The organism is Actinopolyspora mzabensis (assembly GCF_900101095.1).
Taxonomy (GTDB): Bacteria; Actinomycetota; Actinomycetes; order Mycobacteriales; family Pseudonocardiaceae; genus Actinopolyspora; species Actinopolyspora mzabensis.
This window is the reverse complement of the sequence record NZ_FNFM01000005.1, coordinates 346,030-403,700: the sequence shown is the minus strand read 5'-3', so window position 1 is coordinate 403,700 and position 57,671 is coordinate 346,030. Positions and strand designations below refer to the sequence as shown.

General features: G+C 68.4%; 33 protein-coding genes (2 of these 33 only partly in view). 16 read left to right on the top strand and 17 right to left on the bottom strand.

Annotation, left to right across the window (positions count from 1 at the left end; translation table 11 throughout):
- Both BLR41_RS10755 and mycP read left to right on the top strand, forming a co-directional pair.
- On the top strand, positions 1-1,671 hold the 3' portion of the coding sequence (locus tag BLR41_RS10755) for a hypothetical protein (RefSeq protein WP_092627868.1). 1,020 nt of this gene lie to the left of the window's left edge; only the last 1,671 of its 2,691 coding nucleotides appear in the window; its start codon lies beyond the left edge, outside the window; the stop codon is at positions 1,669-1,671.
- A gap of 83 nt (positions 1,672-1,754) precedes the next feature.
- Positions 1,755-3,047: a type VII secretion-associated serine protease mycosin gene (mycP, locus tag BLR41_RS10750; protein ID WP_245694054.1), complete on the top strand. Its 1,293-nt coding sequence runs from the start codon at positions 1,755-1,757 to the stop codon at positions 3,045-3,047.
- A 49-nt stretch (positions 3,048-3,096) separates the two neighbouring features.
- Here the strand turns inward: mycP and eccCa are convergent, their stop codons facing one another.
- On the bottom strand, positions 3,097-7,086 hold the full coding sequence (gene eccCa / locus BLR41_RS10745) for a type VII secretion protein EccCa (RefSeq protein ID WP_245694053.1): 3,990 nt from the start codon (positions 7,084-7,086) through the stop codon (positions 3,097-3,099).
- 142 nt (positions 7,087-7,228) lie between these two features.
- On the opposite strand from eccCa, the gene eccD reads away from it, so the two are divergent.
- From eccD to BLR41_RS10695, 10 genes are all read left to right on the top strand, one after another.
- Positions 7,229-8,626, top strand: a complete 1,398-nt coding sequence (gene eccD, locus BLR41_RS10740) for a type VII secretion integral membrane protein EccD (RefSeq protein ID WP_092627865.1) — start codon at positions 7,229-7,231, stop codon at positions 8,624-8,626.
- Positions 8,627-8,717: 91 nt separating this feature from the next.
- Positions 8,718-10,139 carry a type VII secretion protein EccB gene (gene eccB, locus BLR41_RS10735; protein WP_092627864.1) on the top strand — a complete coding sequence of 474 codons (1,422 nt, stop codon included), beginning with the start codon at positions 8,718-8,720 and terminating at the stop codon, positions 10,137-10,139.
- 155 nt (positions 10,140-10,294) lie between these two features.
- A complete protein-coding gene (locus BLR41_RS10730) occupies positions 10,295-10,624 on the top strand; it encodes a WXG100 family type VII secretion target (RefSeq protein ID WP_092627863.1) in 330 nt (109 codons plus the stop codon).
- A gap of 47 nt (positions 10,625-10,671) precedes the next feature.
- Entirely contained in the window at positions 10,672-10,962 is a 291-nt protein-coding gene (locus BLR41_RS10725; protein WP_092627862.1) for a WXG100 family type VII secretion target, read from the top strand.
- Between the two features lie 131 nt (positions 10,963-11,093).
- Positions 11,094-11,495: a type VII secretion target gene (locus BLR41_RS10720; RefSeq protein WP_092627861.1), complete on the top strand. Its 402-nt coding sequence runs from the start codon at positions 11,094-11,096 to the stop codon at positions 11,493-11,495.
- A gap of 122 nt (positions 11,496-11,617) precedes the next feature.
- Positions 11,618-15,124, top strand: coding sequence for a WXG100 family type VII secretion target (locus BLR41_RS10715; RefSeq protein WP_143013048.1), 3,507 nt, complete (start codon positions 11,618-11,620; stop codon positions 15,122-15,124).
- 36 nt (positions 15,125-15,160) lie between these two features.
- Entirely contained in the window at positions 15,161-16,837 is a 1,677-nt protein-coding gene (locus BLR41_RS10710) for a WXG100 family type VII secretion target (protein WP_092627859.1), read from the top strand.
- A gap of 34 nt (positions 16,838-16,871) precedes the next feature.
- On the top strand, positions 16,872-17,342 hold the full coding sequence (locus tag BLR41_RS10705) for a YbaB/EbfC family nucleoid-associated protein (RefSeq protein WP_092627858.1): 471 nt from the start codon (positions 16,872-16,874) through the stop codon (positions 17,340-17,342).
- Positions 17,343-17,386: 44 nt separating this feature from the next.
- Positions 17,387-17,773 (top strand): hypothetical protein, encoded by a 387-nt coding sequence (locus BLR41_RS10700; protein WP_092627857.1) that lies wholly within the window; start codon positions 17,387-17,389, stop codon positions 17,771-17,773.
- 380 nt (positions 17,774-18,153) lie between these two features.
- Positions 18,154-31,248: a protein-glutamine glutaminase family protein gene (locus BLR41_RS10695; protein ID WP_092627856.1), complete on the top strand. Its 13,095-nt coding sequence runs from the start codon at positions 18,154-18,156 to the stop codon at positions 31,246-31,248.
- A gap of 119 nt (positions 31,249-31,367) precedes the next feature.
- Here the strand turns inward: BLR41_RS10695 and BLR41_RS10690 are convergent, their stop codons facing one another.
- Positions 31,368-34,133: an AAA family ATPase gene (locus tag BLR41_RS10690; protein WP_245694060.1), complete on the bottom strand. Its 2,766-nt coding sequence runs from the start codon at positions 34,131-34,133 to the stop codon at positions 31,368-31,370.
- Between the two features lie 285 nt (positions 34,134-34,418).
- Here BLR41_RS10690 and BLR41_RS10685 point away from each other — a divergent pair, with 285 nt between their 5' ends.
- Positions 34,419-37,298: an AAA family ATPase gene (locus tag BLR41_RS10685; protein WP_143013046.1), complete on the top strand. Its 2,880-nt coding sequence runs from the start codon at positions 34,419-34,421 to the stop codon at positions 37,296-37,298.
- A gap of 110 nt (positions 37,299-37,408) precedes the next feature.
- The gene (locus tag BLR41_RS10680; RefSeq protein ID WP_092627853.1) at positions 37,409-39,838 is read left to right on the top strand and encodes a right-handed parallel beta-helix repeat-containing protein; all 2,430 of its coding nucleotides are present in this window, start codon (positions 37,409-37,411) and stop codon (positions 39,836-39,838) included.
- Positions 39,839-39,910: 72 nt separating this feature from the next.
- Here BLR41_RS10680 and BLR41_RS10675 read toward each other — a convergent pair whose 3' ends face one another.
- Positions 39,911-40,345 (bottom strand): SRPBCC family protein, encoded by a 435-nt coding sequence (locus BLR41_RS10675; protein WP_092627852.1) that lies wholly within the window; start codon positions 40,343-40,345, stop codon positions 39,911-39,913.
- A gap of 307 nt (positions 40,346-40,652) precedes the next feature.
- Here BLR41_RS10675 and BLR41_RS10670 point away from each other — a divergent pair, with 307 nt between their 5' ends.
- Positions 40,653-41,318: a hypothetical protein gene (locus BLR41_RS10670; protein ID WP_143013045.1), complete on the top strand. Its 666-nt coding sequence runs from the start codon at positions 40,653-40,655 to the stop codon at positions 41,316-41,318.
- Positions 41,319-41,560: 242 nt separating this feature from the next.
- On the opposite strand, the gene BLR41_RS10665 is transcribed toward BLR41_RS10670, so the two are convergent.
- The 10 genes from BLR41_RS10665 to BLR41_RS10620 form a co-directional block, all read right to left on the bottom strand.
- Entirely contained in the window at positions 41,561-41,791 is a 231-nt protein-coding gene (locus tag BLR41_RS10665) for an SHOCT domain-containing protein (protein ID WP_092627850.1), read from the bottom strand.
- A 432-nt stretch (positions 41,792-42,223) separates the two neighbouring features.
- On the bottom strand, positions 42,224-43,639 hold the full coding sequence (locus BLR41_RS10660; protein WP_092627849.1) for an NADH-quinone oxidoreductase subunit N: 1,416 nt from the start codon (positions 43,637-43,639) through the stop codon (positions 42,224-42,226).
- Entirely contained in the window at positions 43,636-45,141 is a 1,506-nt protein-coding gene (locus BLR41_RS10655; RefSeq protein WP_092627848.1) for an NADH-quinone oxidoreductase subunit M, read from the bottom strand. The genes BLR41_RS10660 and BLR41_RS10655 overlap by 4 nt, the downstream gene beginning before the upstream one ends.
- A 2-nt stretch (positions 45,142-45,143) precedes the next feature.
- Entirely contained in the window at positions 45,144-47,012 is a 1,869-nt protein-coding gene (locus BLR41_RS10650) for an NADH-quinone oxidoreductase subunit 5 family protein (protein WP_092627847.1), read from the bottom strand.
- 4 nt (positions 47,013-47,016) lie between these two features.
- Entirely contained in the window at positions 47,017-47,319 is a 303-nt protein-coding gene (locus BLR41_RS10645) for an NADH-quinone oxidoreductase subunit NuoK (RefSeq protein WP_092627846.1), read from the bottom strand.
- Positions 47,316-47,876: an NADH-quinone oxidoreductase subunit J gene (locus BLR41_RS10640; RefSeq protein WP_092627845.1), complete on the bottom strand. Its 561-nt coding sequence runs from the start codon at positions 47,874-47,876 to the stop codon at positions 47,316-47,318. The genes BLR41_RS10645 and BLR41_RS10640 overlap by 4 nt, the downstream gene beginning before the upstream one ends.
- A 22-nt stretch (positions 47,877-47,898) precedes the next feature.
- The gene (locus BLR41_RS10635; RefSeq protein WP_092627935.1) at positions 47,899-48,825 is read right to left on the bottom strand and encodes a complex I subunit 1 family protein; all 927 of its coding nucleotides are present in this window, start codon (positions 48,823-48,825) and stop codon (positions 47,899-47,901) included.
- Positions 48,818-49,756, bottom strand: a complete 939-nt coding sequence (locus BLR41_RS10630; RefSeq protein ID WP_245694051.1) for a hypothetical protein — start codon at positions 49,754-49,756, stop codon at positions 48,818-48,820. Before BLR41_RS10630 ends, BLR41_RS10635 begins: the two co-directional genes overlap by 8 nt.
- 116 nt (positions 49,757-49,872) lie before the next feature.
- On the bottom strand, positions 49,873-50,220 hold the full coding sequence (locus BLR41_RS10625) for an NADH-quinone oxidoreductase subunit A (protein ID WP_092627934.1): 348 nt from the start codon (positions 50,218-50,220) through the stop codon (positions 49,873-49,875).
- A gap of 361 nt (positions 50,221-50,581) precedes the next feature.
- Positions 50,582-51,067: a nucleoside deaminase gene (locus BLR41_RS10620; protein WP_092627843.1), complete on the bottom strand. Its 486-nt coding sequence runs from the start codon at positions 51,065-51,067 to the stop codon at positions 50,582-50,584.
- Between the two features lie 283 nt (positions 51,068-51,350).
- Between BLR41_RS10620 and BLR41_RS10615 the strand changes: the two genes are divergently transcribed.
- Complete coding sequence (locus BLR41_RS10615; protein ID WP_092627842.1) at positions 51,351-52,172, top strand: bifunctional allantoicase/(S)-ureidoglycine aminohydrolase; 822 nt, start codon at positions 51,351-51,353, stop codon at positions 52,170-52,172.
- Positions 52,173-52,247: 75 nt separating this feature from the next.
- Here BLR41_RS10615 and BLR41_RS10610 read toward each other — a convergent pair whose 3' ends face one another.
- The 4 genes from BLR41_RS10610 to BLR41_RS10595 all read right to left on the bottom strand — a co-directional run.
- Positions 52,248-53,291 (bottom strand): family 2 encapsulin nanocompartment cargo protein polyprenyl transferase, encoded by a 1,044-nt coding sequence (locus BLR41_RS10610; RefSeq protein ID WP_092627841.1) that lies wholly within the window; start codon positions 53,289-53,291, stop codon positions 52,248-52,250.
- A 13-nt stretch (positions 53,292-53,304) separates the two neighbouring features.
- Complete coding sequence (locus BLR41_RS10605) at positions 53,305-54,717, bottom strand: family 2B encapsulin nanocompartment shell protein (RefSeq protein WP_092627840.1); 1,413 nt, start codon at positions 54,715-54,717, stop codon at positions 53,305-53,307.
- Between the two features lie 62 nt (positions 54,718-54,779).
- Positions 54,780-57,125 (bottom strand): family 2 encapsulin nanocompartment cargo protein terpene cyclase, encoded by a 2,346-nt coding sequence (locus BLR41_RS10600; RefSeq protein ID WP_092627839.1) that lies wholly within the window; start codon positions 57,123-57,125, stop codon positions 54,780-54,782.
- A 4-nt stretch (positions 57,126-57,129) separates the two neighbouring features.
- Positions 57,130-57,671 carry the final stretch of a family 2B encapsulin nanocompartment shell protein gene (locus BLR41_RS10595; protein ID WP_092627838.1) on the bottom strand. It continues 877 nt past the right edge of the window, so the window shows 542 of its 1,419 coding nt (coding positions 878-1,419); the start codon falls outside the window, past its right edge; it ends in the stop codon at positions 57,130-57,132.

Here is a 57,671-nt window from a genome sequence, read left to right as displayed (position 1 = left end):
CTGGTCTATCGGCACGCCGAAGCGGGCCCCGCCATCCCCGCACCTGGGGAGATGGTGGCCAGGGTCGTCCCCGGTGGCCTGGCGCTGCTGCCGTTCGCACAGGCCGGGTTCAGGGGCGTCGCGGACGGTATCGCCTTCGAACAGCACCGGATGACCGTCTCGGTCGGATCGCCCTACGTCCCGGTGCCGCCGGAAGCTCCGCACGTGCTGCGGCAACTGCTCGACGGACTCACCCCCGGACAGCGCGGCAGGGTTCGACTGCTGATCCTGGGCATCGCCGACGAGCGGACGCGCGGGGAACTCACCACCATCGCGGGCGAGCCGAACGGAGGAGCTCCGGCCTACCCGCCGATCTCCACAGCCGACGGTGCTCCGGATACCACGAGCGCCCCACTCACCGAGGCGGACGCCCCCGACGCACCCCCGAACGAGACCACGGCGCACATCCCCGCGGTGGCAAGCGACACCTCGGCTGGCGGGGGCGCGTCGGCTGGCGGGGGCACCTCGGCTGGTGAGACACCGATCGGCGAGGCGGACGACGAGCAGCGGCCAACCAACCACGCCACGCCGCTGCCGACGCACCGACCGCGCACGGTCGGCGAACCGCCCCCGGAACTGCTCTCCGAGCAGGCAGGCCGGCCGTCTCCGATCGACACCGCGGCCCACCCCACCGGGGAACAGCACTCGGGAGTTCCCGACGGACCGGCCGACGCTCCCCCGGAACCGGTCTCCGACCGGGAATCGGATTCCCCCACCAGCGAGAAACCCGCGGGCCCGAGGCTCGTGCCCGCGCAGGCGGGCGGGACCGGCACACCGCACAACCACCGCAGCACATCCGAGGAACGCTCGCGCTTCGCCCAGGCGGTGGGTGACGACTTCGATGAGGTGTTGCCCAGTGTGAACACGGTGCTGGCCACCCACCCCGCGCTGCGGGAGAACGAGGCAGACGAGGCCAAGGCCGACTTCGTGGCGGTCATCCTCTACACCGGATGCGGCGAGAACGGGGGAAACGCGGTGAACCGGTTACTGCGCACCGGAAAGCCCGGAGCCGCCCGGGACTACGTGTCCTGCCTGCTATCGGGACTGCGACGGCTGCCGGTGCACCGCGGCCCTTCCTTCCGCTTCGGCGGTTCCCCGGACGGAGATGTCGATGGCTACGAGCCGGGCGCGGTGCTGTCCGAGCCCGGCTTCCTCAGCGCCACGGCGGCGGAGGACCTCACGACCGATGACGAGCACGGGAACTCGGTGAACGGGGACGTGGTGATCTGGTCGCACTCGGCACGCCGGGTCTCGCTTTTCGGGCGCAACTCGCTGCCGGAAGAGGTCGTGTTCGCCTCCGACGCCCGGTTCAAGGTCCTGGCCACGGCGGACGAGGAGAACGGTCGGCCCGCGCTGCTGCTGCGGGAACTGCGGCAGGACGAGCGGACCACCCACGGTGAACTCGACGAGGCCGATCTGGCCGTGCTGCCCAAACTCCAGCGCGCGCTGCGGCGCAGACACGGTGCCGAACCACGAGTGCTCTCCGAGCGGGACCAGTTGGACCGGATGAGCTCCCCGGTGGGGCTGGTGCCGACGGAGCTCCGCGGCGACGCCGAAGCACCACCCACTGCTTCCGGGGCCGAACCGGCACAGTCGGAGCACGCCGCGGGCGCCGCGACCACCACCCGATGAGTCGACCCGGTGATTTGACGCCGCACGGCGCGGTTTTCGACGACGAACGCGGCCGCGGGGAGGCCGCGGTAGGGAGAACAGTAATGTCCGCTCGCCGCCCAGGCGTGCTCACCCGTCTCGTGCTGCTGCTGAGCGCGTTGCTGTTCGCGTGTGCTCCGCAGACCGTCGCCGCTGGTCACACGAGCCCAACGGAGACGGCGAGCGGGTTCGAGCTCGCCGCGCGATCGGCCACCGAGCAGTGCCGTCGGCCACCGGTCAAGACGGCGCGGGCACGCCCCTGGGCACAGGAGATGCTGGCACCGGAGCGGGTCTGGGAACTCACTCGTGGCGAGGGGGTGACTGTCGCCGTGGTGGACTCCGGTGTCGACGGGACGACGCCGCAGCTGGCCGGTGCCGTGCTCGACGGTGTCGACGTCCTCTCCGACAATGGGGGAACCGCCGACACCGACTGCCTCGGGCACGGCACGTTCGTCGCCGGGATCATCGCCGCGCGCCCCACCGGGGGCACCGGTTTCACCGGTATCGCCCCCGCCGCCACGATCCTCCCCGTCCGCGACACCCGCTCCAAGCAGGGCGGCTCGGCCGAGTCCATGGCCAGCGGCATCCGCGCGGCCACCGAGGCGGGCGCGCAGGTCGTCAACATCTCGGCCAGCACGAACTACGACGACGCGGCGCTGCGCGAGGCCGTCGAGTACGCGCTGTCCCGCGACGTGCTGATCGTCGCGGCGGCAGCGAACGAGGCGCAGCAGGGCAACCCGGTCCCCTACCCCGCTTCCTACCCCGGCGTGCTGGCGGTCGGCGCGATCGACTCGACCGGCGAGCGCGCGCGGTTCTCCCAGACCGGGCCGTTCATCGATCTCGTCGCCCCCGGCGTCGACGTGGTCAGCGCGGGCCCGGGCGGGCCGGGACACTGGCAGGACAGCGGGACCAGCTTCGCCGCACCGTTCGTCTCCGGCACGGCGGCACTGGTGCGGGCCTACCACCCGGAGCTGACCGCGGCGCAGGTCAGGAACCGCCTGACGAGCACGGCGAGCCACCCCGGTGCGGAGGTGCCGGACGAGGCGGTGGGCTGGGGTGTGGTGGATCCGTACTCCGCTGTCACCACCGTGCTGTCCGCCGGGAACGGGGGCGGCACCGATACCGGAGCGGTCCGGGTCGAGCACCCGGACGTGCCGCGGGACGATCCGACACCGATGCGCGTGGTGCTGATCAGCACCGTGGGGGTGACGCTGCTGATCAGCCTGGCCGCGATCGGGGCGAGGTTGGGGCCCGCCGGATGGCGGCGCGGGTGGCGCCGTCACCGCGTGGTGCGCGTGGTCGACGGCGCAGGCGCTGACCGCACCGGCGAGGACCGCTCGCACGTCTCGGCAAGGTAAGCCCCAGCCCGGCGACCCCCGGTAAGGAAGAACTGTGGCCGGGGAGTGCTCACCGTTGGGCGGGCACGACGGGCTCGGCCAGCGGTGTCTGCACCAGCCGCACCGTGCGCTTGCGGTTGACGAACTGGGCCCTGCCGACCGGGAGCGTCTTCGGCGGCAGCTCACCGAGGAACTTCCCCTCGTCCTTGGGGCAGGAGAACAGCAGACCGGGGGTGCCCAACTCCCACATCCGCCGCAGCACCGGGTCCATCATGGACCTTCCGGCGCCCGAGGTGCTGCGGGCGATGATCAGGTGGAACCCGATGTCGGCGGCCTGCGGCAGCAGCGAGGCCAGCGCCTGCACCGGGTTGTTCATGCCGGTCTGCACCAGCTCGTGGTCGTCGACGATGATGAACAGCCGCCCACCGCTCCACCAGTCCCGTTTGGGCAGCCGGTCCGGGGTGATCTCCGGTCCGGGAAGTCGGTCGGTGAGCAACCCGGCGGTCTCCTCGATGGTGGTGGCGAAGGTGTCGCCGGAGACCGAGTAGCCCAGCTGGTACTCCTGCGGCACCGCGTCGTGCAGCTCGCGGCGCAGATCGGCGAACATCAACCGCGCCTGGTCGGGTCGATAGTGCGACTGCACCGAACGCGCGATGTGGCGCAGCAGGTTCGTCTTGCCCGTCTCGGTGTCGCCGAAGATCATCAGGTGCGGGGTGACGTCGAAGTCGTGCCACAGCGGCGCGAGGTCGACGTCGTCGATGCCCAGCGAGACCTTGGGCAAACCGGTATTGCCCGCCCGCGGCTCCGGCAGCTCGGAGGTGTGCACCTCCAGCGGCAGCAGCCGCACCGGAGGCGCCTGCGGGACCCCGGGTACCGCGACCGCCTCGACCAGGTCGGTCACCGCGTCGGCGAGGTCGTCGGTGCGGGCGCGACCGTCCACCCGGGGCAGCGCGGCGAGGAAGTGCTGCTTGTCGGTGGTCAGGCCCCGTCCGGGAGACTCGGGAACCTTGGCCGCCAGCCTGCTGTTCACCTCGGATTCCACCGGATCTCCCAGCCGCAGCTCCAGCCGCGTGCCGAGCACGCCGCGCAGCCACGGGCGCATGTCCGACCAGCGCGCGGCGCCGACGACCAGGTGGATGCCGAAGGTCAGCCCGCGCGCGGCGATCTCGCCGAGCCGGTCCTCCAGCTCGTCGAACTCGTTGCGCACGGTGTACCAGCCGTCGATGAACAGGAACACGTCGCCGTAAGGGTCCTCGTCGGCGAACCGCCCAGCGCGCTTGGCGCGGCGGTAGGCCGACATCGAGTCCAGGTTGTTGGCCTGGAAGGCGACCTCCCGGCGTTCGAGCAGGTTGACGATCTCCTGCACGGTGCGAGTGACCCGGTCCCGGTCGAGGCGACCCGCCACGCTGCCCACGTGCGGCAGGTCCCGCAACGGAGCCAGCGAGCCACCGCCGAAGTCCAGGCAGTAGAACTGCACCTCGGCGGCCGAGTGGGTCAGTGCCAGCGCGGCGATCATGGTGCGCAGCACGGTGCTCTTGCCGCTCTGCGGGCCACCGACGACGCCGACGTGCCCCTGGGCACCGGAGAGATCGGCCGTCAGCAGCTCACGGCGCTGCTGCGCGGGCAGGTCGATCAGCCCCAGCGGCACCCGCAGTCCGTCCTCGGTGGAGCGCTCGGCCGACCGCAGGCCGGTGTCGGGAGAGTCGAGCAGCGGTGGAAGCAGGTCGTCCAGCGTGGGCGAGACCCGCATGGGCGGCAACCACACCTGGTGCGCGGCCGGGCCGTGATCGCTGAGCCGGTCGATGAGCACGTCCACGAGCGAGGTCTGGGGCCCGCTCTCGTCCTCCGGCTCGGGCGGGGCCTCGACGGTGCGCCGGACGCGGGGCTCGACGTAGTCACCGCCGAACGGCACCAGCTGTTCCTCGATGACCTCCTTGCTGCGCTGCCTGCGCGCGGTGCGGTAGACACCCGACACGTAGGCGGCCTTGAACCGGGAGAGGGTCTGGGTGTCCGAACGCAGGTAACCGTTGCCCGGTGTGGTGGGCAGCTCGTAGGCGTCCGGCACACCGATCACGCTGCGGCTCTCCATCGCCGAGAACGTGCGCAGCCCGATGCGGTAGGACAGGTGGGTCTCCACCTTGCTGATGCGGCCCTCGTCGAGCCGCTGCGACGCCAGCAGCAGGTGCACCCCGAGACTGCGGCCGAGCCTGCCGATCATGGCGAACACGTCGATGAACTCGGGTTTGCTGACCAGCATCTCGCTGAACTCGTCCACCACGACGAACAGGCTCGGCATCGGGTCCAGCGGCACCCCGGAGCGGCGTGCCCTCTCGTACTCCCGCTGGGAGCTGTAGTTCCCCGCCGAGCGCAACAGCTCCTGCCGCCGGTTCATCTCCCCGGTCAGCGCGTCCTGCATCCGGTCGACCAGTTCGATCTCGTCGACCAGGTTGGTGATCACCGCCGAGGTGTGCGGCAGCCGGTCGAAGCCGAGGAAGGCGGCACCACCCTTGAAGTCCACCAGCACGAGATTGAGCTCGTCCGAGGCGTGCGTGGTCACCAGGGCCAGCACCAGGGTCCGCAACAGCTCGCTCTTGCCGGAACCGGTGGCGCCGACCAGCATCCCGTGCGGCCCCATACCGTCCTCGGCGGACTCCTTGATGTCCAGTTCGATCGGAGTGCCGTTGCCCGCGATGCCGATCGGCACCCGCAGGCGCTGCCACCCCGAGCGGTCCCGGCGCAGCTGGTCGACGTCGAAGGTGCGCGCGTCGGACACGCCCAGCAGCGAGGTCAGCTCGTAGTCGGTGGTCAGTGGTTCGCCGGAGTCGCCGCTGGTGCCCATCCGGTGCGGCGCGATGTCGCGCGCCAGCGCCGAAGCCGTCACCACGCCCACCCCGTCCGGCCCGCACAGCGAACTCGTGCTCTCCCGGCCCGCGCGGTCGAAGTCGACCGTGCGGATCTCGGAGGGGTCGACCTCCAGGTGCAGCACCGACCGGTCCGCCTGCCAGGTCAGCGCGCTGTCGATGTCGACGATCACGGTGTTGCGGTAACCGCCGCCGGAGAAGCGGTGCCCGGCGGGGATGTTCACCCCGTCGACCACGACCACCGCGAACGGCTCGCCGCTGGTGATCGGCGTGGCGGGTTCGAAGCGGGGACGCTCGGTGTAGGCCTCTCCTCCGAGCAGCTCCTCCAGGTCGGTGACGTTGTCCGAGATCAACCGCAGTGGCCCGGCCCCGTCGCGACGACCGTCGTCCTGGGCGTGCGGCAGCCACTTGGTCCAGAGCCACTCCTCGCGCCGCTCGTTCCCGACGCACACGGCGATGGTCAGATCGGCCGGGGAGTGGAAGGCGACGAGCTGGCACAGCAGCGCCCGCACCAGCGAACGTTGCGCCTCGGGCTCGCCGCGCAGCTGGATCCTGGCGAACCCCCGCAAGTAGACCGCGATCGGGGCGGAGGGCAACGTGGTGTAGGCGCGCAGGAATCGGCGCAGGTAGTACGCGCTGAGCGGTTCGAGGTCCTCGACCGGTTTGGTCTGCGGTGGGACGAGCTTGACGGCGGAGCGCTGCTGCCCCAGTCCGAGTCGGACCTCGCCGAAGTCCTCGTGCGCCGCACGTCGCTCCCAGAGGCGGTAACTGCGCACCAGCGACCACAGTGACCGCGGATCCGGGTGCTTCCAGATCGCAGCGCGGTGCTGCTCACCCAACGCCTCGCGCACCTTGCGCCGCATCTGCGAGAGATAGCGCAGGTAGTCCCGGCGGTCACCGGTGAGCTGGTGCTTGCGGTCGGTGGATGCCCTGGCCAACTGCCCGAGGACCATGGTGACCATGGCGACGCCCATCAGCCCGCCACCGATGTAGGTCATCATGCTCCCGGAACGGGCCGACGAGAGCATCATCATCATCATGGCGCCGGCCATGACCGCCATCGGCAGGTACGTCAGCACCGTGCTCAGGCTGTTGCTCTGCGGCTCCGGCACACTGGGCGGTTCCTGCAGCTCCACCTGGTCCGCGGGCATCGCAGGCCCCACGCGGCGGGCCGGCCTGCGGAACAGCGTCGTGCTCAACGCGCGTCTCCTCGTTGGTGCGGGATTTCCCTTGATGTTGCGGAGCGGCCACCCGGACGCACCAATCCGCGCGCGCGAGTGACTACCTTCCGCCGTTGTCACGGTCTCGGCCAGCCAGCCAGGAAGGAAACCGGACACCAACGTGGACGACGCCACCAAGGATGTCACAAATCAGCTCTGCCGACTACGCCTGATCGTCAAGGACAGATCGGTCGAGATGGCGCTGCCCACCGACGTCGCCCTGATCGACCTGCTGCCGGCCATCCTGCGTCACGCGGGCGGCGAACTCGCCGACGAGGGGGTAGAGCACGAGGGGTGGGTGTTGCAGCGGTTCGGCAAGTCGCCTTTCGACGAGGAGCGCACCACCGCCGAACTGGGACTGCTCGACGGCGAGACGCTCCACCTGCGACCGAGGGCGGACAGCCTGCCGCCCATCGACTTCGACGACCTCGTGGACGGCATCGCAGAGCAGGCACGACGCCGCTCCGACCCGTGGTCCGAGCGGCTCAGCCGGTGGATGCTGCTGGCCTTCGGCGGGACCGCGCTGCTCGTCGGCCTCGTGGTGCTCGGTTCCGGCGGCCCCGGCATCACCGGAACGATCACCGCCGGGGGCACCGCGCTGGTGCTGCTGCTGACTGCCACCGCGCTCGCACGAGGGCGGGCCGACACGATCACCGCCGTCGTGCTGGCCGGCCTGGCACTGCCCTACGCGGGGTTGTGCGGCTGGTACCTGCCGCTGCTGCCCTCACCCGAGGCGCAGGCACCGGCGAGCCTCGCCTGCGCCGCGATGCTGGTGGTGGCGGGACTCGCCATCGGACTGGTGGGAACGGCCGAGGCAGCGTTGCTGTTCGTCAGCGGGCTGTTCACCGCCGTTCCGCTGGGGATCACCGCGATCATCGACGCCGCGTCACCACTGGACGGCGGCCAGGCCGCCGGGATCGGTCTGATGCTGGTGCTGCTCGCACTCGGCTTCGTGCCCACGTCCTCCTTCCGACTGGCCGGACTGAGCCTGCCCCCGCTGCCAACGAGTTCGGAGGAGTTCGGCCAGGACACCGATCCCTTCCCGCACGAGTTGGTGGTGGAGCGCTCGGCGGTGGCCGACCGGTACATGACCGGGCTGTACGCGGCGCTGGGATTGACCGCGGTGGTGCTGTTCACGGCGCTGACCGTGCCGGGCGGGAGATGGTCGATGATCACCACCGCCGTGGCGGCACTGCTGCTCCTGCTGCGCTCCCGACACGTCGACAGCGCGCGCCAGCGTTGGCCGCTACTGATCACGGCCGGTTACGCACTCGCGCTGGACGGCGTGGTCCTGGCACTGGGACTGGAGCCGTTCGCCCGGCTCTGGTACGGCTTCACCGCCACCCTGGTGCTCGCACTGCTGCTCGTGGTGGCCAGCACAACCCTGCCCGGCCGGAAACTGGCCCCGTACTGGGGGCGGGCGGTCGACCTGCTGGAGACGTTCTCCGCACTGGCGCTGGTCCCGCTGCTGCTGGCGGCGCTCGACGTCTACATGTTCGTACGCGGCCTGGCCGGTTAGTGCCCGCGCCCGACCCCGGTGAACGAGAACCTCCGAAGAAGTCGGGCACTTCCTCCGAGATCACCGACCACGAACCACCCCTGGGAGAACCATGCAGTCCAGACGCGACCAGGTGCAGGCCTACTTCTTCGTGGTGGGGCGCCTGGTATCCGCGCTGATGCGGGCGAGCCCGGACGACCAGACCACGCCGACCCGCCGCTTCGTGATGGGCACGGTCATCGGAACCCTGCTGGGTGCGCTGGTGGTGGCCGGTTTCGGCATCGTGGGGCTGATCTTTCCCGGCGGCAAGACCTCGTGGCAGGCCGAGGGCACGATCGTCGTGGAGAAGGAGACCGGAGCCCGCTACCTGTACCTGAACGGCACGCTGCGCCCGGTGCTGAACCACGCCTCGGCGCTGCTGGCCCGCAACCAGCCCGGCGGTGACCCCAAGCTGGTCTCGCGGAACTCGCTACAGGGAACACCGCGCGGCACCCCGATCGGTATTCCCGGCGCTCCGGACTCGATGCCGGAGCGGAAGAACCTGAGCCGGGCACCCTGGGTGGTGTGCGCGCGGACGGCCACGAAACCGTCCGGCGAGCAGGTGCCGATCACTCACCTCCGGGTGGGAGATGGCCCGAGGCGCGAGCTCGGCCCCGACGAGGGAGTCGTGGTCTCCACCCCGGACGGAACGGAATACCTGGTGTGGCAGGGCAGGCGACTGAAGCTGAGCGGGCGCTCCGTGATCGAGGCGCTGGGCTACGGCGACGTGGTTCCGTTCCCGGTGAGCACATCCTGGATCAACACCATCCCGAGCGGGACCGACATCGCCGCACCGGACATTCCGGATGCCGGCTCACGAGCGCCGGAGGTGGCGGGGGAATCCGCCACGGTCGGCCGGATCTACGAGATGCGCAACCCGGCGCTGGATTCGGAGTCCTCGTTCTACGTGATGCGCTCCGACGGGCTCTCCTCGCTGACCCCGCTGGTGGCCAGCCTGCTGCTCACCGCACCCTCCTCCGGAGCACAGCCGGTCGAGATCGGCCCTGCGGCCCTGTCCACCACGCCGATCTCGGAAACCGACAGCACCCCGCGGGGCTACCCGGCGGTGCCGCCGAAGCCACGGCAACTCAGCCAGGGCGGGAAAACCCGCCCCTGCGCCTCGTTCCGGGTCGGTTCGGGACAGTCGAACACCCCCACCATCACGCTGGGCCACCGGAACCGGAGCACCACCACGGCTGGGACCGGCAGCGACGCGGTGGCCGAACGGATCACGGTCCCGGCCGGGCGGGGCGTGCTGGCCCGCGACCTGCCCGCACCCGACGTGGCGGGCGGAACGAACTACCTGATCACCGGTCTCGGGGTGAAGTACCCACTGGCCACACCGGACGTGGCGGGAGTACTGGGCTACGGCGGGGCGGAGCCGGTGGCGGTCCCCGGATCGCTGCTGTCGCTGTTGCCCTCGGGCCCATCACTGGACCCCAGCACCGCGACGGTGACCCGAAAACCGGGCAGCACGGGCGACGACGTCCCGTGAAGGATATCCCTGTTTCGAATCGAACACGGCTTCGCAGCGGCCCGCCCGGAACGAATCGATGATGGACTGACTCCCGCCGCCACGGGGAAATCGGCGAAAGCAGGATTCCGCCGGCGGAGGACCGCTCCGTCCGGCGACCACGGAAGAGAGGTCACATGGCCACGCAGCAGACGAGGCTCACGCAGTCCAATCTGGCCCAGCTCTCAAACCGGCACGAAGAGGTGGCGGGCCAGATCACCAGTCAGCAGACGTCCCTCGCGAGCAGCATCGACATGCTGGCAGGCGCCAACCGCGGCGACATGATGACGAGCCTGAAGAACGTCCACCAGCAGTGGGACCAGGCGTGCAGGGACATCGTGAAGAACCTGGAGCGGATGGCCCAGGAGGTCAACCGCACCGGGCGCGAGACACAGGATCAGGACTCCGTGACCGCCCAGGAGATCGGGCGAGTACAGACCCCGGGGCTCTCCAGCTTCATGTCCTGACCCCTGTTTTCGAAACCCGCATTCCGCACGTACGAGGAGGCCCTTTCATGGCCGACGAGATCCAGTACCAGTACGCCGCGCTGCAGCAGGGCGTGGACGACATGCAACGGGTCACCCAGCAGATTCAGCAGCAGGTCGACGAGCTGCGCCAGCAGACGCAGCAGGCCCTGCAGGACTGGGACTCGCAGAGCTCGGAGACCTACAACCAGCTCGCGAGCAGGATTCGCGCGGACTTCGAGGCGATGAACCAGATGCTCACCCGACTGCGAATGGCCACCAACCAGGCGCAGGAGGACATGAGTCAGACCGACCGCAAGCTGGCGAGCAACTTCGGCTGAGCCCGCCGCGGATCGGTGCACACGCGCGGTACCGGAAACGATGACCGCACCACCCGGTACCGCGCGTCCTCGCACCGTCCCCCAGCGAGCCAAAACGCCCTCGACCGCACGCAACCGAGGAACCAACTCCCATGAGCACCCAAGGCAGCCAGACCTCACTCGACGCGTCCGAGGTCCGCAAGGCGGGCAATGCCATCGGCGACATCGCCGACGACGTCAACGGTTTCTCCGAACTCAACGACGTGCACCCGAAGGCGGGTGACTTCGCCGTGGGCTCCTGGCTCAACCAGCTCATCGCCGCACGCCGGGACACCCTGCATCAGCACTGCAACGACCTGCAGCGGACGTTGCGGGAGGTCTCCGAGCAACTCAAGAACATCGCCACGGAGATCGAACGAACGGACCGGAACAACGGCGAACAGCTGGACAAGCTCAACGCGGAGCTGCAGAACTCCGTGAACCAGCTGCGAAGCCAGGCCCCCACGCTACCGATGGCTCCGAAGGGTCCCGACACGCAGACCGACCTCGTCTGAACCGCTGATCCGACCGCACTCCCCCATCCTCCGAGTTCCCGAGATCCAGGTCCGTCACCTCGTAGACCGCTTCGTTGTTCCACGGGGACTCCGTCGCATCCGAACCGGAGCAGAACACACCCATGGTTTCCCTCAACGACACCGACTACGGCCTCGACTACCAGGAGAACAGGGAAGCCCTGAACGAGAACAGGGAGAACCAGGAGGACGAGGACCCGGAAGAGGAGGGCGAGAACACGGAGGAAGGCGAGGACGACGAGCTCACCGAGGAGGAGAGGAAGCGCAAGGAGGAGCACACCGACGACAACGGTGTCCGGCACTTCTACTCCCCCGAAGAGCTCGCCGAGGACGGCGGTGACTACGACAAGGTCTGGATCAATCAGGACTACTTCGACGACAGGGTGAACGACTCCGAAACCGACTCGGAGGACGCCCTGGATCGCGAGGAGGAGTACACCGACGAGGAGTCCGAGGAGGCGCAGGACTACCTCGACGGTTCCGAGGAGACCATCTCCGGTTCCGACGAGAGCGTGGAAGTGGAGGGTGCCGAGGACACCGGGTACTCCGGCGGCGACTCCACCGGAGCACGGGGCTCGACTCCGCCGGCTCCGCTGGAGGACTACACCCAGTTCTCCATGTCCCAGATCGTGCAGGCACTCAGCGGGGACTCGGGCAGCCTGCGCGCGGCAGGCACGGCTTTCGGGAACATGACCGAGAAACTCTCCACCGCGCACGAGTCCTTCCGGAACCAGGTCGACAAGCTGAAGGACTCCTTCGAGGGCGAAGCCGGTAAGGCCTTCCAGCGGTACTCCGAGAAGCTGTTGGAATCGGCCGAAGAAGTCGTCACCTCGCTGCGCGACGGCCGCTATCGGGAAGGCATCACCGAGACCGGGGACATGGCCGCACGCGGGAAGAACGCGGTCATCCCGCTGGTGAAGGCCTACGCCGAGGCGGCTGCCTACGCCGAGGCCTTCGCCTCGCTGGGCTCCTCGGTCAAGGGAGCCGCCGCTGCCGCCCGATCCGCCGAGAAGATCGCGAAGGAGATCCTGGACAAGGCGCGCGAAGTGGTAGCCACCGTCGCCGACACCTATCAGGCCTCGGGCAGTTCACTTGCTCCGCTGACCACTTCCCTACCCGGCACCGGGTCCGGGAACGGATACGGAACCGGGAACGGATACGGCAACGGATACGGCAATCAGTACGGCAACGGGAACGGATACGGCAACGGATACGGGAACCAGTACGGCAACGGGAACGGATACGGCAACGGATACGGAACCGGCAACCGGTACGGGAGTGATAACGGGTACGGCAACAACAGCTACGGCCACCAGTACGGCAACGGGAACGGCTACGGCAACGGGATCGCTGACTCGCTGACCGAAGGTGGCACGAACGGGAACGGCGAACTCAGCGAAGAGGGACTCGCCGCGGAGCGCGATCGGCAGGAAGAACTGGCCCGACAGGCTCGGCAGGACGCCGAAAGCCGAGGCGAGGAGGCCGTGTCGAAGCTGGCGAACGGCGGTTCCGGCTACAGCGGATCAACCGAGCGCCCGCGGGACGTCGGCTCCGGCGGTGGCGACGGAAACGGTTCGGGGGAAGCGGCACTGAACGCGGCCCGAAACGCGTCCGAGGACGCCCGAGCCGCGGGTCGGGAAGCGATGTCCCGGTTCGAGGGCAGCGATGACACCGGGTCCTCCGGCAGCGGAGGAACAGGCAGCGAGGGCACCGGCCAGGTTTCCGGCGGGGGCGGTGTGCTGGGTGGTACAGGCGGCTCCGGCACCGCGGGGAGCAGCAGGAGCAAGGGCAGCAAGAACTACAGCAACGGTTCCGGGAACGGCGAAAGCGGGCAGCAGGAATCGACCCTCGATCAGAACGCCGTCGACGAGGCACTCGACAACGCCACCGGCGCCGCCCGCCAAGCAGGCCAACAAGCCCTCGAAGACCTCACCGGTAACGGCAGCGGCGGGAGCAACAGCGGCGGCAGCGACATACCGACCAGCAGCTCCGATCCCAACAGCAGCGGCGGCGGTCTCGGCAACGGCAGCGGCCCCACCAGCGGCAGCCGCTCCAGCAGCGGCAGCGGCTCCGGCGACGATCAGGCCGCGATCGACCAGAACGCCGTGGACCAGGCACTCGACAACGCCACCGGCGCCGCCCGCCAAGCAGGCCAACAAGCCCTCGAAGACCTCACCGGCGACGAGGGGACCGAAGAGTCCACGGATGGTGGTACGGACGGCGCCGCTTCGGGCACCGGCGAGTCCGGACAGGACGGGAACGCACTCGAACCGAAGCAGTTGGGCAAAGCGCTGGATGCCGCCGACGACGCGGCGAAGCAGGCCGGGCGGGATGCCCTGGAAGCACTCAGCGCCGATGCCCCGGAGGGTTCCGAGGCTGCTGAGCAGGAGATCGGGCGGGAGCAGGCCGGGGGCGTCGTCGACGACATGGCCAACGCGGCCCGTGCCGCCGGGCAGGAATCCCTGAACGAACTGCTCGGCCCCGAAGCCGCCCAGAGCGAGCAGGCCCAGAGCATCCTCGACGACGTCACCGAACAGGCCCGCAGCGCCGGGCAGGAGAGCCTGGACGAGCTCACCTCGGACGGCGACCCCATCACAGCGGGGGACATGGGCGGAGTCGTCGACGACGTGCTGGCGAAAGGCCGTTCGGCCAGTGAGGACGCGATGAACGCGCTGAAATCCTCCGGCGACGGAAGTGACGTGGCAGGGGGTTCTCGGGTCTCGGATGCTTTCGACGAGGCCGGCAGCTCCATGGAGACCTCGGGCAAGGGGGCTATCGATGCGCTCAACGCCGAGGGCGTGGACACCAGTGGCGGTTCGGTCGGGCAGGGGCAGGTCGACGACATCATCGACGACATGGCGGACGAGGCCCGTGCGGCCGGGCAGGAATCCCTGAACGAACTGCTCGGCCCCGAAGCCGCCCAGAGCGAGCAGGCCCAGAACATCCTCGACGACGTCGTCGAGCAGGCCCGCACCGCGGGCGAGGAGAGCCTGCGAGAAGTCACCGAGGATGGTGGACCGCTGAGTTACGACGAGGTCGGCGACGTGATCGACGACGTGGTGGAGACCAGCCGCACCGCCGGGGACGAGGCGATGTCCTCGCTGGACGGAGGAGATCAGCAGAGCCGGAGCCTCAGCGACTTCCTGGCACCACAGCGGAACGCGGCGAACGTGGCCTCGGAGGGTGTGAACAGCCCGAGCCTGCCCGGCCTCGGTTCCGACAACGGCACGGCGCTCACCGGCGGTGGTAGCGGTGGTGTGGGCGGTGTAGGCAGCGTAGGCGGTGGTGGAAGCTCGATCCCCGACAACGTGGGCGGGGGCAACACGCTCGGGGCGAACGCCACGACCACGGGGCTGAGCGCCACACCGCCGAGCTCGACACAGCCCACTGTCGGGCCCGGGAGCGGTACGGCGGCGACGGCGCCGGGCACGACTGCTTCCGGCGGCCGAGGGATGCCGATGATGCCGCCGATGATGGGCGGCGGAGGGGCCGGAGCAGGCGGTGGCGGCCAGCAGGACCGGGAACGCTCGACCTGGTTGACCGAGGACGACGGCGCGTGGTTCACGAACGACGAGGAAGTCGCTCCACCAGTGCTGGGCCACGACACCTAACGCGCGGATTCGGCAGCACGTCTGGAGAGGAAACGCATGAGCACGCCGAACGGTGCCGAGCAATCGGACCGATCCGAGGTACCGCGGGTGGAAGAACACCACACGCTGGATACCGCAGCCGCCGCGGTGGCCGCCGCGGATCCGCAGCAGTTCTACCGGGACGGACAGCACTTCGAGAACACCGCGCAACGACTGCGCACGGCCAACGACGCGTTTCGACGCGAGCTGCGCCGGGTCGAGGGAGCCTGGCAGGGGCCCGGCGCGCAGCAGTTCCAGACCACGGCGCGGCGGATCACGGACACCGTGGAGCAGCTGGTCGAAACGATCTCGGCTCCGAGCTATTCGGCGTTGCACGGTCATCTCGGGGACGCGGCGTCCAACGCCGGGAGGCAGTTGCGGGAGTTGCGCTCCCAGCGCGAGAGCGGACGACAGGCCGTGGCCGACGATCCGGCCATGGCCGGAACACCGGAAGGGCAACAGCAGCTCCGGCACCAGGAGCAGGCGCAGAACGAGCACGCCCAACTGGTGCTGCGGGACCTGGCGAGGATCTATCAGCAGGTCGGTGGGCAGTTGCGCGAGGCTCCGCCCCACAGCACGCGGGGCACCCAGGTTCGCGATGCGGTTCACCGGGAGACCGGTAACGAAGTCGATCCCGGTGTGGCCGCGGGAACCGATGCGATCACCGCCACGGGCGGAGCCGGTTTCGTCGGTGTCAACACCCCCACGAGTAATTCCGGGACTCCCGGGACCGGAACCGGCGGCACCCGATCAGCCTCTTCGGACACCAACGACACGCTGCGGCACGGCGTGGTGGTCGGCGGCGAGGAATCCTTCTCGGACAGCGCACAGCCCACCACGCACCCGACGAGTTCGGAGAGCGCTTCGGAAACGTTCGTGAAAAGCACCGGAGCGCCGACGACATTGGCCGGCGCGGCGCGGGTGGGCGACGGTGTGCTTGGCCGTGACACGGACCGGACAACCGAGATCACTCCGGACAGCGGTGAGCGGGTCGAGGCGAGTTTGGCGAGCACCGAGGTCCCGGGCGTGCTCGCCGCGCCCGGAATGTCCGTCGGTGCCACGAACCCCGGCGGCCGGGAACGCGGCGGGAAGGAGCGACTCGAACACCGGACCGAGCTCGAATCGGCTTCGGATCTCCCGGAGACCGGGAACGAAGCAGGAACCGGTGCCGCGACGTTCGGCACCGCTGTTCCGGTGTCCCGGCTCGAGTACTCCACACCGGGCACGTCCACCGGCTACGCCGCGCCCACCACGCAGGGCGAGGTGGCGAGCAGCAGGACCTCGAAGCCCGTATCCCCCGGTGCCACGGCTCCCTCCCGAGTGTCGACCGTGGTCAGCCCGTCGAGCGCCTACGGAGCGAGCGCTGCAGGGATGAGCACTGCGGGCGAGCTCGGCGGCACGACCGCGTACTCGGCGGCGAACGGCAGGACCGCCACCGGCGGCGCCGCCCCGACCGGCACCGGACGCCTCGCGAACAGTGCCGAAATTCCCTCAGCCGTCACCACGGGAAACTCCGGCCGCACCGGCCCGCCGGCGAGCCCGGAAAGGCTCGGCGGAGCACCGGGCGGCTCGGTGCCACCCACGGGAGGCACCGGTAATCGGGACGACCGAGAACGCGATCGGAACACCCTGCGGTACGAGGACGAGGAAGTCTGGGGTGAAAGAGGCGACTCCGGCGGCGTGCTCGGGCGTTGACCGACATCCGAATTCCGACGATCAGGGAGGAAACATGACATCCGAGGGTTTCCGACGCGAGATGCCCGATCTGAGCTCGGCGCTGGAGGTGTTCGAGGAGGAACAACGAAAGCTGGCGGAGTTCCAGCGCAAGCTGGCAGAGACCACCACCGTGGTGGACGCGCCGAAGAAGCTGTTCACGGTCACGTTGGACGGTAACGGCGAACTCACCGAGCTGAAGTTCAACACCACCGGCTACCGCTCGATGCCACCGGCCGAGCTCTCCGCACTGATCACCGAGACGCTGCAGAAGGCGCGTCGGCAGAGCCTGGAGACCATGCAGGAGCTCATGGGCAGCCCGATGGGCGGCACGGATCTCAACGACCTCGCTTCCGGACAGGCGGACCTGGCCGACGTACTCGGCAAGGTGATGGAACCGTCGCTGGACCTGGTGCGCGAGGCCAACGGCGATTCACCGTCGAAGAGTTCCGACAGGACCGAGGACGACGGCTGGGACCGGAGCTGAGCCCACCACCGTGAACCTTCCCCAACAACACCGCGGAGACTGACATGACTTCCGAGACCTACCTCGATGCTCCGGGGACCGAGAACGCGGGGCGACGGCTGTCCCAGGCAGTCGAGGAGTTCAAGGGATCGCTGCGAAGCCTGAACTACGAGCTGGAGCGGGACCACGGCTGCTGGAGTGACGACGAGATCGGCAAACAGTTCGAATCGTCCTACCTGGACGAGGCGAACAAGACGCGGGAAAGCCTGCGGAAGCTGCAGGAGTCCCTCACCGAGTTCGCCGACGTGGGGCTGCCCAACGTCGTATCGAACATTCAGGAGTTGGACAGTTCCTACGGTGACGTCATGAAGCAGTACCGGAGCCGGCTCGAGGAATACCGCTCGAAGATGGCGGAGCACATGCTTCCTCCGGACAACGAGAAGTCCTCGTGACCGCGCGGGTCCGGTAACGCCCTTCCGGAACGGCCGTCCCACCGAGCACGGCCCGGCGGAGCCGCCGCTTCACCGGACCCGGCGCGAGCGACGAACGCGGTGACACCGCCACTCCCCGTCGGTTCCTCACGGAACCACCCGAGCAGACTAAGAACCTCTAACGAAAGGCTGCTTCCTCCCCCAAGCGCTTCAGCCTGAGCAGGACGAGGAGATCCGGTGCGTGAGTCGGATGCATTGCAAGGCGGGGAGGGCGCGTGGCGTAGGCCGCTACTCGAGGTGCCCTCCGACGCAGCAAGGCGCCGACTCACGTGACGGCTACCCGGCCAGCTACGCAGTTCCGTTATGAGTTGTAAACCGCGCACGCTAAGGAATCGTCCCCCATGCCCACAGAACTCCCGGAAGGACTTCAGAAGGCACTGGAGATCGTCGGCGGTCAGCGCTGGCCCGAGGGGGACGAGGACGGGCTGCGCAGGATGAGCGTGGCCTGGGCGGACATCTCCGCGGCGATCGACAAGCTGGAAGCCGCGGTGGACCGCTCGGCCAACGACATCGGCACCACCATGCACGGCGAGTTCAGCGACGCCTACGGGAAGTACGTCACCGACACGCTGCGGCCGATGCTGCAGGACCTGCGCGACAAGACCGCCAAGCACTCGGAGTTGACGAAGAACACCGCGGCCGACATCCAGTACGTGAAGATCAGCATCATCGTGCAGCTGGTGATCGTGGCCGCGACGCTGGCCTTCTCCTGGCTGCCCGGCATCGGGCAGGCGATCACCGCGGCCGCGGCCGCCACGGCACGAGCGGTGATCACGTCGCTGTTCCGCACGGTGGTGCAGAACATCATCGTCGGTGCGGCGGCGGGGGTCGCACTCGAGGTCGGGCTGGACGCGGTGATCCAGGGCATGCAGATGCTCACCGGCGTGCGCACCGACTGGAACGAGGATTTCACCCAGGGCGCGGCGCTCGGCGGGGCACTCGGCGGTGCGATGGGCGGTGCCGTGTACGGCGTTTTCCGGGGCGTCGGCGGTTTCGCCCGGGGCGGTATCGGCGATGTCTCCGGCGACGGGTTCGACAACGTCACCGACAATCTCGCCAAGGGGTTCGACGACAAGGTCGTCCGCGGCCCGGACGCGGAGGGAGCAGAGGGCATCCTCGGGCAGGGCGCGAAGGACCTCCTCGACACCACCGGCGGGAAACTCGGCTTCGACGCGGCCAACATCGTCGGCCAGGGCGGGGCGGGGTTCGCCGCTGACGGGGCGACCAACTCCGCGCTCGGTTCGGAGGAGTGGAACCCCTTCTCCTTCACCTCGTCGATGGCCGACGGGTTCGAGAAACGCGGCGGCGGCAACGGTTCCTACGGCGGGGACGACGTCGAGGGCGGGACGGACACCAGTGGCCTGGACGGGCTGGGTGACTTCGACGACGTCGACACCGATCGCCCCGGCGCGGAGGACCTGCCGAAGACGATCGGGGATCCGGGGGAGGTGACGAGCGAGGACGGGACCGATCTCGGCAGCGAGTCCACGTGGACCGGTGAGGACAGCGACGGCAGCACCCTCGACGACGGGGCGAGCGACAGGAGCTGGTTGAGCGGGACCACGCTGGCTGCGACGGAAACGGGCCGAAACACCTTCGGCTCGGGGTCGGACGGCGTGGAGCAGTCGAACTACGAGGCAACGGACGAGACGGGGCACCGGGAAAGGTCCACGAGCGGACTGAACCGCTCACAGCAGGGGAACGACTCCTACCAGGACAGCACCGCTGAGCGACACACCACGGATCAGGACAGCGCTGGTCAGGGTGCCGCCGGGCGGGAGAGCGCCGGAGCGAACGCTCCGGGCAGGAACGAATTCGATGTCGGGAACGAATTCGGCTCACGAAACGAAACCCCCTCGGACAACGGCACGCAGCGAGATCCCGAGGCCGTCACTGGGCGGAACGAGAGCACCTGGCAGAACGAGAACGACGGCACGGGCACGAACGGGGCCACATCCCTGAAGTCCGCCGGGGAGCACGACTCCCCCGAACAATCTGCGCCCGATCAGGAACAGCGCGCGGTGCGCGACGAAACCGACCCCGCCGTCGTGGCCGGAGGGCGAATCCACACGGAGGACACCGCACAGCAGAACGGCCCGAACTCCACCCGGTTCCAGAACCAGCACAGCGATCCCGGCGCCCAGTCCCCGCAGTCAATCGCCGCACCTCGAGAAGATTCCGGACTCGCCGACGACACGGAAGTAACGACGACCACCACCGACACTCCCGGTTCGGTTGGTGCGGGGACCACCGACCGGTCGTCGAGCACCGCCACGGAATCGGCCCCGAACAACGACGCCGGACAACACGGCACGTCGAACACCGATGCCCGGCAGGACGGCTCGACGAGCGTCCACACCGGGAGCGGCACACGGGAATCCGGTACTTCCCCGGAGCAGGACACGACCACGTCGGGAAGCGAAACCAATCATTCCTTCGGGGCCGGAGAACGATCGGGATCCGGCGACTCCCGCACCACCGCGGAATTCCGAACCGACGATTCGAACCATTCCACCACCCTCGACGCCGAGAGCAACACCGTTCGGCGGACACCAGACGCACACACCGAGACCAGCCCCGAGCAAGCCGCGGACGATACACAGCGCGGTACCGACACCACCGGATCTCCGCAGCCGGAACATACGAACGCGTCCGAACCGGACCGGAACACGGTTTCAGACCGCACCAACACCGAGCAGACCGATACCGGTACCGACACGCGTCCCGACGGGACGGAACCGTCGAATCAGCGGGCCGAACCGACCGGATCCCGGTTCGACGAATCGTCGCGAACGACGACGCACGTACCCGGAGAAACAGCGGACACCGGATCGCGCTCGGCCTCCGGCCCGGAACGGGTCGAGGAGACCACCGCTCGGCCGGAAGACGAGACCTCGACCCCCCGGCACAACAGCGAATCCGGCCCGACACCCGTGGTCACCACACAGGGAAGCGGTATCTCGTCCACGCCGTCGAATACCAGCGTCGGGCACGGCAACAGCACCGGAAACACGACTCCGGGGCGCCCGGACTCCGCTGACCGCACGCCCGGAGCGCCCCGGAGCACCGCACTCTCGGAGAACAGCTCGGGCAACGAAACCACCTCCACCTCCTCCCCCACGGACCTCGATGGCTCCCCGGTGAACACGGCTTCCGAAGGCCCGGAAACCGCACCGCACACCACCGAGAGCGGGCCGAACGCGGAAACCAACCGGCCCCTGGACGCCGAGAAGGACACCGGCCAGAGCACGAAAACGGAAAACGGCGCCGAATCACCCAGCACAGTGGCACCCCCGGTCGACCGGAGCGGCTCCGGTTCCCAGTGGAACAACACCGGACAGCGCGGCAGCACCGGGCTGTCCGTGTCGAACCACTCGGAGACCGCGGCCCCGGGCAGGAGCACCACTCCGAACGGCGACAACCCGTCGAAGGTTCGCACCGAATCCCCCAACTCGACGAGCCGGGGTGATACTCCTCGTGCGACCGGGCGTCCGAGCACTGCCGCACAGCCCACACGCCCGACGCCCGATTCGGGGACGACACGCCAGACACCCGTGGAGACCACCGGTGCCCCCAACCGCACTGGTGAGTCCTCCCGGAACAACGGTGGTCGGGACGTGGCCGACAACGAATCGGCACCGACACGACCGGCGCCGACGATGGAGTCGAACCTGCGGGCCGAGGTGCTGCACGGGTTGCTGTCCGCCACTCCGGTAGACAGCGGCGCGGTTCTCCGCGAGCTCCATCAGCTGCGGGGCGATCCGGCCGCGAGCCAGTCGCTGCAGGAGAGCTTCCGGGCACGTACCGGTGGCATGGATCTGTGGATGCCGTTGGCGTTGAACCTCGACCGCCCCAACTACTTCCGGGCGATGGACCTGCTGGGGCTGCCGCGCGACTACGTCACGGGCCCGGTCCAGCCCGGCGCGCCGTCGACCTCCGCCCCGCCGGGAATGGGATACGACCCCGCCTACAACCAGTCGGTGTGGAACTTCGCCGGGCAACTGGTCCGGCACAACTCGGCTGGTCGATTCGACGGCGCGATGACGATGCTGCACGGAGTCGGCCGCGACATTCGCGCACTGTGGGCGATCCAGGACGCCTATCGGAGGCAGACAGGCAGCGAACTGATCTCCGATCTGATGAGCACAGCTCCCTGGCGTTCCCACGAGGTGTGGAACGCCATGGGTGGCTACTCCACTGATCCGGTGTCGGTGGAACAGGCGTCGTACTGGCACGAGCAGCTCAAGCAGTCCACCTTCGAACACCACGCACGGGGTCGCACCACCATCCGCACCGATCACCCGGAGGACGGCTGCTACATCCGCGCCCACCTGTGGGCACTGGACCTGCAACGCATGGGGGCCGCGCCGAGCAAGATCTTCGTGGCGAGCGCCAGCCCGGGGTTGTCGGTGCGAACGCCGTACTCCGCTGACGCGCTGCCCGGCCTGCCGGGGCAGGTCAACTGGAGATACCACGTCGCGCCCGCGGTCAACGTCAACACTCCGGAAGGCCCGAAGGTGCACGTGCTCGACCCCTCCACCAGCGACGGTCCGGCGCCGCTCGACAGCTGGCTGTCCAACATGGGTGTCGAGATCGGAAACGAGACGACCCAGATCCTGGGGGGATCCCCGCAGCGCATCCAGCAGGTCCTCGACACGGATTTCATAACCAATCCCGATGGTTGGGAAATCGGCATCGACAGCAGTTTGACACCCAACGGACGCGCCATGGTAATCGCCTCCGATCCCAGCGCGCTGTTCTTTCCCGAACCGTGGAATCCGATGCTGAATCCGCAGTCGTTCCAGGACGCCGACGTACAGGTACGCGAGTACGACGAGGACCTGCTGGTGCAGCACAACGACACGGCCGAACAACGGGCCGAAAGCCGGGCGCGGTTGGAGAACCTGCTCAACAACGTTGGTGCGATATACCAGAACGATCCCGGTACCTTCTCGATCGATCCGAACGACCTCAACTCGCTGAGCTTCGACCCCACCAACCTGACCGGCAACACCCTGGACAGCACCGACCTGTTCGCGCCGGGTTCCTCAGCACCGGGCTCGTTCGCCCCGGGGGTTCAGGACCGGCTGGACGCGCTGCTCAACGATCCCGTGTTCAACGCGCTGCTCAACGACACCACCGGCGGTTTCGACCCGCACGCGTTCGACATCGGCAACTTCGATCCGAACGGCGGCGGAAACCCCGGCGGCAACGACACGACAGCGACCGATTCGGTGCCGCAGGACGCGCCGCCGTCCGACGGGACGGTCAACCCCGGCGCCCTGTTCGCGCCCGACTCGTCGAGCTCACGCACCTTCTCCCAGTGGAACGACCCGCACACCTTCCGAGAACACTCCGGTGGTTCCGGGAGTCGCCCCGCTCCGCTGGGCACCGACGAGGACACGGGCAGCTCCGACCGAACCGAGGACACGTCGTCGCGGGAGCACGACTCGAACACCGGCGGTAGCGAACCCTCCTCGTGGGACAGGTCGTGGAAGCACAGCACCGCTTCCACAGCCGACTGGTTCGAGCCCGATGCCACGCCCGTACGTCCCGAGCAGTGGAGCGAGCAGCGCGAGCACACTCCGGCCCACGAGGTCGCCACCGAGGTCCGCGACGTGCGCATGCACAGCACGGCCGACAACCTGGACTTCTACGAGGGCCGCATCCGCTACGACCTCCGCCACATGGACGTGGCGGGGCAGGGCGTGCAGGAGTACACCTTCCGCGCCCACCTCGCCCCCGACCCCACCATCACCCCGGACCAGCTCCGCGAGCTGCGCGACCGGCTCACCGAGACCGTGGACAACCTGTTCAACCAGGGGAACCGGCTTCCTTCGGGTGACCAGTTCCACGCCCGCGTCGAATTCGTCGAGACCCCGGCCGAAGCCCACGACACCATCCGCGTCAGCGGCGAGGGACATACCGAACAGACCCACTGGAACATCCACGCCTCCCCGAACATCCACGCCCACGAGATCGGCCACTACTTCGGTCTCCCGGACGAGTCCCCGGACCCACGAGGTGCGCTCGACAGCCCGGACACCCGCCGTGTGTTCAACCGGGGCGACCCGCCACGGGCCACCGACGTGCACACCGGCCGACCCCACCCCTCACAGAACTCCGTTCGGCTGGACAACGGCCTGATGGGCCACTCCGTCAACCACGATCCCCACCTCAAACCCCGCCACCTCTGGAACATCGAGAACACCGCACACAGCCAGGGCGCCCGCCCCGACATCATCCCCCGGTCCGCCGACGAGACCCGGCCCGAGAGCAACCTCCCGTCCGAGAACAGCCCGAGCACCGCGAACCCCGACCCCGAAGCGGAACGACTCCACTCCACTCCCCCGCAGCCGCGCTCGGATGAGCCGACTGCGGAACCCGAGGAGATCGAGCTCAGGGACCCGTCGGGAGACGGGGCGCGGGAGCCCGTATCGGAAACCACCGGACCGAACCCCGAGGACCGGCACAACGAGGACCGGGACAACGAGGACGACGGCAGGCAGCAGCAGGCAACGAGCGACGCCGATCAGGCGAGCACACCGGAGAACAACGCGAACTCGACACCGAGGATCATCCTCACCAAACCGGATCGGACACAGGAACAACTGATGGCCCCCGGAGACCACGGGGCTGATACGGGTGCTCCTCGTGGTTCCGAGGAGCGGAACTCGGAAACACCACCTTCCGAAGACCGTTTCCACCCCCTTCCCACCGATGCGCGCGGCTCGACGGAAAACCGGGACAACGACTCAGCGATCACGCACGACGAGACGGAAAAATCCACTCCAGAAGCGGTCCGGGACCGATCCTCATCCCGGAACGAGCGGGGCGACCAAGACAGCGACTCCTCGACCCTGCCCCGTGAGGAATGGGGAGGCCCCCGATCCGAACGAGCCGCACGGATCCGTCCGGCGGAGCACGACGCCACCCACACGTCGCACGTAGCCTCGGCCCGGGCACGACCGAATCGCCTGCCCCCCATCCCCGAAGAGATCGAGCTGGAGACCTTCCACCAGCGATCCGACATCGAACAGCCGGACCGAAGCACCTCGACAACGAACCGCACCGCGAACGAAACCGTCGAGCAGCGATCGAGCACGAGCGCGTTCGCCGACGAAGTCCTCGGCGAGTTCGACCGGATACGCGACGCGGCGAACGATCAGGCACCCGCTCCCCTCACCACGGCCGCCCGACCGGAGACGAACGCACAATCCACGTTGGATGCGGAGTCGCCAACGCAGCACGGGACCACCACCGGAGGCTCGCGCGAGATCCCGCTCGACCGGCTCAGGGCGGACCGCCCCAAGGTCGCCGAGGACATCGACGGCGTGTCCGTGCGTGAGTCGGTGCTCGAACTGCTCACCGGGAACAAACGGCTGCGGAACAATCCGAACCTGCGGGACTTCGTCGAGATCGCCTTCTCCGACCAGAACCTGCGGCGGAAGTTCCACGATTCGGCCGAGGGCAGCTACGAGGTGGATCTGGGGCCCCGTGCCGGTAAGCACGGCGGGCGTATCAGCCTGGACGTGGCCGGGCTGCGCGAGGCAGCCGGTAACGGCTCACGCGAGGGAACCGAGGAGTTCACCAGTTCGCGGACGCACGACGGTTCCCGGCACAGCTCCACCAACAAACGCTCCCCGCTGGGAACCGGCGGGTTCAACATCCGGATACCGTGGCTGTACCTGCTGACGCAGTTGCAGGTGGCGGGCCTGGTCAACTCCCGGGAGTCGGACCTGACCGCGCGGAACACGCACGAGGAAACCACCACGCTCACCGAGCACGACAGCCCGAGCCGGACGGCCGAACACACGGTCGACTACCGGATCACCCTGCGCACCCCGGGCCGGTTCAGCTGGAACGACGAGGTGACCCAGCACGGCTCCGCCGACGCGAAGGTGCGCCTGACCTGGCCGGAAAACACCACACGTGATTCGACCGAGCCCTGGCGGCACCGGGGCGAGATCGAGCACGTCGAGCTCTCCGGTCTCGGTGACGTCCAGCGCGCGGTGTCCGAGGAGCTGGGACTGCGGGTCGGAGATCCAGCGGGCCGGGAACTGCGCGACTGGCTGCACTCGCTGGGTGAGGAGGTGTTCGAGGGGCCGGTTCGAAGGAGCTTCTCCTTCGGTGGGAAGCGGACTCCGACCGAGATAGTGGTGGGCATCGCCGACGGTGCGAACGCCCAGCGGCTTCCCGACGTTGAGGGGACGGTCAAGCACACCGCCAAGGACAAGGCGGAGTCCACCTCAGGACAGGCGAACACCCGCCAGCGCGGGGGCGGACTGTGGGTGGCCGGGGGCGACATCACCGATCTGACCGGGGCGCTGGCCGGACCGAGCGTCTCGCACATCCGCAGCACCCGGAACGAGGACACCCTCTCCAGCGGTCACGAACGCGAGACCACCAGCGACTACCGAGGACGACTGATCAAACAACGCCTCGACATGCGGTACCTGGTGCGGGTGGGCAACGAACAACGTGAGGTCCCGCACGACGGATCCCACCACGACAACGAGAACGTCTCCGGCGACAACGAACCCAACCGGGACAACGAACACGCCAGCCGCGAGAACGCCGAACCGCACGACCCGCGATCAGTGAAGCGGTACGAACCAGAGCGGCTGCTGCGAGTGGACGGTTCGGCCACGGTGTGGACGCGCGGCACCGACGACGGAACGACTCAGGACTCCCGCACCGCCGAAAGCGAACCGAACCCCGACCGCGCCGGGGAAACCTCCGGCAACGACGCTCCCGAGACGCCACGGCGGGAGCACACGGCCGACCCCGCGGGGGCCGATCGCCACCGGACCCCGGACCGGTTGGATGCCCACCACCGCCTGCCGGAACAGACGGTGCGGGCCATCACCGGACCAGTGCTGAGCAAGCTGCACGCCGACGGGACCCTACCGGGCAAGGACCTTCCCGACCTCGCCGAACGGCTCAACACCTTCGTGCGCAACCGCCCCAGGGAGATCACCGGTGGAGACGGGTTGCGCCTGCCCCTGGGCTCGATGCAACCGGGGGCTCCGGACGTGTTCGTACGCGGCGCGATGGACCGCTCCGGGGCCAGATACCTGGGCAGCACGGACGGTGAGACGAGCAAGAGCAGTATCGGGGGACATGACGGGCACAGCGCCGGACGCGGCCACGGCAGTACCACCACGGCGGGAATCAGCGGGATCACCCCAGCCTCGATCCCCAACCCGATCGGGCCCGACGAGCACAACAACTTCTCCGGGCTGCAAGCCGCCGTGGAGACCTCGAACAGTCGGGGCGAGACCAGCTCGCATCTGACCGGCTACGAACGTTCCTCGGAGAGCTCCCCGGTACACGAGTTCGGCTACCCGACCGAGTTCGAGGTGCGGATCGGCGGCCGGTGGTCGGACCGACCGGACCAGGCAACCACGAGCAGGATCAGCTCGGAGGTGCGGGTATCGGCACCAGAGCGCACGGGGATCCACTTCGACGAGTCGAGGTCCGAACCCGACACCAGGAGCGACGAGCGGGAAAACCGGGACCCTGGGCGGGGAAACGGGGGCACCGGAGCGGAAACCCGCGGGAACGGAACGACCGGCTCCTGGCAACGGGGTCGGGCACCGCGCGGCCACCGGGAAGGGCACCTCCCGGCGGGATTCGAGCTGGAAACGCTCAAACCCGTGCCGGGGCTGCGCCGCACCATGACGGACATGCTCGGTGCGATCACGGGGTCATGGTGGCTGGGCGGACTGACGACTCCGCTCGTCGGTGGCAGGCCCCCGGCTTTCGACGAGTCCGTCAATCACGGGATGACCAGCAGCCGTGACCGGAGCAGCGGCGCGCTCGACCAGCGGAACGCCGCACTCGACGCGATGGAGTCCTTCACCAGCACCGATGCTCGTGCCGCCCGGTTCGAACGAGCGGCGCTGCACCGCGACACCACTTGGTTGCAGACCCACAACTCCGGTGGAATGGTGGGCAACCGGGAGTTGACCGCCAGAGCGGACCTGTCCACCAGGCTGGACACCCCGCGGGTGGTCGGCAGGGACGACGCGCACCGCTTCGGCGGTACCGACGAGCGCGCGGAGCGAGGTCTGGACTCCAAGACCAAGCGGAACCGCAGCTACCGGGCCGGGCTCGACATCACGCACTACTTCTCGAGTGGCAATCCGGCGGCGCTGATCGGCCCGTCCTTCGAGGCCGGTGGGAAGTACACCACCGAGAACGCCGAGACCTCGAAGGCCGACACCGCGAAGAGCGGCTCTTCGAACCGGCACTCCGAGCGGGGCTACCTGGTGCGCTACGACGCGGTGCACGAGGTGCGGACCTCGACGCGGCACGCCTGGCAGGACCCCACCCGACTGCTGCACCGCGGCGATCCGGACGAGCAGAGCAAGTGGGTACGGGTACCCGACGCCGTCGAGGTGTGGGTCCCCGCGTCGGAACTGCACCAGGTCGGCAGGCTGAACGACTCCGACGTCGAACGGCTGTCCGATGAGGACGTCGAGCACTACCGGAGCAACTCGGAGCACTCGGGCACCGAGCGACCGGACCCCGAGCGACCGGACACGGACACGGGACACCAGCGGGGAACCACCTCCGAGGGCGCGCCACAGGCGACGCGGGGCAACGGTGACTCCGGAACGGCGACCGACGAGGAGCGTTCCACGGTGCGTCCCCCGGCGAACGTGGGGCGCGGCAGCGGCAGGGTCGAGCTCTACCGGCTGGGGGCCGCGCGGGAGCTGTTGGAACAGGTGCGGCAGCGGTTGGACGGGTGGTCCCGCGAACACGGGCGACCCGGTGCCCGCGCTCGGATGCTCGACCTCGCCTACGAGGCGCTGGGCAAACCTCGGGTGGAGCGACAGCCGAGCGTGGCGAAGTTCGACGCGATCAACGAACGACTCGTCGACGACGTGCTGAGTCAGCTGGGCAGCAGGCACGGCTTCAACAACGCCGTGGAGGAGATGCTCAACGGGGGGCGGCATGTGCACCTCACCGGGGACACCCCCTTCGGCAAGGTCGAGCAGCTGGTGGTGCTGCACGCACGGCCCGGTGCGGGGCGTTATCAGGGGACGCTGTCCGAACACACCACGACGGACTCGCACGGCAACAGCGGCGCCACGGGACGAGGTGACCAGCGAGGGTGGGACTTCAACACCATGCTCGGGGTGTCGCCCTTCTACGGGACCAGCGGAAACCCCGGCAGCGTGCACATGCACGGCTTCACCGGCGCCTACGGCAACAAACGCGGCTTCGAGAACACCGCGAGCACCGAGCACTCCGCCACCGCCACCGGCAAGGAGGACGGGGTGCGGTTCCTGCACGACCTGACCATCGACATGGAGGTCTACCCCTACGCCCGGCCGGGCACCTACAGCAACCGGTTGGGCGAGTGGTTCGACCGGCTCGCCCCGCGCCGCTTCGGGGAGCCGTGGCGCAGCAGCTTCGAACTGCGCGGAGCGATGCGTTCCACCGTCCCCCGCTCCGAGGTGCTGCCCGTCGACGGGCCGACCCCGGAGCCCATGACCCGGGTGGACGGTTCGTTCCGGCAGAGCGGGGAAAACCGGGCGGATCAGCCCGCCTGGTCGGCGGAGGCGAAGGTGCGGGTGCGGCCGTTCGCCGCCCCGGCGTTGCACGAGGAGCTCGGCAAGCTCGCGCACGGTGACCCCGAACTGGAACCGCCCAGGCCGGGTCTGCGTCCGGGCAACGCCTCCCGACTGCACACCGCCACCGATGTCGGCCACCTGCGCTCGAACCTGCGCAACGCGCTCTCCGACGGTGGCCACACCGTCGATCTCGCGGGGGGACGTCTGGAGTCGGTGCGGATCAACGCCGATCTGAGCCGTCGCGAACTGCTCGGCGAGATCGAGCAGGGCTCGCTGACCCACACCGACACCGAGCAACGGGAGATGAGGTCGACCTCGCAACGCGGCGGCCAGGCGGGTTCGATGAGCTCGATGGACTTCCGACAACCGGGGCTGGAGGGAGCACCACTGCGACCACACCAGGGCCTGGTCAGCGTCAACCGGACCCTGGGGGACTGGACCACCGATGAGTCGGTGGAGAACTCCACCAGCGAGGAAGCCACGGACAGGCGCGAGGAGACCCGCTACCTGGTGCGGGTGACACCGGAGTGGGAGCTGACTCCGTCCTACCGTGGCGAGAATCCGGCGGAGTGGGAAAAGCCGCTGCGCACCGGGCAGGACGAGCCGATACTGCTGGAAGTGGACCGGGACGGACTGCTCCGGTTGGGACTGCACGAAACGGAACCGCCCTCCGAAACGACCGGGGAGCGGGCTCGGGAATCGCCCGGGGAGCAGGCGCCGGAGTCGACTTCGGATCGGACCGAGCAGCCGGGTTCCGGAAGCGAGAACCACGACGAACGGACCGACTCCGAGCACCGACCTGTCGACTCGGAGGAGCCCCACACCTCCGAAACCCAGCAAGACACCACCGAGGAGGTGCGATCGGAACTCCACGGCGGGCAGACATCGATCCCGCTCCCGACGGGTAGCGACTCCGCGGGGTCGGTACCGCCCCGACCGGCCCCGCTTACCCCCGACGAACCGGACTACCCGTACGCCGCACCCCCGCAGCAGTACACCGAGGTGCGGGACGGCTTCGCGCCCGTCTCCCGGAGCCACGACGGTTCCTGGGAGGTGCGCGGTGACTCCGAGACCGGTTTCCTGGCCTGGCACGGCGGAACGGGGCTGATGGCCTTCTACGAGGAGGCGGGTCCTTCGGACGGGAGCTTCGTCAGCAGCACCGGTGGCAGGCTGCTGCGTGACATACCGGTGTTCGAGTGGTACCTGGGGGAGCTGACGGACGAGCCGATCGGCCACAGCCAGTTCCGGACCGAGAGCCTGCCCGAAGTGGCCTCGGCCTCCCCGGTGCCACCACGGGGTGCGGACTCGGTCGCCCCGGACGGTGCCGACACCGGGTTCACGCTGCCCAACGCGCTGTGGCGCCAGGACGACGGTGAGCTGTACCACTTCAGCAACAAGCCGCCCGAACAGATCCTCGCCGAGGGCGGGCTGCTGCCGAAGGGCAACGGCACCGGACGGCACCTGCTGGACTACGTCGTCAACGGCCACCGGGACACCAACTTCATGAGCGCCACCAGGGACCCGGACATGATGTCCCGACTTCGCTGGAAGAACCCGGACCGCGTGTTCGGCTCGACCTACCGATACCTCTACACCTTCCGCGCTCCGGGAGGCATCGACGTCAACGCCACACTGGACGTAGCCTCTCCCTTTCCGGACCAGCAGGAGATCGTCTTTCCCGGCGGGGTAAGCGCCGAGCACGTGGTGGGCTATCGCGACGTGTTCGAGGACGCCCCCTCCGGTGAGGTCCGACCGCTGCGGGAGGACAACCCGGGGGCGGCCCCGCCGCGAAGCGCGTTGGCGAGCTTCCTCGCCCCGGCGCCCGGGAGCGGCCGGCCGGGTGGCGGTTGATCCCCGGGAACCACGCTGATCCGCCGCCGGGGTAGCGGGCCGCGTTTCCGCCTCCGCCCGCCCCCGTCCACCCATCGGCGGTTCGACATCGGGGACGCGACCGGCGAACACACGGCTTCTCAGGGCGTGTACTCACCGGTCAGCATGGCCGCGGCCAGCTCCACCCGCGAGCGGTAGCCGGTCCGGGCGAACATCCGAGTCAGCCTGCCCTCCACGCTCTTCTCGCTGGTGCCGAGCACCGTCGCCAGTTGTCGGTTTCCCAACCCCTCGGTGACCAGCACCGCGAGCAGTCGCTCGTTCTCCGCCGTGGCCACACCACGCCCCGGCACCGAGACGTCGTGCTTCCGCATGATCCCGCGCGTCCTGGCGCGCCACAGCAGCGCGTCGAGCGCACCGAAGAGCTCGTAGGCCTCCGAGAGCAGCCGTGCCGGGTCCACACCCGACCGAGCGGCCCGGAGGAAGGTCCAGGCCATCTCGTCCGGCATCGCGCGCTCGCGGGCCAGCCGTACCGCGGCCCGCCCCGAGTCCCGATCGCCGTGCACCAGGGCGCGGGAGAGCAACCAGGCGATCTCGGATCGCCCGGTGCCCAGCGCCTCGACCACCAGACCGCTCCGGCGCACGCACTCCTCGGCACCAGCGGTCGCACCACGCCGGTGCTCGCGGACGGCGAGATCGGCCCACATCCAGTCGGTCCCCAGCACGAAGCCGTGCTCGTCGGCGGAGCGCAGGCCGGAACGCAGCAGCTCGTCGGCCTCGGACTCCGCCCCGAGCGCGTACAGCACCCACGACTCGGCGTGATCGAGCACATGGCCGATGTGCCTGCCACGAACCATACCGATCAGCTGCCGGGCCCGGCTCAACCAGCCACGCCCGGTAAGCGCACCGGCCGCACCGTGGGCCATTCGCACCGGAGCCAGCGGGCGTGCCGAGTGCACACCGTCGGCGATACTGCGACGCGCGACGTCCAATCCCTTCGAGTGCTCACCCCGCAGCAGCAGGACCAGCGACTGGTCCGGAGCCTGCAGCTGTTCGAAGGCGAGCTCCCGCTCGTCGAGCACCCGCATCGCCTCGCCCAACTCACCGAGCTGGAGCAGCATGTCGACCTCGTAGCGCGCCTGCTCGAAACGGTGCTGCGGGTACTCCGAAGCGGACCAGAGATCCGGATCCGCCAGGGTTCGGCGCAGTGTGCTCGGATCGCCCAGCAGCACTCCGGAGCCACCCCGGAACATGTGTCCGAAGTCGGCGGTGATCGGATTCGCCGTCGACCACAGTTGCTGGTTCTCGGCCAGCAACCGGTCACCCTCGGCCCAGCGCCCCTGCACGATCAGCGCGAAGGCGCGGGTGACCAGTTCGTTGGCCGGGCCGCCGGGCACCGGTGGCGGCTCGCCCTCTCCCAGCCGGTGCAGCTCCGACCAGCGCTCGCAGGCGGCGAGACCGGTCACGTACACGATCGCGACCTCCTGCAGCATCTCGACCGACAACCGGTCGGCGTGCTCGAGCAGCGTGGCCCGAGCACCGTCGACGGCCTCGGCCATCCGGCCGTGAATGGCGCAGGCGGCGCTGTAGGTCAGCACCGCCACGGCGCGCTGCTCCGGATCGCTCGCCCGGTCGAGCACCGCACGCAACCAGCGGACGGCGTGCAGCCCGTCGGTGAACATCACCTCCACGCTGCGCGCCAGCAACAGCTCGGTGGAACGCCGCGGGTCGACCAGCTTGCCCGCGTCGGCCAGCCGGTCCGGCAGGTAGTTCACGTCGGCCGGTTCGGCGATGCCGTCCCGGACGGCGGTCGCTGCCAGCGCGCAGAGCCTGCGACGCTCGTAGGGCCCCAACGAGGACTCCAGCGCGTCCCGCACCGCCGGGATCCGGAACCGCCACCGCTGCCGCGCTCCGCGAAATCCGACCAGCACCCGGTCGGCCACGAGCGAGTCCAACGTGACACGCACGGTGTCCGGATCGAGGTCGAGTGCCTCGGCGGCCAGTGCGACCGCGTTCTCGTCCAGCGGGGCCAGCACCGCCATCGCACGAGCCACCGACCAGTACACCGAGCCGGTCTCGTGGATCGGGGCGAGCAAGGGGTGTCGTTCGGACAGCGACGGCCACTCCACCGCGGGCCGCGTGTAGGCGTGCTGGTCCACGACCCGCAGCACCCCGGCCTGCCGGTGCACCTCGATCATCGAACGCAACGCCGCGGGGTTGCCCCGGCTCGCGGTGTGCAGTCGGTCGACGAGTTCGGCATCGGGCACGGCCCGAACCGAGTCCGCGAGGAAGGCAGCGCTCTGCGCCCGGCTCAGCGGGCGCAGCGGGACGAACCGAGCGAACCCCTCGGTCACCAGGCGATCCAGCTCGGTGGCACGCAGCTGCCCGGCCGGCCCGCTGGAGTACCCGATTCGCCACGTCGCCACGATCGAACACTCCTGCCCGGCGAACAGGCGCGTGATCCGGTCGAGCAGCGAAGCGGTGGCGGTATCCACCCACTGCGCGTCGTCGATCAGCACGGTCAACGGCGCGTATCCACGCACCGAGGCGAGCACGGTGTTCGCGAGCCGCTCGGAAGCCTCCCCGGAGGGGCCTTGACCGGTGTCGGCGCTGAGTCGGGCGACGAGCCCGAGCACCGAGTCTCGCGCGGGGCGGGGAGCCGGCTCTCGCCCTCCGATCTCCTCCAGGGCGGTCAACAGCCGGTAGAGCACACCGTAACGGGTGGCTCGTTCGTGCTCTCCGACCCGTATGGACACCACCCGTGCCCCGGCCGCGGCGAGTTCACCGGCCACGGCGTTCAGCACCGCCGAACGCCCGCTGCCCGCCTCACCGGTGAGCAGTGTCAGCGGCGGGACACCGGACCGCGCGCCGGAGCACAACCGTTCGACCAGCGCTCGCCTGCCGAACATCGAAGTCACCGACCGATCGCCCTGTTCCGGGGAGGGCGCCGGACGCGGCTCCCACCGCGAGGAGTCAACCACGTCGATCACCGATTTCCGCACGAGGACGGTTCTCGGTGCTCCCACCCTCCGAATTCGCTCGCGCGATGTGGGGCGGAGCCTCGGACAGGAGGACGTACCTCGATCTCATGGGGATCCATTGTGCGCCACGCGAGGGATCTCCCTCCATCTAGGGCAACATGATTAGCAACGCTGGTGTGACATTCACATCCTCGATAACAACGAGGTGTGGGCGTGGCCCTTCCGAAAACCGAGGCCGCACACCCCCAACACCAGGAAGAAAGGCGAATGGTTCGCGAGCGCACACCCTTCCTCGGCCGAGACGAGCAGTGGGCCCGACTCAACAGCACCGTGCACGCCTCCGACGGGGCCGGTGCGTTGCTCGTCGTACGTGGACCTAACGGCTCGGGAAAGAGCGCACTGCTCGATGTCGCCGCGAGGAACTGGATCCGAGACGACGTGCGAGTGCTCTCGGTTTCGGCCGCCGTTCCGGCACCGCGAATGTTCGACGCGCTGCTGGAGACCGTGCGCGGCCGAGTGGACGACCACCACGATCCCGAACTTCTGGAGACGGTCGCGGCGGCGGCGCGGCTGCGTCCGCCGAGGACGGACATCGGAGACTTCACCCCGCTTCCCCTGGTCCACGAGCTGACCCGCGCGTTGACGCGACTGACCCGCGGGAAACGCACCGTGTTGGTGATCGAGGACGTCGACCACGGGGACCGGGAGTCGGCCTTCGCGCTCTCGGCGCTGGCCCAGGGATTCCGGGCCACGGGTGGAGTGGTGCTGGCCACGCTCCGCAGCTCCTCACGGGGATCCCACGAACAACTGGTGGACCTCGCCGACGCCGTGCTGGATCTCCCTCCCCTGTCGGACGAAGACGTCGCGGCGCTGCTGACGCGCTGGACCGGTGGACAGGCGGCCGTCGACCCGAGCACGATCGAGGCGTTGCGTACCACGCTGGGACCGCTGTTCGGCAATCCGGCGACGATGCGCTCGGTCGTGCGAGCACTCCGCCGCGAGGACCGTCTCACGGTGATCGACGAACACCTGTGCCTGCGCTCGCCCCGGGAACCGATCGCCCTTCCCGAGGACCACGAGCTGCTGCGCCTGGTGCACGAGTGCGGCCCCGAGGGCGGTCGGATCGCGTGGAGCGTCGCGGTGCTCGGTGAGCTGGATGTGAACGACCTGCCGATGCTCGCCGAAGTAGCCGACGTCGAGCTGCACGCCTGCGGTCGATTGCTGGACCGGCTGGTGCGCGACGAGGTGCTGCACGAGGACCACGGTCGACTGCGACTGCAGGTACCAGCGCTGGGAACGGCGCTGGGCCGCGAGGGGACGCGGTCTTGGCGGGCCGTGCACGGTGCGCTGGTCCGGCACATGCTCGACCGCCGCGAACGCGGGGGCGTGGTGGACCACTCGGCGCTGGCACACCACCTCGTCGAGGCGGGTCCGGATTTCGGCGGTGAACACGCTCTGGAGATTCTGCTCCACGAGGCGAACAGCACCGTGGAAACCGATCCGGAGGGGGCCGCCGAGCGCTACCGCGCGGCGGTGCACCGGATGCGTGCCTCGGACTCGCGGTTGCCGGGATCGCTGGAAGCGATGACACGGCTGCAGCTGTCCCGAGGGCATTTCAGGGAGCTGGCCGACGATCTCGGTACCGTGCTGCCCGCGCTGCTGGAAGCACTGCACCACGAGGGCGACTCGACGAAAACCGGCCCGTACGGGCACGACGACGAGCTGTTGTTGACCGAGCTCGCGGTCTGCTGGTTCCTGGTGCAGCTGCACGAGGGCCACACGGTCGGGATCCACGACTCGACACGGTTGTTCGACCTGGTGAGCACGCGGGACGGCAGCAGCGAACAGATGCGCGGGCTCTTCTCCGCGCTGTTCCGCGGGCGAGTGCGCGAGGCGGTGAGCACACTCGACACTCTGGTCGAGACCTTCCCCGCTGAGCGGGAAACGGCACGGCCGGTGATCGCTTTCGAGGAAGTAGTGCTGCTGCTCCAAGCGCTGGAGGGCGAGCACGAGCAGTTTCTGCGGGCTCTCTGGCGGTGGCAACGGCGTCACCCATCGGGGCGAGAGGCCCCCGACATCGAGCGGCTGCGCGACGCGGGAAGCATGCTCGACCACGCCACGGCGCTGGAACTGATTCTCGGGCACCGCAACGGCGGTGGCCGCCGCGGCTCCGCCCACGCCTACCAGCGGGTGCTGCGCGCCTACCACGCCGGCGAGTGGGACGAGGCGCTGTCGGTGGCCCGTTCGCTGGAGGCCGACCGGTCGCACCCCCGAGGATCCCTGGCGTTGCACCTGACGCGGGTGATGGCGGCGGAGATCTGTGCGGCCCGCGGCCACTTCCGGCGAGCGGAGAACTGGTTGGCCCGGGTACCGCGCCGGTTCGCCTGCGGCCACCTCCTCGCCTGGGTGCACTGTGGTCTGCGACACCGCCGAGGTCACACCGCCGAGGCGGTCGCGGAAGGGTGGCGGGAGTACCTGCACCACCGCGACCGGGGCAGCACGGCGGGTCTGGAACGGCTGCTGGAACGGTTGATCGACTACAGCGTGCGGCTCGGTGACCAGGAGGGCGCCGAGCGGTTGCTCGAACAGCTGGAAGCCTTCGAGACCCGTGCCCGCACCGCCTCGGCCAGGGAGGCCGCGCTGCTCGCGCGGGGGATGGTGGAGGCGGACCCTGCTCCACTGCGCGAGGGAATCGAGTCGGCCAAGCGGCGCGGGGACAACCATCGGGTCGCCCGTGGCTGCGCCGCGATGGGCAGGCTGCTCGACGAGCCGCGGTCGTGGTTGCACGAAGGCTACGACCTGGTCAAACAGTTCGGCTCCTCGTACGGACGCGGGGTCTTCAGCGAACTGATGCGCAGCCGCGGTATCGCGTTGACGCGCTCGCGCGGCCCGCGGGAACCGCTGTCGAACACCGAGAACCGGATCATCGAACTGGTCAGCGACGGCTACACCAACCGCCAGATCGCGGTGGCGGTACAGGCCAGCGAGAAGACGGTGGAGAGCCACCTGACCAAACTGTTCACCCGAACCGGCTGCCGTTCCCGCGTGGAGTTGGCCACCGCACGGCTGGAGGGCCGACTCATGCCCGCCTGATCGCGGTGCCACGAGAACGAGTCGTGCCGCACACCCGACGTCTCGGCACGAGAAGGACACCGCCCACCAAACCCGGTGCGACCACCGGGATTCAGCCAACAGGAGAGCTGATGATCATCGTCTCGCCGGACGCTCCCGGCTGCCACTCCTCGATCGCCGAAGCCGTGGACTCGGCGCCCGAAGGAGCAACGGTGCACGTCGCACCAGGGCAGTACGTGGCGAATCTGGCGCCGCGCAGGCCGGTCACGATCGTCGCCGAGGACGGGCCGGACACCGTCGAGATCAGCTCCGCGCGGGGACCGGTGATCTCGGCCGACACACCGACGAAACTCAGCGGACTGACCCTGCGCTCCACCGACCCCGACGCTCCCGTGGCCGTGGCCGGGTCGGACCGGTTGACGCTCACCGAGTGCCGGATCGAGGCGACCGGCTGGACAGCGGTCCACGGCCACGGAGTGGGCAGCCTGACGATGCGCGACTGCTCGGTGCGCAACTCCGAGGGCGCCGGAGTCGTGGTCACCTCCTCCGCCGGAAGCTCGATCGAGGGATGCACCTTCCCCGAACCCGGGACGTCGGGGATCGTGGCCGCCGAGCACGGGGCGCTCACGCTGCGCTCGTGCACCGTCGAACAGGCGGCGGGCAACGGACTGTGCCTGAACGGCAGCGGGCACATCGACGGCGAGGACATCACGATCGTCGGCGCGCGCAAGCCCGGGCTGGCCGTCGAGGAGCAGGCCTCGGCCACGCTGACCGGGCTGGCGGTGCGCGACAGTCGTGGCGTCGGCTGTTATCTCGCCACCGGCTCGAGCGTGGAGCTCACCGATTGTTCCGTCGAGGGGGCCGAGGCGGACGGACTGCTTATCGCCTCCACCGGCCACATCGCACTGGAGCGGTGCACCGTCGAACACAGCAACCACCACGGCATCCGGATCACCGAGGGGTCGGCCGGAATCGTCCGCGACTGCACGATCACGAGGGTGCGCGGCACGGGGGTCCTGGTCGAGGCGGAATCGAACACCGAATTCGAGCGGCTCACCGTGACCGAGTGCCAGGGGACGGGACTGAGCGCCACGAACGGCGCCACTCCTTCGGCGCGACGGCTGCGGGTCACCGGCTCCACGGGAGCGGCCGTGGAGATCACCAAGGGGGCGAAGGCCCGGCTGGACAACGTCGAGATCGAGCGGGCCGGTGACGTGGGCGTGCTCCTCGCCGACGAGGGGACGGCGACGGTCAACGGGTGCAGCGTGCGGGACACGAGCGGCTCCGGGGTGGTGGTGCTACGTGCGGCGGACGCCACGTTCGCCGGGTGCGACGTCCACCGTGCCGGAAACGAGGGAATGTACATCGGGGATCGGGGCGTGATCCGCCTGCACCGCTGCCGGGCTCGCTCCGGGCGGGCGTGCGGAGTGCGTGTCGAGCCCTCCGCACGCGCCGAGGTGTCCGAATCGGAGTTCGCCGAGAACGAGGCCGACGGCATCAGCGTGCGCTCGACGGAGACCGTGGTGCTGCGCGACTGCACGGCCACCGACAACCGTGGTGCGGGCCTGCGGCGCACCGTTCCTTCGGAGGCGTTGACAGTGGAGGGGTTCACCAGCACCGGAAACGGTTTCCCGGACGCGTACGGCCTCGCGAACGAGAGCTCCGACTCCCGCGCCAGCGGGAATACCGCCGAGGTCGCCGGCCCCGGGAGCGGCACTGCCGAGGCGGGCACCGAGCAGAGCAAGCCGATGCGGGAGCTGACCTCGCTGGTGGGGCTGGAGGGCGTCAAGCACGACGTCACCACGCTGGTGAACCTGAACAAGATGGCCAAGCGACGCCAGGAGGCCGGGCTGTCGGCGCCACCGATGAGCAGGCACCTGGTCTTCGCCGGAGCGCCCGGTACCGGCAAGACCACCGTGGCTCGGCTCTACGGCGCGGTGCTGGCCGAGCTGGGCGTGCTCGCCTCCGGACACCTGGTCGAGGTCTCACGCGCCGACCTGGTCGCCGACATCGTCGGCGGCACCGCGATCAAGACCACCGAGGAGTTCAACAAGGCGCTGGGCGGGGTGCTCTTCGTCGACGAGGCGTACACGCTGAGCTCCTCCTCCGGCGGATCCGGCCCGGACTTCGGCAAGGAAGCAGTGGACACCCTGGTCAAGCTGATGGAGGACCACAGGGACGAGGTGGTGGTGATCGCGGCGGGCTACTCCGCGGAGATGCGCGAGTTCATGGCCACTAACCCCGGGTTGGAGTCCCGTTTCAGCCGGACCATCGAGTTCACCAACTACACCGCCGAGGAACTGGTCACGATCGTGCGCCAGCAGTGTGCCGTGCACGACTACCAGCTCGACGAGAGCGCCGCCGAAGCGCTGGAGGAGCACTTCGAGAAACTGCCCAAGGACGGCACTTTCGGCAACGGCCGGACCGCGCGCAAGACCTTCGAGCGGATGGTCGACCACCAGGCCTCGCGATTGTCGGTCTCGCCGGACACCTCCACCGCCGATCTGACCCGGTTGCTGGCAGAGGACGTCGAGGCCGTCCGGGAAGGCGTGCCGGGGTGAGTCGGGCGAGTTGGCTCGAACTACCGCGGTCACGAGAGTTCGAAGGCAACACCGCCTCGGACCGGGAACGGCTCAGCCCGGGAAAAGCTCCCCGAGGCGGTGCAACGACTTCTCGATGGCGGCTCTGTTCCGCCGGGGGAACGGGCTCAACGAGATCAGCAGTGGAATCCGCGCGGTCGACCAGTCGAAGGTCTCGGTCACCTCGGTACGGTCCTCGACCGGGCGAAGCCGCCAGCGCCAGCGGTGACCGTTGAAGTGCCGCCACGCGATCAGGCGGTCCTGCTCGAACTCCACCACCGTGTTCAGGATCTTGTACGAGGCGCCCATCTTCATGTCCATGCCGAACTTCGAGCCGAGCTCGAGCCGCTGGGGTCCACCCTGCTGCGCCTGCAGCACCGTGCCCGAACCGTCGAGCAGCGAGTGCTGGGCCGGATCGGTGAGCAGCTCGAAGATCCTGTCCGGTGTGGTCGCGACCGTCCTGGTCGCCGACACCTGGCGTCCTACCATCCGGTAACCCTAATTCCCGAGCGACGAGCCGACAGTGGCGGCCCTCTCGTTTCATTCGGATTCCTAACGGCGCATCCCTCGTCGAGCGGAGGAAGGCACCCCCGGGGGCTTGTCGGTCATGTCCGGATCGGGGCTTCGCGGGAGGGCAAAGAACATAGCAGCCGGACCGTGCGGCTCTCGCGCGCTGGCGAGCCTACAGGCCTGCGAGAAAACCGGAGTCGATAACTGTGGCCGACCAGCTGTTGACTCCGTTCGTTTTCACTCGACAAAATCACGTCTTCACCCGTTCGGAGTAACCAGGAGAAACATGCGCACTCGAGTAGCGGCTGCCCAGATGATAGCCGCACTGGCCAGTATCGGAGCGGCCGCGGTACACGCCACTGTTGCCGTCGATCACTGGAGCTCGTGGTGGGGTTACGGTCTGCAGTTCGTCCTCGCCGCGATCGCGCAGCTCGGGTGGGGAATCACCGCTCTGCTTCGTGGCAACCGCGCTCTGCTCGGAATAGGCGTGGCAATGCAGGCTGTTCTCATCGGCGCGTGGGCCGTGACGCGTACGCTCGGCCAACCGATAGGCCCCGCGGTGGGCGTGGCGGAGCCGGTAGGTTTGTCCGGCACTCTGACGGTGCTGCTCGAGGTGATCGCCGTCGTGGGCGCTCTCGGCGCGTTGGCGGGTACGCGCGGCACTCCGGAAACTCGTGGTCGCTACATCGGCGGTGTGAGCACCGGAGGACTCGTCGTACTCGCGGCGACCTCGGTGGCGGTGCTGACGGCGATGAGCGGTGGCCATCACGGATCCGGCGGCCACCACGGTTCGGAAACCGGACACCACCAGGATTCCAAGGGCGAAACACCACGGCACGGGACGAGTGAGCACCACGAGCCAGCACCACCCGCTCCCGCCACGGGGTCGGCCTCCACCTCCCCGACGCCCTCGACAGCACACGAAGACGAGCACTCCCACCAGCACGGTTGACGCCCCGAGGAGCGTGCCCCGTGAACCGGAAATCGGACACCACCGCGGAAGGGCGGCCGGTGTGGCTGTCCGGACTCGTCATGGGGCACAGCCTCGGTGACGAATCACCGGTCGCGGAGAACCACGTACGGCGGGCCGGGCCCAGCATGCTTTCAGGCATCCCGGCCCGGCCTCCAGTCATGCCGGGCGACGTTCCGGGCCGCAGCCGGTCACTACCGGTACGGCATCCCCGGTAAGAAGCATCACCCGAGCTCGTCGCGGCGGCGACGATACTCCTCCTCGTCTATGTCACCGCGCGCGAACCGCTCATCGAGAATCCTGCGGGCCGAGGAGCGCTCGGACGAGTCCCCGCCACTCCACCGCACCGGCCCACGTCCGATGAACAGCATCGCGAGATAGGCGAACACCAGCAGCGCGATCACGAGCAGAACCGGCCAGACCCAGATCCACCCCATCATGTCCCCGTAACCCATCACCGCCCCCTCAAAACCAGGTCGGAGCACACCCCGTCAGCGCTCCACGGCACTTCCATCATGCGCCGAGCGGGACGGGGTGTGCACCCCTGTGGGCTAGGATGCCCTCCAGCCGGATCACGAGTAGCTGTATGAGGTCTGGCCGACTTTTAAGGCCCTCGACAGCCAGCGGAGCGTTGCGGTGTGACACCGGACGGGTCCTTCCGGTTCACCGGGCGAACGACTTGGCGGTTCTCATCCTGGCACCGCAAGACCCTCCCCCTCCGGCCACACCCAGGGGCAACAACCTTCCGAGCCGGGACATCCCCACGGGGCGATGACGACAGTGGCAACTGCGTCGAGCAGTGGCTGCTCGATCACGACGAGGAAACTGTGTCCGCGGTGGTACACGACCAGCGAGCCCCGCGGTTCAGCAGGGTTGGCCAGTGCGGGTCACGGGAGCACCGTTCCGGTCAGCCCGGGCAGAACGAGCCCTCCCCCGAGTCCCAGCCCGAGCGATCCGCACGCGGCCGTGTAGGCGCATGCAGCCGTCCAACGCCCGGCGCGGACCAGGGGAACGTGCTCGCCTCCCGGTACCGCGAGGAGGGCGGGAACCATCCACCGCAGATAGTAGAAGAGACTGATTACGGTGTTGACTACCGCGAGAACCGCCAACCAAGTGTATCCCCCGTCGACGGCAGCACTGAACACCTCGAGCTTGCCCAGGAAAACGGCCGTCGGAGGAGTGCCCACCAACCCCAGCAGGCTCAGCACCAGCACTCCTGCCAATGCGGGATGACTCCTGGCCATACCCCGGTAGTCGGCGATGCGCGTCGCCCCTGGGAATTCCGAGACCACGGCGAACGCGGCGATATTGGTCACCACGTAGCCGCCCGTGTAGAACAGCAACGCAGGCAGCGCCAACTCGCTGCGGGTCGCGACCGTGACGGCCAACATGATGTAGCCGACCTGACTGATCGTCGAATACGCGAGCAACCGCCGGACGGATTCCTGGAAGAACGCCGCCAGATTGCCGAGCGTCATGGACGCGCTCGCCAGAACCGCGATGAGCGAGGGCCAGTTCACAGTGGGAGGAACCACTTCCGACACCAGTCGGTAGACAGCTACCAGGCCGCCGACCTTGGGCACGGTCGTCACGAACGCGGCCACCGGCGCAGCAGCACCTTCGGTGACGTCCGGGACCCAGAAATGCGTGGGTACGGCGCCTATCTTGAACAGCAGACCGGCCAGCAGCAGCACCGTACCGGCAGCGACGATCGAGTGTGGAGCCTCGGGCAACGTCCGAACCAGCACCACGTAGCGGGTGGTCCTGCCCACGCCGTACAGCAGGGTCACGCCGGTGAGCATGGTGACCCCCAGCAACGCGCCCAAGAGGTAGTACTTCAGGCTCGCCTCCGTACCCGGCGCGTCCTTGCGGAACCCGGCCAACGCGTACAGCGGGATCGAGGCGAGCAGATAACCGGCGACGAGCAGCAACAGATCGGTCGCACCGGCCAGTACGATCGTTCCCAGCGCGGCGAGCAGCGACAGAACGTAGAACTCAGCTTTCCGGGGGTGGTTTCCCAGCGACTCCCCGGCCAACCAGATGACCAGCACGGTGCCCGACAGCACGAGGAGGCGGCTCGTGTGTGTGGTGACATCCAGCGCGTAGCTTCCTCCGAAGACCGTTTCCGGTACGCCTCCCCACGAGGACGCGGTCGCGACGAGTCCCACGACGCAGGCCAACGCAGCGAGTACTCCTACCGACCACTGCTTGGCCCGAGGCAACCAACTTCCCGCGAGCAGTCCGAGAACGGCGCCCGCGGCGAGTGCGAGTTCCGGGACGAGCGCTGTGAGCTTCGCGTTCATCGACCGACCACTCCGATCATACTGGTCACGGAGGGTTCGACGACGTCGAGCAGGAATCGTGGCAGCAAACCGATCACGACGGCGAGCACGAGCAACGGCAGCACGGAGAAGATCTCCCGCGATCGCAGGTCCTCGAAGCGCCGGGCACTTCCAGGTGTGTCCGGCAGTCGTTCGGCACCCAGGAACATGCGGTGGAAGGCCCGCAACAGCAGTCCGGCTGTGATCAGAATTCCGAGCAACGCCAGCGCGGTGGGGACCGAGGCCGAAGCGAGACTTCCGGTGAAGATCTGAAACTCCGCGACGAATCCGGACAGCCCGGGCAGTCCCAACGAACCGAAGGCGGCCAGGGCGGTCGCGCCAGCGAGTACCGGGGCGCGTCCGGCCAGTCCGGAGTAGGATCCCATGTCGTAGCTGGCACGACGATCGAACAGCACGCCGGCGATCAAGAACAGCGCTCCGGTCAACAGACCATGACTGACCATCTGCGTGACCGCCCCGGTCACCGCAAGCGAGCGAGCCTGTTCATCACCCTCGGCGATCAGCCCCGCCGCGCCGACCGCAAGCACGACATAGCCCATGTGATTGACGGAGGTGTAGGCGATCATGCGTTTGAAGTCCTCCTGGGCAAGGGCCACCAGCGCTCCGTAGAGGACGGAAACCACCCCGACGATCACTACGATCCAGGCGTACTCACGCCAGGACTGCGGCAGCAACGGCATAGCGATGCGGACGAAGCCGTAGGTACCCATCTTCAGCAGGACACCGGCGAGGATCACCGAGCCCGTGGCCGGGGCATCGGTGTGGGCGGGTGGCAACCAGGTGTGAAACGGCACGGTCGGAGTCTTGATCGCGAGTCCGAGCCCGATGGCCAGCAACACGACAGCGCCATAGGTCTCGCGACCGGCCAGCGGATTCGCTCGTGCGAGTTCGACGATGTCGAACGTGTGCGGTTCGGCCGCCAAGTACAGCCCGATGAATCCCAGCAGCAGCACCAAGGAGCCCACGAAGGTGTACAGGAAGAACTTCAGCGCCGACTTTCTCGCGTTTCCGTGCCCCCAGGCCGCGATGACGAAGTACATGCCCACGATCGACAGGTCGAAGTAGACGAAGAACAGGATCAGGTCCAGCGCCGTGAACAGTCCCAGACTCACCGTTTGCAGGCACAGGAAGAGCAGTACGAACGGTTTGGCACGCCGGAGGCGCCGCTGTGAATAGATCGCGCACGCGAGGAACAGAACGGCCGTGACCGCCACCAGGGGCAGGGCAAGGCCATCGATGCCGACGTGGTAGTCGATGCCGACGCTGGGCATCCAACGCAATCGTTGTTCGTAGGAGATCCCGCCGTCGGCGTCGAACCCGATCCACATCGCCACCACCAGGGCGAGATCCGCCGCGGCCGCGGCCCCCCAGCTCCAGGTGAACACCCGGTCACCGAGACGAGCGGGCACCGGGGCGAGTGCGGCAGCAGCCACCAACGGCAGGAACACGATCAGAGAGAGCACGTTCACCCCAGGACGACGAGGACAGCCAGCAGTGCGAGCGCCACAACGGCTTGGACGTAGTACTGGTGCAACTGACCGGTTTGGGGGCGCCGAGCGAGGGAGCCCAGCAGGCCCACTCCACCGGTCAACGCACCGATCGATCCGTCCAACCACGACTCAACGCGCCGGCCGACCAGCCGAGCGAGCCACAGGGCCGCTACGGGAACGGCCGACACGAGCCGATCGAGCACCCGGTCGTCGAACGCGGCCAGGGTACGTGCCGCCACCAGCACCGGCCGGACCAGCAGTATCCTCACCGCCCCCTCGACACCCAACCACTCCTGCCACCCCCGGTATCCGAGGAGCGGCGTAGGAATCCTCCACTCAGCCCACCAGCGGACCGACCCCGCGACGAGCAAGGTGGCCACAGTCGAAACCACCAACTGCCACAGTGCGGGAGAGGGATCGGCTTCCGGCCCGAGGAACACGTCCAAGGAGTGCGCCAGCGAGGGGATCCCGAGGACTCCCAGCAGAGCAGCGCCACCGGCCAGCACCCAGGAGGCGGATTCGGCGAGCGGCGACACCCGCCGAGTACCGACTCGCTCACGGTCCAAGGTGACCTCGGCGCGATCGGGGGCAGGGCGCCAAACCAGTAGGGCGGCCTTGACGGTGTAGACGGTGCTGAGCAACGCGGCTACGGTTCCCACCGCGTACAGGGCCGGTGCCTGCGCCAGGGCTGCGGCTAGAACTTCGTCCTTGGCCACCCACAACGACAACGGCGGTATTCCAGCCAGGCTCGCGGCGGCGAGCGTGAACGCGACTCCGATTCCACGGTATCGGCGGGCGGCACCGCGCAACTCGCGGAGATCCTTGGTCCCCAGTGCGATCAACCACGCGCCAGCCACCAGGAACAACGCGGACTTGGTGGCCGCGTGGGCGACCAGTTGGACAGTACCGCCGGTCAGACTGCCGACACCCGCCGCGAGTACCACGAACCCGAGCTGCGCCGAGGTGGACGCGGCCAGCAACTGCTTGAGGTCGCGCTGCGCGACGGCGACCAGCCCGAGCACGAACGCGGTGAACACGCCCGTCCACGCCACGACCGGCTCACCCCATCCGGAGGCCGCCAGCAACGCTTCCGAGCGCAACAGCAGATAGCCGCCCGCCGCGACCATGGTCGCGGAGTGCAGCAACGCCGAAACCGCGCTCGGTCCCGACATCGCGCGGGAGAGCCAGAAGTGGAACGGTAGCTGCGCGGACTTGCCCAGGGCCGCGACCACGATCCCGGCTGTGACCAGTTCCAACCACCCCTGTGAAACGTCCGGCAACGTGCCCAACGCCAGCGAACCGCTTCCACCGGCCAATGCGGCCCCCGCCGCCAGGTACAGCCCGAGGTCAGCGGCGCGGGTGGTCAAGAAGGCGATGTTTGCCGAGACGCTTCTTTCCGAATCACGCCACCAGAAACCGATCAACGCCCAGCTCGCGGCCCCCATGACCTCCCATCCCATCAGCAGGGTGGGGAGGTTGGAGGCGGTGACAGTCGTCAACATCGCTCCGGCGAACAGCAACATCAGCCCGGTGAACCGAGCACGCGATTCCCGGGCACCGAGCTCGGAGACGGCGTACAACAACACCACCGAGGTAATCGCGACTACAGTCACGATGAGAATCGCCGAGAGACCGTCCACCATCAGCGAGAGCCCCATACCGGCGAAAAACGGAAACGATGCTTCGGGCCTAGCGACTACCACGGAAACCCCGGTGATCAGGGTAACCGCCATCACGGCTGTCCCCACGGCCGTGGCGTACCGGTCGCCGCGACTACCGGAACAAGCCAGGAGCCCCCCGGAACCGAGCGGCACGGCGATCAGCGACCACAACAACGGGCTCATGCCACTACTCCCTGAGATCGGCGGCCATATCGGTCATGTCGACGTCCCGAGCCCGGAAGATCGCCGTGACCACCGCGAATCCGACCGCCATTTCCACGGCCATCACCACCATGAGCACGACGATGAGCACCTGCCCCTCGGCCACCGGAGCGACGTAGTACCAGAACGCGGCCGCCGCGACGATGAGCCCGTTGAACATGAGCTCCAAGCCCATCATCAACATCACCACGGACTGCTGCGACAGCGCGCCATACAACCCGATGGCCAGCAGACCCGAGCCGAGCAGCAGGAAAAGCTCTAGGTTCATCGGCGCACACCGCCCGGCACGGGATCGTCGGGACGCGCGCGCAGATCGTCGCCGAAGCGGTCGTAGCGCCCCCGGTGCGTAGCCAGCACAACGGTGGCCACGATGGTGGCGAACAGCACGAGCCCGAGCACCATCATCGTCAGCATCTGCGGTCCCATCAGGGACTCCCCCAGAGCCTTCGTCGTATCCGACGGCCGGCTGCCTCGCGATTCGGGCCAGTCGACGAGGAAAGTCCCTGTCGCCAGCACGACGAACGTACCCAGCGAAACGGACATCGCACCCGGCTTGTTGTGATACATGGCCATCGGCATCAATCCAGCCGGGTTCATCATGTACATGATCATGAACACGGCCATGATCACCATCTCCATGACCATCATGAGCACGATGACCACACCGAGGTAACTCAATCCGAGCAGCAGCACCTCGCAGGCGACGAACACGAAAGAAGCGAGCAGGGCGAAGGTCACGCGCGCCATCGAGTCCAAGCGAAACACCAGGAAGCCGAACACGACGGCTGACACTCCGAACAACCAGAACAGCACCGCCGTCAGCATCGTGTCCCCCTCTTGTCCGTAGTCATACGAGCACCACCAGCGCAACGAGCAGCGCCTGCAGAATGGTCAGTGGCAGTAACACCAACCAGGACACTTCGGTGAACCGTTCCATCCGGACGGTCGGGAAACGACGGCGCGACCACAGCAGGAAAGTCAAAACCAGCGCGGTCTTGACCAGCGTCCACAGCCATGCGGGCAGCAACGGGCCACGTCCGCCTCCGAGGAAGAGCGGAACCGCCATGCCGGCGGCGACCACGACCAGCAACCAACGTCCCGTCAGCAACACCAACCGGTCCACCCCGGAGAGCTCTGCGACGACGCCACCCGACAAATCCCTGCCCAGCGGTGCGTCGAAAGGTCCCCAGAATGCCATCGCCGCCGCGCTGATGAGGTACACCACGAATGCCACGGGCATCCAGACCACGAACCACAGCTCCGCCTGCGCATCGACGATGCCGCCGACGCGCAGCGTGCCCGCACCGGTTGCGGCCGTGATCAACGCGAACATGTGCGGAAGCTCATAGCACATCCCCTGCGCTACGAAACGGTAACCGCCTATGAGCGACAACGGCGAGTTCGGTCCCCATCCCGCTGTCCACAGTGCTGCCCATCCCAGGATTTCCATCGCGTTGAACCAAACGATCCCTACACCTGGATCGGCCGCCGCGAAACCGCCCAGCGGCAGCACCAGGGCCGCCAGCAACGCGGCCAGCGGCACGGTGACCACACCGGAACGCCACAGCACACCGTCGGCGGCCACGGTGGTACGCCGCTGCCCCACCAGCAGCCGCGCCACTTCGCGCCACGGGTCGGCCGCAGCGGCGGCGACCGACCTTCGCGCGTGCGCGACTCGAACCCCGACCGCGGCATCGGCGGCGAGTGCCAACAGCGCGAACGCGGTGAGCGCGAGCGGCAATACCAGCACCGCCCACCCAGTACCCTCAGTCATCGACGCCACCTGGCGACCCGACTTCGTCCGGGGAACGCCAGGGTTCCAGGCTGGCCACGATCAACCGCGCCGAAGCGAACTCGGTGCCCTCCAGGAGTTCGGGCAGCACCCGCTGCGGGGAAACGGGAACCGACCTATCCCCACTTCCCGGTCCGTCCAATGGCACCGATTCGATGGAATCGAGGTCGACGAGGAGCCGTTCCATCTCATTCAGCCACGCCGAACAGCGAGTGCTCACATCACCGACCACCGAATGCCGATGCTCGCCGAGCTCCGCTGTCAGCCACCGCCACGTCCTCGACCGACGAACACGGGTGATCAGCCGGAGCAACCGCCTCCTCACCCATGCGGACTCCGCGCCTTCGAGCAGGAAGTCGCGGAGGACGCCCGCCCGCATGGCAACGTCCAGCCAGCCGGCCACCGCGAACAACCTTCCCAGTGCGTCCAGCAACTCGACGAGGCGAATACGAGCCACACCTCCCGAGGTGATCTTCTCGCCTGTGCCCGCAGGCCACCACGGCCACCGCCAGAAATCCTCACCCACTCCCACCTCGTCCGGTGTGTCCACTTGAGCATGCTGGATAACATCTCCCTGCAACGTGGTGTGCACGACCAAACCGGCCGGCCAGTTGGGCAACAACGGCCCCAACGGAACATGCAGCCGATCCAGGGCGAGACCGTCACGATCCGTACCCCGGTCGGCCATCACCAGTCCATTCCGCACTTCCCCACCTCCGTCCTCGTGCTCGCCACCGCGGCTGAGGACGACGGAGGCGGTGTCGAGACGGTCACCGACCTCGTGCTCGCGAACCCGGACGAACGCACGGGGACGCGGAACCTGCCGCCAGATCCGTTCCACAGGTTCAGTGAAACGAGGGGTCAGGGGGCCTGCCACCACGACGAGGTCGGCGTCGGCTGGATTCAGGGCCATCGGCCACCCACGCCTCCGCGATTCGGCCTCAACGGCCACGCGCGACCGCGTGCCGCCGGGAGTCTCCAGGATCAGTACATGCGGTCTGCTCGCAGCAGCGCGTAGCAACCCATCCCTCAAACCCAACGCAGCACCCCTTCGCGCCACGCGTAAACCACCCCGGCGAGCAGAATCGCCAGGAAGACGAACATCTCGATCACGGCACTCGCGCCCTCGTCCGCGACTACCAGCGCCCACGGATACATGAACAGCATCTCCATCTCGAAGGCGAGATAGAGCATCGTCAGCGCGTACCAACGGACGTGGAACCGCGAGAAGGCGTGCTCAACCGACCTGTTGCCGGAGAGGAACGCCTCCACCGATTCCGCGGGTGCCCTCCTCACGGACCAGGCCACGAGGTACACCACACCCAGCAGTCCCAACCCCGACCCGAGCAGCAGCAGGGCGGTGACAAAACCATGCATCGCGAGCATGATCCCCTCGAAGCCCATGGTCCGCTCACCGAAAGCGTCACGCGAAAGAGGGAACAAGCGGTACTTTCACTTCACAACGCACCGAATCTCCACGGAGCGCCAATGGTGGACAATCGCCTCCCGGTTCCACCCCGAGAAGCCCTCGAGCCGCTCGGTGATCACGCGTGTGACTTACCCAGCGGTATTCCTTTATCGATGGAATTCGAGAGCGAGAGCCTCGCGCAACCCTCGGCAGCCGCCGAGCTCACCTCGGTAGGCCGCTACGGAAGCCGGTGAGATCTTCGGCGTCATCGAGCTGACCGGCCCCGCGCATCACCAAACGGAGCACTGCGGGGAAGAGCTCGCGGCGGATTCAGCCATGCCCGTTCACGGCACGACGATGCAGCTCCCGGACTTCCTCGGCAAGTCCGTCGATCGGCCCCTCCACCACCAAGTCGGGCACGATCTCGGTGATCGGCAGGGTGCGAACCGGCGGCGTGGCGGCCTCGAACTCGGTGAGCCACTCGGCCAGTTGCGCGCTCGAACTCACGTAGACGATGCGCCCCAGTCCTACCCAACCGTGCGCGGCCGCGCACATCGGACAGTGCTCGCCCGACGTGAACACGGTGGCCGCCGAGCGCTCCGCCGAGGTCAGGTTCGTCGCCGCCCACCGTGCCAGGGTGAACTCGGGATGCAGGGTCGGATCACCACCGGTGGCGACACGGTTGCGGTCCTCGGCGAGACGGCGCCCGTCGGAGGCCACCAGGACCGAGCCGAACGGCTCGTCGCCCGCCCGCAACGCCTCCTCCGCCAGCTCCACGCAACGACGCAACTGGTCCAGTTCGGCATCACCGGCCATGATTCGCCCCTCGGTCGCACTGGCATTCGGTATCCCCGGACCGACGACACTACCGCCCGTCGGTACTCCGGCGGGCGGCGCGTTGACCCGACACGCGGGGCTGACTAGAATATCCTCAATTTGGAATCAATATTCCGAATAGCGGAAAAATGCACCATATGAGTCACGGCCGCCGACGGGAACGACGTCTTCCCGCCGCCGGCGGGGTTCTTCCGTCATGCCAACGGCGCTGCGCACCAACGCGGGCCGGGCATGCGAAGTTCGAGCAGGACAGGAGCGGATCTTGAACGCACCGACGTACCACGCCCCGCAGGGAGGACTCCCGGCGCAGGACACCCTGCTCACCGACCGGGCCGTGGTCAAGGAAGCCTACACCGTCATCCCCCGCGGCGTGCTGCGCGACATCGTCACCAGCAACCTGCCCGGGTGGAACCGCACCCGGTCGTGGATCCTGGCCCGCCCCGTGGCCGGGTTCGCCACCACGTTCGCACAGTACGTCGTCGAGGTCTCCCCCGGCGGCGGCAGCGACGAACCGGAACCGGAGCGCGGCGTCGAGTCGGTGCTGTTCCTGCTCTCCGGCGCACTCACCCTCGTGCTCGCGGGCGAGACCCACGTCCTCTCCCCCGGCGGCTACGCCTACCTGCCCGCGGGCGCGGACTGGTCGGTGAGCAACGACTCCGAGGAGACGGCCAGCTTCCAGTGGGTCCGCAAGGCCTACGAGCCACTACCGGGACACCCGGTTCCCGAAGGCTTCACCGTGCAGGAGCAGGACGTCACCCCCACACCGATGCCCGACACCGACGGTGCGTGGACGACCACCCGATTCGTCGATCCCGACGACCTGTCCCACGACATGCACGTCAACATCGTCACGTTCGACCCCGGCGCCGTGATCCCCTTCGCCGAGACGCACGTGATGGAACACGGCATCTACGTCCTGGAGGGCAAAGCGGTCTACCGCCTCAACGACGACTGGGTCGAGGTCGAGGCCGGCGACTTCATGTGGCTGCGCGCCTTCTGCCCGCAGGCCTGCTACGCCGGTGGACCCGGCAAGTTCCGCTACCTGCTCTACAAGGACGTCAACCGCCAGATCAAACTCACCTGAGACTCCAGGAGCGCTGTGCCGGAACAGCGTTGCCGGAACCACCCGCCGAGAATGGCCGAACTCGACACCACACTGCTAGTGGTCGCGTCGGGTGACGAGGTGTGCGAGTGCGCTCAGCTCGTCGGTGCGGGCGGTGAGCTCGGCCGCGTCGAGATGGCTCAGAGCTCGAGTGAGCAGCCGGTCGGTCTCGGCATGGCTCCAGGTGCGCCCGCCCGCGGTGTCGACGAGGTCGGCGATGTCGGCCGGGTCGGTTTCCGAGCCCGAGGACTGGTGGTAGTGCGTGGTGAGTCGCTGTCCGGCGGGGGTGTCGGAGTTCAGCGCGAACACCACGGGCAGGGTCTTCTTCCGGGCGCGCAGGTCAGAATAGGCGGGCTTGCCGGTGGTGTCGGGATCACCCCAGATACCGAGCAGGTCGTCGACGTGCTGAAAGGCGAGCCCGAGAGCGTGGCCGAAGTGACGCAGCTGTTCGACCCGCCGCGGCTCGGCCCCCGCGAACAGGGCACCGAGTTCGCAGGCGGTTGCCAGCAGCGTGGCGGTTTTGGCTTCGGCCATACGTTGGCACTCGGCGACGTCGACATCACCACGCTGTTCGAAGGCCAGATCCGTGGCCTGGCCCTGAATCAGCTCCTGGACAGTGGTGTTGAGCAGTCGCACACCGGACAGGGCGGCCGGGTTCCCACTGTCGGCGAGCACCCCGGAAGCCAGTGAGAGCAGGGCATCGCCCGCCAGGATCGCCGCGTCGGAACCGAACACGGTCCAGGCCGTGGGCCGGTGACGGCGGGTGTCGTCGGTGTCGATGAGGTCGTCGTGCAGCAGTGAGAAGTTGTGCACGAGCTCGACGGAGACCGCGGCGGGCAGCGCCGCGTCGGCGCTGCCGCCCACGGACTCGGCGGCGAGCAGGACCAGCGCGGGGCGTAGTGCCTTGCCGCCCGAAGCATCGCTGGGACGACCGTGTTCATCGGTCCAACCGAACTGGTACCGAGCGATACGCCGCATGTCCTCGGGCAGCGTGTCCACCGCGGATCGCAGCGCGGGCTCCACGCTGCGGCGCGCGACGGTCAGGGCCTGGTATGCCTCCTGCTCCGGGACGGCGTGCGGAAACACATCGGGGGTGGCCATGTACGTGTTCCTCTCAACGCCCGATTTCGACGTTTTCCAACACGCCGAGCGCGTCCGGGGTGAGCACGGCGGCGGAGTAGTACGCACTGACCAGATAAGAGGTGACGGCCTTGTCGTTGATGCCCATGAACCGCACGTTGAGGCTCGGAGCGTACTCGTCGGGGATACCGGTTTGGTGCAACCCGACCACTCCTTGGTGTTCCTGCCCGGTTCGCATGACCAGGACCGAGCTGGTGTTGTTCTCGCTGATGGGGATCTTGTCGCAGGGCAGCAGCGGAACGCCACGCCAGGAGGTCACGCGGGTGCCGTGCACGTCGATGCTGTCCGGGTAGACGCCCTGACGGTTGCACTCGCGGCCGAACGCGGCGATGGTGCGCGGGTGGGCCAGGAAGAACTCGGACTTACGCCGCCGGGACAACAGCTCGTCGAAATCACCCGGGGTGGGCGGGCCACCTGAGGTCTGGATGCGTTGGCGCAGGTCGGCGTTGTGCAGCAGCCCGAACTCACGGTTGTTGACCAGGTCCGACTCCTGCTGCTCGCGCAGTTCCTCCACTGTGAGCCGGAGCTGTTGCTCGAGCTGGTTCATCGGCCGGCTGTAGAGGTCGTTGACCCGGGTGTGCACCCGCAGGATGGTTTGGGCGACACCGAGTTCGTACTCACGAGGACTGAGATCGTAGTCGACGAAAGTACCGGACAGCTCGGGCTCGCCCTCGTGGCCGGAGGTCAGCCGCACGGCTGCTTCGCCGTGCTTGTTGTGCTCGGGCAGGGCATGGCCGCGCACCCGGTCGAGGTGGCTACGCAGCGGTTCGGAGCGGTCGGTGAGCTCGTCCACGTCGCGGCGGGACAGCTGCAGCACGATGCACGGTGTGAGCGCGGTGGCCGTGGCGGGCCAGGTGTCCCCACCGCCGGTGAGGACGTGCTCGCCGAAATACTCGCCGTCGGCGAGCACGTCCCGCGACACCTCGTCACCGTAGGGCCCCGGAGTGCTGGTGTTGACCTTGCCGTGAGCCAGCAGTATCAGCTCGTCCGCGGAGCTACCGGCGGTGGTGATGCGCTCGCCCGGAGCGTAGTGGTGCTGGGTGAACCGCTCCGCCAGCGCCTCGAGCACCGTCTCGTCATCGAGATCACGCAGGGAGGCTATTTCGCGGAGTTCCGGCGGCAGGACGCGAACCCTGTCGCCGGTGTTGGAAAACGTCAGGCGGCCGTCCCCCAGCTCGTAGGTCAACCGCCGGTTGACCCGGTAGGAACCGCTGTTGGTTTCCACCCAGGGCAGCATGCGCAGCAGCCACCGAGGACTGATCGCCCGCATCTGCGGTGGGGTTTTCGTGGTGGTGGCCAGGTTTCGGGCCGCGGCCGTGCCCAGGCTGAGCTGTCCCCGCGCATCGGGTTGCGGCGCGTCGGACGCGCTCGAAGCGATCTCGGTCATGTGGCTCTACCCCTCGCGAATCGGGTCGGAATGCGGACAGCGGCGGCAGTCGTGGACCGCGTTCACCCGGCTTCGGGTGTACGACGAGCCGTGGTCTCTTTCGGCGCTGCGATGCGGGCCGCCGTTCCCAGGCCGGTGGGGCCCGCCAGGCGCTGCCGGGTCGTGAGCCCCCCTTCCGCTCGTGCGCTCCCGAGAGCGCTCCGGGAAGGCGGCGTCTCCACATCGGCAGCCCCCGGCTCGTGACGACGTCGCAGTTCGGCCTCGGTGTAGCGCACGCATCTGCGGTGCCACTCCAGAATTCCGGACATCCAGTCCTGCAGCCCCTCGGCGTGACCGATGAGCACCCGGCGGGCGGACTCGTCGAGTCCGAACTCCTCGAACACCCGAGGTAGCTGTTCGGCGAGGATCTGCTGGAACTGTCGCATCCGGGCGTTCATCACATCGGCCACTACGTCACGGGCCTGCCACCGGTCGATGTCGAGGAATCGCTCGACGACCAGGACCAGGTTGTGGACCTCCCCCTCGAACTCGATCTCCTTCTGGTAGGAGAACAAGTCGTTGGTCAGGCAGGCGTAGTCCTGCGCGGCGGTTTCCATCTCCCGGACCACGGTGCTCCGGTACACTTCGGCGGGCACGACGTCGAGATTCGACAGCCGGGACAGGCTCATCGTCATGTCCGAACCGAACGTCTTGCGGCGCATCTCGAGGTAGTCGACCGGATCCGGCACCCGGTGCTGGGCCTGGTTGGCCAGTTCCCACAACCAACTGGCGGTCATCTCCTCCACCGCGGTGCGGAACTGACGCCGCGCGGCGGTGGGCATGGGCCCGGCGGTACGTCGCCACAGATCGGCCAGCCCCCGCTCGATCGGATTGGTCGGCTCCGGTGTGGACTCGCCGTTCACGGGCATGAACGCCGACAACCGGTCGTTGCACGCCTTGGCCGCCGCCAGATTGCGGGTCGCCCCGAACACCACGGGAAAGTAGTCGTCGCCGTAGGTTCCCCAGGCCAGCCAGTCCGACGAGAGGTCGAGCTGTTCCGAGCTCGCGTCGGCGTGGATCATCGCCGCGCAGTGGGCGAAGTCGAAACCGATGAACCGGCGCTCGTCCCACACCCCGTGGGCTTCCACCCCGGGCACCGAGTCGAACATGCCCATCCGCCGGGCCCAGTCGACGCCGTGCTGACGGGCGTTGTCCAGGTGGGGACTCATCCGCACCGGGTACGGCATGTGCAGTTCCGGCAGTGTCAGATGCCCCACCGGCTGGAACGGGGTGTGGGACTGCTGCTGGGCCCGACGTCGCACGCCGGGCCGCAGCCGGGTGAACGCCCGGGCCGCCGAGGTTCCCAACCCGCTCGGACCGGTGAGGTCCGTGGCGGTGGGTGTCGTGGTGACGTTTTCGTTCATGTACCGGCTGGACTGGGTGTGCCACTCGTGCCCACCGGCCTGCCAATCCTGCAGCCCCTTGACGTAGGCCAGCACCCTGGCCCGCTCGTCCGGCCCCAGGGCGTGCTCGTCGCACAGCGCCGGCACCTCGGTCATCGCGGTGTTGTCGAACTGCTCCAGCCGGGAGGTCAGCAGGTCGTTGGTGAGCTCGGCGGCCCGCTGCGGGGTGGTGGAGAAGAAGGTCTCCATGACCAGCACACCGTTGTTGACCTCGCCTTCCTCCTGTGTCTCGCGCTGGTAGGAGAACAGGTCGTTGCGCAGGTGCACCCCGTCGGAGAACGTGTCGGTGAGCACCCGCATCGGCCTGCTCGCGGCGATCGCCGCCGGGATCTCGGCGCGAGCGGCGAGTTCGACGAGCCCGGCGGACCAGGGCGCCCCACCCACCTTGCGGCGCATCTCGATGTAGTCGACCGGGTTGGGCACCCGTCCCTGGTTGATGTTGGTCAGCTCCCACACGCAGTCCTCGAGCAGGTTGCGCGTGGCCTCGGCGAACCGGACGAGCCAATCGGCCGACATGATCGAGGTCGTGCGGGTCCACAGGTCGATCAGGCCCCACTCCACCGGATTCGCCGGCTCCGGTGGAGTCTCACCCGGATTCGTAGGCATGAACGCCGACAACCCGGCCAGGTACTTCCGGGCACCGGCGAGGTCGCCGGTGTGCTTGTAGTGCTCCAGGAAGTGGTCGTCGAAGTAGAACACCCACACGTACCAGTCGGTGACCAGATCCAGATCCGCGGCGGTGGCGTCCGGGTGGGTGTAGGCGCACAGCAGCGGGTAGTCGGCCGAGTCGAACGTGGCCTCGTCCCAGGCGAACGCCCCACTGCTGCCCGCCGTCCCTTCGGGGGTGACCATCTCCATCCGACGTGCCCACGCCGTGGAGTGCTCGCGCGTACGCTGCAGATGCGAGTTCAACCGGGCGGGCCAGGGCAGGTAGAACTCCGGGAGTTCGAACGGTTGGCTCGCCACGGGCTCAGCCTTCCCTGCCGGTCTCGACGTCGTCCAGCACCGCCAGCGCGTCCGGCACGAGCACCGCCGCCGAGTAGTAGGTGGAGACCAGGTACGAGATCAACGCCTTCTCGTTGATTCCCATGAACCGCACGGACAGGCCCGGCTCGTACTCGTCGGGAAGACCGGTCTGGTGCAGCCCGACCACGCCCTGGTTGGCCTCACCGGTACGCATCAGCATGATCGATGTGGTCCGGGTGCTGCTCATCGGCAGCTTGTTGCTCGGGAAGATCGGCACACCCCGCCAGGCGGGCACCTGGTGGCCACCGATGTCCACACTGGCCGGGTACAACCCGCGGCGACTGCACTCACGCCCGAACGCGGCGATGGCGCGCGGGTGCGCAAGGAAGAATCCGGGGTCCTTCCACACCAGCGACAGCAGTTCGTCCATGTCGTCCGGAGTGGGTGGGCCGGTGCGGGTGTGGATGCGCTGGCGCAGGTCGGCATTGGGCAGCAACCCGAACTCGGGGTTGGTGACCAGCTCCTTTTCCTGTTCCTCGCGCAGTT

What these genes read in the sequence shown, in the direction of transcription:
- mycP (WP_245694054.1), top strand. Translation starts at nt 1,755, where the DNA reads ATGTCCGCTCGCCGCCCAGGCGTGCTCACCCGTCTCGTGCTGCTGCTG.
- eccB (WP_092627864.1), top strand. Translation starts at nt 8,718, where the DNA reads ATGCAGTCCAGACGCGACCAGGTGCAGGCCTACTTCTTCGTGGTGGGG.
- BLR41_RS10730 (WP_092627863.1), top strand. Translation starts at nt 10,295, where the DNA reads ATGGCCACGCAGCAGACGAGGCTCACGCAGTCCAATCTGGCCCAGCTC.
- BLR41_RS10725 (WP_092627862.1), top strand. Translation starts at nt 10,672, where the DNA reads ATGGCCGACGAGATCCAGTACCAGTACGCCGCGCTGCAGCAGGGCGTG.
- BLR41_RS10720 (WP_092627861.1), top strand. Translation starts at nt 11,094, where the DNA reads ATGAGCACCCAAGGCAGCCAGACCTCACTCGACGCGTCCGAGGTCCGC.
- BLR41_RS10715 (WP_143013048.1), top strand. Translation starts at nt 11,618, where the DNA reads ATGGTTTCCCTCAACGACACCGACTACGGCCTCGACTACCAGGAGAAC.
- BLR41_RS10710 (WP_092627859.1), top strand. Translation starts at nt 15,161, where the DNA reads ATGAGCACGCCGAACGGTGCCGAGCAATCGGACCGATCCGAGGTACCG.
- BLR41_RS10705 (WP_092627858.1), top strand. Translation starts at nt 16,872, where the DNA reads ATGACATCCGAGGGTTTCCGACGCGAGATGCCCGATCTGAGCTCGGCG.
- BLR41_RS10700 (WP_092627857.1), top strand. Translation starts at nt 17,387, where the DNA reads ATGACTTCCGAGACCTACCTCGATGCTCCGGGGACCGAGAACGCGGGG.
- BLR41_RS10695 (WP_092627856.1), top strand. Translation starts at nt 18,154, where the DNA reads ATGCCCACAGAACTCCCGGAAGGACTTCAGAAGGCACTGGAGATCGTC.
- BLR41_RS10690 (WP_245694060.1), bottom strand. Translation starts at nt 34,133, where the DNA reads ATGTTCGGCAGGCGAGCGCTGGTCGAACGGTTGTGCTCCGGCGCGCGG.
- BLR41_RS10680 (WP_092627853.1), top strand. Translation starts at nt 37,409, where the DNA reads ATGATCATCGTCTCGCCGGACGCTCCCGGCTGCCACTCCTCGATCGCC.
- BLR41_RS10675 (WP_092627852.1), bottom strand. Translation starts at nt 40,345, where the DNA reads ATGGTAGGACGCCAGGTGTCGGCGACCAGGACGGTCGCGACCACACCG.
- BLR41_RS10670 (WP_143013045.1), top strand. Translation starts at nt 40,653, where the DNA reads ATGCGCACTCGAGTAGCGGCTGCCCAGATGATAGCCGCACTGGCCAGT.
- BLR41_RS10665 (WP_092627850.1), bottom strand. Translation starts at nt 41,791, where the DNA reads ATGGGTTACGGGGACATGATGGGGTGGATCTGGGTCTGGCCGGTTCTG.
- BLR41_RS10660 (WP_092627849.1), bottom strand. Translation starts at nt 43,639, where the DNA reads ATGAACGCGAAGCTCACAGCGCTCGTCCCGGAACTCGCACTCGCCGCG.
- BLR41_RS10650 (WP_092627847.1), bottom strand. Translation starts at nt 47,012, where the DNA reads ATGAGCCCGTTGTTGTGGTCGCTGATCGCCGTGCCGCTCGGTTCCGGG.
- BLR41_RS10645 (WP_092627846.1), bottom strand. Translation starts at nt 47,319, where the DNA reads ATGAACCTAGAGCTTTTCCTGCTGCTCGGCTCGGGTCTGCTGGCCATC.
- BLR41_RS10640 (WP_092627845.1), bottom strand. Translation starts at nt 47,876, where the DNA reads ATGCTGACGGCGGTGCTGTTCTGGTTGTTCGGAGTGTCAGCCGTCGTG.
- BLR41_RS10635 (WP_092627935.1), bottom strand. Translation starts at nt 48,825, where the DNA reads ATGACTGAGGGTACTGGGTGGGCGGTGCTGGTATTGCCGCTCGCGCTC.
- BLR41_RS10630 (WP_245694051.1), bottom strand. Translation starts at nt 49,756, where the DNA reads ATGGCCCTGAATCCAGCCGACGCCGACCTCGTCGTGGTGGCAGGCCCC.
- BLR41_RS10625 (WP_092627934.1), bottom strand. Translation starts at nt 50,220, where the DNA reads ATGCATGGTTTTGTCACCGCCCTGCTGCTGCTCGGGTCGGGGTTGGGA.
- BLR41_RS10620 (WP_092627843.1), bottom strand. Translation starts at nt 51,067, where the DNA reads ATGGCCGGTGATGCCGAACTGGACCAGTTGCGTCGTTGCGTGGAGCTG.
- BLR41_RS10610 (WP_092627841.1), bottom strand. Translation starts at nt 53,291, where the DNA reads ATGGCCACCCCCGATGTGTTTCCGCACGCCGTCCCGGAGCAGGAGGCA.
- BLR41_RS10605 (WP_092627840.1), bottom strand. Translation starts at nt 54,717, where the DNA reads ATGACCGAGATCGCTTCGAGCGCGTCCGACGCGCCGCAACCCGATGCG.